Origin of the sequence: Bradyrhizobium australafricanum, from assembly GCF_020329495.1 — a bacterium.
Classification (GTDB): domain Bacteria; phylum Pseudomonadota; class Alphaproteobacteria; order Rhizobiales; family Xanthobacteraceae; genus Bradyrhizobium; species Bradyrhizobium australafricanum.
The window spans coordinates 1-57,671 of the sequence record NZ_JAGKJL010000026.1 but is presented as its reverse complement, the minus strand read 5'-3'; the positions used below and the strand labels follow the sequence as shown (position 1 = coordinate 57,671).

At 59.4% G+C, this 57,671-nt stretch carries 39 protein-coding genes, 1 pseudogene and 1 riboswitch (1 of these 41 running past the window's edge); of the genes and pseudogenes, 21 read left to right on the top strand and 19 right to left on the bottom strand.

Translation table 11 applies throughout. The features are described 5' to 3' along the window. The 10 genes from J6525_RS23110 to J6525_RS23065 form a co-directional block, all read right to left on the bottom strand. A protein-coding gene (locus J6525_RS23110; RefSeq protein ID WP_225646427.1) for a heavy metal translocating P-type ATPase crosses the window boundary here: on the bottom strand, positions 1-687 show its 5' portion. It extends 1,500 nt beyond the left edge of the window; only the first 687 of its 2,187 coding nucleotides appear in the window; its start codon is at positions 685-687; its stop codon lies off the left edge, out of view. 13 nt (positions 688-700) lie between these two features. Continuing rightward, positions 701-1,201: a FixH family protein gene (locus J6525_RS23105; protein ID WP_225646426.1), complete on the bottom strand. Its 501-nt coding sequence runs from the start codon at positions 1,199-1,201 to the stop codon at positions 701-703. A gap of 22 nt (positions 1,202-1,223) precedes the next feature. Then, on the bottom strand, positions 1,224-2,681 hold the full coding sequence (gene ccoG / locus J6525_RS23100) for a cytochrome c oxidase accessory protein CcoG (RefSeq protein ID WP_225646425.1): 1,458 nt from the start codon (positions 2,679-2,681) through the stop codon (positions 1,224-1,226). Positions 2,682-2,769: 88 nt separating this feature from the next. Then, positions 2,770-3,648 carry a cytochrome-c oxidase, cbb3-type subunit III gene (gene ccoP, locus J6525_RS23095; RefSeq protein WP_225646424.1) on the bottom strand — a complete coding sequence of 293 codons (879 nt, stop codon included), beginning with the start codon at positions 3,646-3,648 and terminating at the stop codon, positions 2,770-2,772. Positions 3,649-3,654: 6 nt separating this feature from the next. Beyond that, positions 3,655-3,819, bottom strand: coding sequence for a cbb3-type cytochrome c oxidase subunit 3 (locus J6525_RS23090; protein ID WP_225646423.1), 165 nt, complete (start codon positions 3,817-3,819; stop codon positions 3,655-3,657). Between the two features lie 11 nt (positions 3,820-3,830). Further along, on the bottom strand, positions 3,831-4,565 hold the full coding sequence (ccoO, locus tag J6525_RS23085) for a cytochrome-c oxidase, cbb3-type subunit II (protein WP_225646422.1): 735 nt from the start codon (positions 4,563-4,565) through the stop codon (positions 3,831-3,833). Positions 4,566-4,573: 8 nt separating this feature from the next. After that, on the bottom strand, positions 4,574-6,190 hold the full coding sequence (gene ccoN / locus J6525_RS23080) for a cytochrome-c oxidase, cbb3-type subunit I (protein WP_376708548.1): 1,617 nt from the start codon (positions 6,188-6,190) through the stop codon (positions 4,574-4,576). A gap of 104 nt (positions 6,191-6,294) precedes the next feature. Further along, complete coding sequence (locus J6525_RS23075; RefSeq protein ID WP_225646420.1) at positions 6,295-6,627, bottom strand: hypothetical protein; 333 nt, start codon at positions 6,625-6,627, stop codon at positions 6,295-6,297. 415 nt (positions 6,628-7,042) lie between these two features. Continuing rightward, positions 7,043-7,270, bottom strand: coding sequence for a hypothetical protein (locus tag J6525_RS23070; RefSeq protein ID WP_082653909.1), 228 nt, complete (start codon positions 7,268-7,270; stop codon positions 7,043-7,045). Positions 7,271-7,363: 93 nt separating this feature from the next. Further along, a complete protein-coding gene (locus J6525_RS23065) occupies positions 7,364-7,588 on the bottom strand; it encodes a hypothetical protein (RefSeq protein WP_225646419.1) in 225 nt (74 codons plus the stop codon). A 1,180-nt stretch (positions 7,589-8,768) separates the two neighbouring features. Here J6525_RS23065 and J6525_RS23060 point away from each other — a divergent pair. The 6 genes from J6525_RS23060 to hemN all read left to right on the top strand — a co-directional run bounded on the left by J6525_RS23060 (position 8,769) and on the right by hemN (position 16,158). After that, positions 8,769-10,199 carry a PAS domain S-box protein gene (locus tag J6525_RS23060; protein WP_225646418.1) on the top strand — a complete coding sequence of 477 codons (1,431 nt, stop codon included), beginning with the start codon at positions 8,769-8,771 and terminating at the stop codon, positions 10,197-10,199. After that, complete coding sequence (gene fixJ / locus J6525_RS23055; RefSeq protein WP_092089877.1) at positions 10,196-10,801, top strand: response regulator FixJ; 606 nt, start codon at positions 10,196-10,198, stop codon at positions 10,799-10,801. The genes J6525_RS23060 and fixJ overlap by 4 nt, the downstream gene beginning before the upstream one ends. A gap of 652 nt (positions 10,802-11,453) precedes the next feature. Next, entirely contained in the window at positions 11,454-12,287 is an 834-nt protein-coding gene (locus tag J6525_RS23050) for a universal stress protein (protein WP_225646417.1), read from the top strand. 482 nt (positions 12,288-12,769) lie between these two features. Further along, positions 12,770-13,453, top strand: a complete 684-nt coding sequence (locus J6525_RS23045; protein ID WP_225646416.1) for a helix-turn-helix domain-containing protein — start codon at positions 12,770-12,772, stop codon at positions 13,451-13,453. 145 nt (positions 13,454-13,598) lie between these two features. Then, positions 13,599-14,225 carry a hemerythrin domain-containing protein gene (locus J6525_RS23040; protein WP_225646415.1) on the top strand — a complete coding sequence of 209 codons (627 nt, stop codon included), beginning with the start codon at positions 13,599-13,601 and terminating at the stop codon, positions 14,223-14,225. 580 nt (positions 14,226-14,805) lie between these two features. Continuing rightward, entirely contained in the window at positions 14,806-16,158 is a 1,353-nt protein-coding gene (gene hemN, locus J6525_RS23035; protein ID WP_225646414.1) for an oxygen-independent coproporphyrinogen III oxidase, read from the top strand. Positions 16,159-16,847: 689 nt separating this feature from the next. Here hemN and metE read toward each other — a convergent pair. Continuing rightward, positions 16,848-19,193: a 5-methyltetrahydropteroyltriglutamate--homocysteine S-methyltransferase gene (gene metE, locus J6525_RS23030; protein WP_225646413.1), complete on the bottom strand. Its 2,346-nt coding sequence runs from the start codon at positions 19,191-19,193 to the stop codon at positions 16,848-16,850. A gap of 102 nt (positions 19,194-19,295) precedes the next feature. Beyond that, positions 19,296-19,495: riboswitch (cobalamin riboswitch) on the bottom strand. A 1,329-nt stretch (positions 19,496-20,824) separates the two neighbouring features. On the opposite strand from metE, the gene J6525_RS23025 reads away from it, so the two are divergent. Continuing rightward, entirely contained in the window at positions 20,825-21,643 is an 819-nt protein-coding gene (locus tag J6525_RS23025; protein ID WP_225646412.1) for a nodulate formation efficiency C protein, read from the top strand. Positions 21,644-22,195: 552 nt separating this feature from the next. Here J6525_RS23025 and J6525_RS23020 read toward each other — a convergent pair. The 5 genes from J6525_RS23020 to J6525_RS23000 all read right to left on the bottom strand — a co-directional run bounded on the left by J6525_RS23020 (position 22,196) and on the right by J6525_RS23000 (position 29,804). Next, positions 22,196-22,378, bottom strand: a complete 183-nt coding sequence (locus tag J6525_RS23020; RefSeq protein WP_057018749.1) for a hypothetical protein — start codon at positions 22,376-22,378, stop codon at positions 22,196-22,198. A 654-nt stretch (positions 22,379-23,032) separates the two neighbouring features. Continuing rightward, entirely contained in the window at positions 23,033-24,211 is a 1,179-nt protein-coding gene (locus tag J6525_RS23015) for a Wadjet anti-phage system protein JetD domain-containing protein (RefSeq protein ID WP_225646411.1), read from the bottom strand. Between the two features lie 2 nt (positions 24,212-24,213). Further along, positions 24,214-27,651 carry an SbcC/MukB-like Walker B domain-containing protein gene (locus J6525_RS23010; protein ID WP_225646410.1) on the bottom strand — a complete coding sequence of 1,146 codons (3,438 nt, stop codon included), beginning with the start codon at positions 27,649-27,651 and terminating at the stop codon, positions 24,214-24,216. After that, positions 27,648-28,148, bottom strand: a complete 501-nt coding sequence (locus J6525_RS23005; RefSeq protein ID WP_225646409.1) for a DUF4194 domain-containing protein — start codon at positions 28,146-28,148, stop codon at positions 27,648-27,650. Before J6525_RS23005 ends, J6525_RS23010 begins: the two co-directional genes overlap by 4 nt. A gap of 129 nt (positions 28,149-28,277) precedes the next feature. Then, entirely contained in the window at positions 28,278-29,804 is a 1,527-nt protein-coding gene (locus J6525_RS23000) for a Wadjet anti-phage system protein JetA family protein (protein ID WP_225646408.1), read from the bottom strand. A 365-nt stretch (positions 29,805-30,169) separates the two neighbouring features. Here J6525_RS23000 and J6525_RS22995 point away from each other — a divergent pair, with 365 nt between their 5' ends. From J6525_RS22995 to J6525_RS22980, 4 genes are all read left to right on the top strand, one after another. Then, positions 30,170-30,409, top strand: coding sequence for a type II toxin-antitoxin system VapB family antitoxin (locus tag J6525_RS22995; RefSeq protein WP_225646407.1), 240 nt, complete (start codon positions 30,170-30,172; stop codon positions 30,407-30,409). Between the two features lie 2 nt (positions 30,410-30,411). Next, the gene (locus tag J6525_RS22990; RefSeq protein ID WP_225646406.1) at positions 30,412-30,813 is read left to right on the top strand and encodes a type II toxin-antitoxin system VapC family toxin; all 402 of its coding nucleotides are present in this window, start codon (positions 30,412-30,414) and stop codon (positions 30,811-30,813) included. 525 nt (positions 30,814-31,338) lie between these two features. Next, positions 31,339-32,091 carry a thermonuclease family protein gene (locus J6525_RS22985; protein ID WP_069276049.1) on the top strand — a complete coding sequence of 251 codons (753 nt, stop codon included), beginning with the start codon at positions 31,339-31,341 and terminating at the stop codon, positions 32,089-32,091. A 10-nt stretch (positions 32,092-32,101) separates the two neighbouring features. Further along, a complete protein-coding gene (locus J6525_RS22980; protein ID WP_225646405.1) occupies positions 32,102-32,851 on the top strand; it encodes a carbonic anhydrase in 750 nt (249 codons plus the stop codon). Positions 32,852-33,688: 837 nt separating this feature from the next. On the opposite strand, the gene J6525_RS22975 is transcribed toward J6525_RS22980, so the two are convergent. Continuing rightward, positions 33,689-34,843, bottom strand: a complete 1,155-nt coding sequence (locus J6525_RS22975; protein ID WP_225646404.1) for an 8-amino-7-oxononanoate synthase — start codon at positions 34,841-34,843, stop codon at positions 33,689-33,691. A 961-nt stretch (positions 34,844-35,804) separates the two neighbouring features. Here J6525_RS22975 and J6525_RS22970 point away from each other — a divergent pair. The 8 genes from J6525_RS22970 (at position 35,805) to J6525_RS22935 (ending at position 51,299) form a co-directional block, all read left to right on the top strand. Beyond that, entirely contained in the window at positions 35,805-36,134 is a 330-nt protein-coding gene (locus tag J6525_RS22970) for a hypothetical protein (protein ID WP_141342374.1), read from the top strand. A gap of 1,954 nt (positions 36,135-38,088) precedes the next feature. Further along, positions 38,089-39,804 (top strand): MFS transporter, encoded by a 1,716-nt coding sequence (locus J6525_RS22965; RefSeq protein WP_225646403.1) that lies wholly within the window; start codon positions 38,089-38,091, stop codon positions 39,802-39,804. Between the two features lie 1,193 nt (positions 39,805-40,997). Then, a complete protein-coding gene (locus J6525_RS22960; protein ID WP_225646402.1) occupies positions 40,998-42,116 on the top strand; it encodes a branched-chain amino acid ABC transporter substrate-binding protein in 1,119 nt (372 codons plus the stop codon). Positions 42,117-44,851: 2,735 nt separating this feature from the next. Further along, a complete protein-coding gene (locus J6525_RS22955) occupies positions 44,852-46,366 on the top strand; it encodes an FAD-dependent oxidoreductase (protein ID WP_225646401.1) in 1,515 nt (504 codons plus the stop codon). A 28-nt stretch (positions 46,367-46,394) separates the two neighbouring features. Continuing rightward, complete coding sequence (locus tag J6525_RS22950) at positions 46,395-47,705, top strand: aminotransferase class III-fold pyridoxal phosphate-dependent enzyme (RefSeq protein WP_225646400.1); 1,311 nt, start codon at positions 46,395-46,397, stop codon at positions 47,703-47,705. 29 nt (positions 47,706-47,734) lie between these two features. After that, positions 47,735-48,676, top strand: coding sequence for a sulfotransferase (locus J6525_RS22945; RefSeq protein ID WP_225646399.1), 942 nt, complete (start codon positions 47,735-47,737; stop codon positions 48,674-48,676). A 53-nt stretch (positions 48,677-48,729) separates the two neighbouring features. Continuing rightward, entirely contained in the window at positions 48,730-49,920 is a 1,191-nt protein-coding gene (locus tag J6525_RS22940) for an MFS transporter (RefSeq protein WP_092090287.1), read from the top strand. A 17-nt stretch (positions 49,921-49,937) separates the two neighbouring features. Beyond that, entirely contained in the window at positions 49,938-51,299 is a 1,362-nt protein-coding gene (locus J6525_RS22935) for a condensation domain-containing protein (protein WP_225646398.1), read from the top strand. Positions 51,300-52,352: 1,053 nt separating this feature from the next. Here the strand turns inward: J6525_RS22935 and J6525_RS22930 are convergent. Continuing rightward, positions 52,353-53,018, bottom strand: a complete 666-nt coding sequence (locus J6525_RS22930; protein ID WP_225646397.1) for an FkbM family methyltransferase — start codon at positions 53,016-53,018, stop codon at positions 52,353-52,355. A gap of 572 nt (positions 53,019-53,590) precedes the next feature. On the opposite strand from J6525_RS22930, the gene groES reads away from it, so the two are divergent. Together groES and groL are read left to right on the top strand one after the other, a co-directional pair. Next, positions 53,591-53,905, top strand: a complete 315-nt coding sequence (gene groES / locus J6525_RS22925) for a co-chaperone GroES (RefSeq protein WP_092090272.1) — start codon at positions 53,591-53,593, stop codon at positions 53,903-53,905. Positions 53,906-53,987: 82 nt separating this feature from the next. Next, the gene (gene groL, locus J6525_RS22920) at positions 53,988-55,628 is read left to right on the top strand and encodes a chaperonin GroEL (protein ID WP_225646396.1); all 1,641 of its coding nucleotides are present in this window, start codon (positions 53,988-53,990) and stop codon (positions 55,626-55,628) included. Positions 55,629-56,628: 1,000 nt separating this feature from the next. Here groL and J6525_RS22915 read toward each other — a convergent pair. Next, positions 56,629-57,671 (bottom strand): annotated as a pseudogene (locus J6525_RS22915) (IS5 family transposase); the annotation flags it as partial.

Here is a 57,671-nt window from a genome sequence, read left to right as displayed (position 1 = left end):
GAAGGCGCGGGTGCGCCGCCTCATGTTCTGGTCGAGATAGCGGCCTGCGAGCAGGAAGGCGATCAACATGATTGCCGCATCGAAATAGGCGTGCTCGGCATGAGCGATGGTCTCGATCAGCGAAGTTGCCAAGGCGAGCAAGATCCCGATGCTGATCGGCACGTCCATATTGGCTCCGCGTGCTCGAAGCGCCGCAAAAGCGGAAGAGAAGAACGGTTGCGCACAATAGGCCGCCGCGGGCAGGACGATCAGCGCGGAAAGCCAATGAAAGAAGTCGCGCTGCTCCGGCAGCATGTCCGAGACATTTCCGGACCACACCGGGATCGACAGCATCATCACGTTCATCGCGGCAAAGGTGGCGACGCCGAGCCGTCGCAACAAGCTCTGCGCCCTTTCCGCCTCCAACGTCTCCGCATTGTCCCGCTGGAAGGGATACGCCCTATAGCCTAGTTCGGCGAGCCGCTTGACAAATAGCGCTGGATCGAGCGCTCCAGCCTTCCATTCGATCACCAGCCGGTTCTCGGTAAGGTTCACGCGTGCCGAGGTCACATCCGGAATGCTCGACAAATTGCGCTCGATCTTGCCCATGCAGCCCGCGCAACTGATGCCCTCTACCGCGAGGTCGAGTTGGACGAGGTCCGCGCCCGCCCTTTTCAGAAAGTGAGAAAAATCGATGTCTTTCTGCATGGGGCATGTACTCTCAGTTCAAGACGACGCGATTTTTCGATACAAACATGCGGCGGCCACCGGCGTCGCCTTCGATCACGAGATCCCACTGCCCGACGGCGACGCCCGAGGCGCTGCCCCGGAAAGTTCCAACATCGGCCTGCGAGACATCAATCGCCCGATCGGCCCGGCGGTCGACCGGGCGCTCGAGCCGGGCCATGAAATTCACTCCAGCGACAGGCGCGCCCACGCCGTCGCGCGCTTCGATCGCAAGCACAGCTTCATCGTCCGACCGCCGGTGGATATGTACCTGTACATGCCAGTTTCGTTCGTTCTGCTGCCGTGCCGCGATAATCTCACGCTCATAGGCGAGGCTGGCGCTATAGGCGCTGTCGACCTCTGTCCCCGGCAAGGTCATGATGGCAAAACGCATCATGACGATATTGGCGCCAATCACGACCACAAAGAAGGTGAGAAGAGCAATCAGGACGAAGCGTCCGGTGATGGGCCGCGCGGCGCGAATTGATGCGGTCATGGTCAGATCCCGGCAGTGATCGTCAGGGAAGAACGAAATGATCCGTTGCGGAGGCGACCTCGCCAAGGCCAATGTCGGTGACCCGAAACCTCACCGGCATCGAGTGTCCTGACTTGTCGTCAACCGGCGCTGTCAGCAGCACACGCAGTTCTGTCGTAGTATCGCGAGCCAAGACGATCATCGGTCGATCCACGGTCACCGAATCGGCGCCGACGACGTGGACGGACGTTTCCGTTGGGCCATCGACGTCGATCGCGATCACGCGATCGAAGCCGCGCTTGTTGAGCAAGCGCACCGTATAGCCGTTGCGAACCGAACCGTCGCTGAGCTTGACCGCCACGGGATTACGGTCGTGTAGGATGCTGAGATCGAGCAGAGTTCTCGACGATAGCCCATAAAGCATTACGGCGCAGACGACCACGATCAAAGAAGCATAGACGAGCGTGCGCGGGCGTACCGGCTTGAATAGTTCCGGCTTGCCGTCCATCCGACGCTGAATATTGATGTCGTTGTCATAACCGATCAAGCCCGTGCTGCGCCCGATTTTCCTCATGACGGCATCGCAGGCGTCGACGCACAGCCCGCATTGGATGCAGCCCAGCTGGGCGCCATTGCGGATGTCGATTCCGGTCGGGCAGACCGCCGCGCATTGATTGCAATCGATGCAGTCTCCGGCCCTTTCGCCGCGCGCGCGCAGATCGAATGATTTCTTCAATGAGCAGCGCTGCTCGCCGCGATCGTATTTGTAGGTGACATTGAGGGCCCATTCATCGGTGAGCGCGGCCTGGATGCGCGGCCAAGGACACATATAAACGCAAACCTGCTCGCGCATGTAGCCAGCCAGCAGATATGTCGAAGCGGTCAGGATCCCGATCCAGATATAAGCAATTGCTGGCGCTTGGAACGTTGCCAGATCGCGCACCAAGGTCGGCGCGTCGGCGAAGTAGAGCACCCAGGCGCCGCCGGTCCACCAAGCGATCATCAACCAGATCACGTGCTTCAGCACGCGCTTCGCCGCGCGCCCCATCGTCATAGGGCGTGCGGCGGCCTTCAGCCGCTCGCGACGGTCGCCCTCGAGCCAGCGCTCGACCGCATGGAACAGGTCGGTCCAGACCGTTTGCGGACAGAGATAACCACACCAAATCCGACCGCCCAGCGCGTTCATCAGGAACAGTGCAATGGCGGCAAGCACGAGCAAGCCGGTGAAGTAGTAAAGCTCCTGCGGCCAGAGCTCGATGAAGAAGAAGTAGAACCGCCGGTTCGAGAAATCGAGCAACACCGCCTGGTCGGGAGCGCCGAGGCCACGATGCCAACGCACGAATGGCAGCAGATAGTAGATGCCCAGACACACCACCATCAGCCGCCATTTGATGGTGCGGAAAGTACCGCGGACGCTCTGCGGATAGACCTTCCTACGGGCTACATAGAGTGGTCCATCCTCGTCGATCACCGGGTCATCGCGCGAAACGGTCTTGTTCATGGCATGTTTCATGACGACCTTACATCGGACGCGGGTGACTCACGTTGATCCGGGCCAACGGCGCCGCAGGTATTGCGGCGCACCTCGCCTATTGTCCGCCGCCGAGCGAATGCACATAGACGGCAAGTGCCTTGACGGTGACGGGATCGAGCCGCCGGCTCCAAGCCGGCATGATGCCGGCGCGGCCATAGCTGATGGTCTCGACCAGCGTCTCCTCATCCGAGCCGTACAGCCAAATCCGGTCAGTCAGATTCGGCGCGCCGAGTGCCTGATTGCCCTTGGCGTTCTCGCCATGACAGACCGCGCAATTCTCGGCAAAGATCCTTGTGCCGGCCGCAGCATCGAAATCGGCTGCCGTGGTCAGGCCTGACAGCGATCGCACGTAATTCGCTACGGTGACAATCTCGGTTTTCGTGAGGATGCCGTCGCGGCCGAAGGCCAGCATTTGTCCCTCATGCGCCTTCGCATGTCCGGAACGTGCGCCGAACTGGATGGTCTGCAGGATCTGGTCGAGCGATCCGCCCCATAACCAGTCATCGTCATTGAGGTTCGGATACCCCTTGGCACCCGCGCCGCCGCTGCCATGACATGGCGCGCAATTGTCCGCGAACACCGTCTTGCCGCGCCCACGGGCCAATCCCAGCAGGACCGGATCCTTCTCGATCTCGGTCAGAGACGCCTTGCCGAGCATGGCCATCTTCTCGCCGCGCAGCTTCTCAAGACTGGCAAGGTCATTGACGACGCTGGCGCGGGTCGAATAGTCAAACACGCCGGTCGTGTAGCTTGAGATCAGTGGCCAGGCGGGATAAACGACCCAGTAACCCATGGCCCAAAGGATCGTGGCGTAGAAGCTCAAAATCCACCAGCGCGGCAGCGGTGTGTTGAGTTCCCTTATACCATCCCATTCGTGCCCCGTCGTGGAGCGGCCGGAGATGTGATCGATATCGATGTCGTTATGCTCGGTCATGATCTGTCAGTCCCGGCGCAGCGGCATGCGCGCTGCGGAATCAAAAAGCCTCTTGTTGCGGGGCCACAGCGCGTAAACGACGATGGCTACGAAGATGCCGACAAACAACGGCGTCCAGAGCGTCACGACGAAGCTTGAAGCCAGGCTCTCGATGGAAATAACGGCTTTCATCCAAGGATCCTTCAGCGCAGATTGGCTTTTTCGTCGTAGAGCTTGAAATCGATCAATGTGCCGAGCATTTGCAGGTAGGCGACGAGCGCATCGAGTTCGCTCGGATTGCCGGTCCCGCCGTCGAAATTGCGCACAGCCGCCTTCGGATAGCGCTTTTGGAACGACGCGACGTTCGGGCTGTCAGGATCGAGCTGCGTCTTCAGGTCGGCGGCAGCGTTCTTGATCTGGTCCTCGGTATAGGGGACACCGACCGCCCGATTGGTGCGCAGATGTGCGACGATGTCGGCCAGGTCGATCTCCGTGTTCGCCAGCGACGGATAGCCTGGCATCACCGATTGCGGCACGATGGCGCGCGGATTGTTCAAATGCGTGACGTGCCATTCATCGGAATATTTCCCGCCAACACGCGCGAGGTCCGGGCCGGTCCGCTTCGAGCCCCATTGAAACGGGTGGTCATACATGCTCTCAGCGGCCAGCGAGTAATGCCCGTAGCGCTCGACCTCATCGCGTAGCGGCCGGATCATCTGCGAGTGACAGAGATAGCACCCCTCACGTACGTAGATGTTGCGGCCGGCAAGCTCGAGCGGCGTATAAGGCCGCACACCGTCCACCGCCTCGATCGTGCTCTTGAGGTAGAACAACGGCGTGATCTCGACCAGGCCACCGACCGCTATCACGGCAAGGATACCCGCGATCAGGATGATCGAGTTCTTCTCAAAGATCTTGTGTCGGTTCCAGAGCGACATGCGATGACCTATTCTGCGGCCTGGAGCGCTTGAGCGTCCTGGATTTGACCGGCTTCCTGTGCATTCACCGTCATCCAGAGATTGGCGGCCATGATCAGCGCGCCGATCAGGAACAGTGCGCCCCCCGCGGCACGGATGATGTAAAAAGGATGCATGGCCTCGACCGACTCGATGAACGAGTACTCGAGGAAACCAAGCGAGGTGTAAGCGCGCCACATCAGCCCCTGCAGGATTCCGGACACCCACATCGCGGAGATGTAGAGCACGATCCCGATCGTGGCGATCCAGAAGTGCCAGTTGACGAGCTTGAGGCTATACAGCTCACGATTCCAAAGCCAGGGAATCAGACAATACAGCGCGCCGAATGATACGAAGCCGACCCAGCCCAGCGCGCCCGAATGCACGTGGCCGACCGTCCAATCCGTGTAATGACTGAGCGAATTGACGACCTTGATCGCCATGGTGGGACCTTCAAACGTCGCCATGCCGTAAAAGGCAACGGAGACCACGAGCATACGGAGCACCGGGTCGGTGCGCAGCTTGTCCCAGGCGCCCGAAAGCGTCATCAGGCCGTTGATCATGCCGCCCCAGGAGGGCATCCACAGCATGATCGAGAACGTCATGCCAAGGGTCTGCGTCCAGTCCGGCAGCGCCGTGTAGTGTAGATGGTGCGGACCGGCCCAGATATAGAGGAAGATCAGTGCCCAGAAGTGGATAATCGACAGACGATAAGAATAGACCGGGCGCTCGGCTCTTTTTGGAATGAAGTAGTACATGATCGCGAGGAAGCCGGCGGTCAGAAAGAACCCAACCGCGTTATGGCCGTACCACCACTGAAACATGGCATCCTGCACGCCGCCCCAGGCGATGTAGGATTTCGAACCGAACACCGACACCGGCAATGCGGGATTGTTGCCGAGGTGGAGCACTGCAATGGTGACAATAAAGGCGAGATAGAACCAGTTGGCGACGAAGATATGCGGCTCTTTCCGTTTCAACAGTGTCGCCAGGAACACAATGAGATAGGTGATCCAGACGATGGTGAGCCAGAGATCGGCGTACCACTCCGGCTCGGCATATTCCTTCGACTGGGTGACACCGAACAGATAGCCAGTGCCCGCGATCAGAATGAAGAAATTATAGCCTACGACCACAAACCATGGCGCAAGATCACCAGCCAGGCGGGTACGGCAGGTCTTCTGCACGACGTAGAATGAGGTCGCGATGAGCACGTTTCCGCCGAACGCAAATATGACAGCCGATGTGTGCAGCGGGCGCAGCCGGCCGAAGCTCGTCCAAGCCAGATCAAAATTCAGTGCAGGCCAGGCAAGCTGCGAGGCGATCAGCAGACCAATGGAAAAGCCCGCAATGCCCCAGAACATCGCGAGTACCGAGGCGAATTTGATCGGACCAAGATTGTAGTTCGGTCGGCCATTGATCTGGGCCGGCGGGAGTTGCGCCGGCCGCTCATAGTATCGATTGAGGATGACGGCTGCAGCGATCAGACTGGCGGCAGAGGCCAGCAATGCGTGGAAGGTAAAAGCAGAATCGTGCCCCATCGCCCCGGCGATATAGAAAACGAATGCAGAAACTGCGAGTGCCGACATCAGGCCTGCTTCACCCATCGTCGTGGATTTCGAGGTGGAGGATGGGCTTGTCATGGCTAGGCCTTCCTTGAACGCTGGATGCTTGGGGAGATCATTTCCGGCGAGCTAAGCGATCGGGCTCATCAATCGCGAAAGCGCTGCGGGCGGCCGCCATCGACCTCACGACCGAGCGCGCGCAGGGTATGTTCGTTGGGGCAGTCTTTCAGCGGATTTCGATCCATACCTGCTTGGAGGTCGGCGGCGCAACGCCCTTTGGCCGGACATAGGCCGCACACCCGCTGCAGATCGCGCAATACGTCACCATGGCAGGCGGCAAGCGCATGTTCGGAAAAGCCAGCAAGCGCGAGGCGCTTGCGCAAGAGTTCGGAAGCGCTCGGACTCTGCGCCAGGGTTCGAAACGCGGACGTTGACAGATTAAGCTCACGCGCGATCGCATCGATGTCCTGCGGGCTCAAGTAAGCCAGCTCGGACTTTCGAGACAGACTCGCTCGTAACCGGCCAAGCAAGCTCCTAAACCGCCAAGGACCACCGATATGTGCAGGTTGGCTGACCATGTGTCATATCCCTCGAAGCAGCCATAGCTGCAGGAGGCAGATTTGTTTTTGACCTGCATCAAATTTGACCAACGTCGGAGCAAATCATTCGATCCGGATCGCCCTGCCCGGGACGATGCTCTGCGGAGCAGCGCACCCAGCTGGCTGAGCGACGGGCCGGCAAGAGTTTCGGCAAGGTCATTCGTATTCCTGTCCCGGGCAACAGGACGCCTGCTACATTGGCAACAACATCGCGAGCTTGTCGACGCTCGGAGCGATGTTTTACAAGATCGCGCTTGAACTCGCGGATGGAACATCGGCGCTAGCCGAGTTCAGGCTAGCCGCCCCATGAAGGAGGCAATGCAGGCGGGGCTCGAAGCTCCATCGCATCGGCGAAAATGGTCCAATCGCGGACACCCTTTTGCTTGCAGAAGTCGGTCTCCGCCTGGAGCGCAGCAGCACTCAGCGATGCAGCATCGACCTTGAACGCCGCCTGACACGCACGATGCTCGTGGCCCGTATCGTCGCAAACGGTCTTAATGAAGCGAACGTTAAATGAAGGCATGACTACCCTCTTTTTAGGTGGGTTTACTCATCCTTGCCTATTCTGCCATTCGTGTCAGGAGAGTATTTGATTTGCCTCAAGCAGCATCGCAAATTATTGGCCGCAGCCAGACCTGCGCCCCCGTGATCGCAAGCAAGAAAGCGAAACGGCCCCTGTCTCGCTCCTGACGGCCCACCCTGCCGCCGCAACGGCAAAGCCGATGATCAGACTCACCGCAGCCAAGGTTTCGAAAAGGCCAAGGTTCAGGGCTTCCGCACCAAAGCCGATGGCTGCGATCAGCGCCGGCAAGGCCACCGACAATGCGAGGCGAGCAATCAATTTAACATCTCCTTCCCGCCTCTCACATCTTTACTGACAAACGTTGTCACGGTGCGGTGAGCGTGGGGTGTACTTCAACATTCGCATGATTGCGCGTCCTGCATTTTGATTTCCATCAACTCGGCTGCATTCAGGTTTGTCGGGACTGAAGCGCGGCCTAGCGAGCCACCCGCGATGGAACATGCTTGCCCATCCTGACCACTCGCGGCGGCCGCGCCGCCGTCCGTCGTTCCAGACGCGCATCGCGCTTTTTTTTGACTTGGATCAATACTTCAACGGCTAGCTGCCGATAAAAACATTATCCCAGTCATAGGTCAGACACATGGCTCACAGAACGACTTGGCGCCCCATGATCGTTTCGTGCCCAAATACAGGCGACCGGGTTCGAGGACTGCTGCCGGACGACGCAGCCGAGCCCGCCAACGACCTGCACCAGATCACCTGCATCGCTTGCGATGGTGTCCACTTTATCGACCCGCGGACCGGCTCGATGCTCGGAGCCGAGCGCAGCTAGCCATCCGCGCCCCCTCCAATTAATGCCATGGCCAGGAGACGACTCGCCAACAATGGATGTTCGACATGACAGGCCTCGGCAAAATTTGTCCTGCGGCGGGCACAATCGCAGGACGGTCCGGATCAGTTTGATCAAAGGCGGAAAACCGCCTCGCAGCCGTCAATCCCGATATTTGCGAGAACGTCAAGCAATGCCTTTGCCAAGAGCACCGAGGCGACGATCTCCGCAATCGAGACCGCACGCGGCGTGTGCGATATTGGGCTGCAGCTGTTCCCGCGGTTGGACAAGCGATGGCGCTCGAACTGTCTGGAAGGTGATTGAATTTGTCAGTCGGCAGCGATGAACACCGTCCAGGGTGTAATAGCAACGTGACCTGGGACCGGATCGAGACGGCGCCCTTTGATCGGGATCTGGAGATTGGCGTGATCGAGGGTAATACCATTCATCGGCTGGTCTTCCCCTGCCGCCGGATCTTCGGCGGCTGGATCAGAGCGACGAGCGGGGAGCACGTCGCTGTGCAGCCCACGCATTGGCGCATTTGGCTCAAATAACGATCGCGCCTTCCTGCACAATATATCGGCCGTAAATCGGCACGCGTCTGCCTTCGGTGGTCTCCTGCGGCCAAACGATGTAGGTTCGATTGAATGAGAGGGTCTACCGGCAGATATGTCCGACCACATCTGGTATCGTTATGGCACTGCGGCGGCAGCCGCCGCGCTCGCCCTCGTGCTCCGCGCAGCGTTAAATCCGTATCTCGAGGATCGCTCATTTACGATCATCTACCTTCCGGCGATCGTTTTTGCCGCTTTCGCCGGCGGGCGCGGACCGGCGAGCTTCGCTACCCTGCTCTGCCTTGTCGTCAGCGTCGCAGTACTTGGGAAAGGCCTCATCACCGTTTCCGCGAACACGATCGATATTGCAGCCTTCGCGGTACTTGGTCCCATGCTTGGCTTCATGGGCGACCGGCTGCGGCAGGAATCGGAGCAGGCGCGGTATCGGCAGGCCCATCTGCAATCGATCCTGGACACCGTACCGGAAGCCATGATCGTGATTGACGAGAAGGGCATCATTCGCTCGTTCAGCGCCGCGGCTGTGCGTCTATTCGGCTGGATGCCGGACGACGTGGTTGGAAAGAATGTATCCAAGTTGATGCCGCAGCCCTACCGATCCGAGCACGACCGCTACATTGAACGTTATCTGACCACCGGCGAGCAGCGCATCATTGGCGTCGGGCGCATTGTGGTCGGCGAGCGGAGCGACGGCTCGACCTTTCCGATGGAGCTTGCCGTCGGCGAGGCCAAAGTGCGCGGCGAACGCTTCTTCACCGGCTTCATCCGAGACCTGACCGAACGGCGGGCGCAGGAACGCAGGCTCCAGGAGTTGCAGTCTGAACTCGTCCACGTGTCTCGGTTGACCGCCATGGGTGAGATGGCATCGTCCATCGCCCATGAAATCAACCAGCCGCTCTCCGCCATCACGAATTACATGCGCGGCGCAAAAGTTCTGCTGGCGGCAGACAAGCCAAACGCCAGTCGCATCGGTGATGCACTCGAAAACGCTGTCCAACAGGCTCTGCGCGCCGGCGATATCATCAAGCGCCTGCGGGAATTTGTTGCCAAAGGCGAGACGCAGCATTCTGTGGAAAATCCGCTCACGCTTCTTGAAGAGGCTGTGGCGCTGGCCCTGCTCGGCGCCAAGGAGCAAGGCGTGCGGGTAACGATGCGCAGCGATCGCGATCTGCCGTCAATGATCGTAGACAAGATCCAGATCCAGCAAGTCGCGCTGAACCTGATACGCAATGCAATCGAGGCGATGGCTTCCTGTCCGCGCCGCGAATTGACCGTCGGAGTTAGCAAGGTCGACGGTCTCGCCAGGTTTACCGTCGCCGATACGGGTTCCGGCATCAGCCCTGATGTCGCCGACCGCATGTTCCAGCCCTTTGTCACAACAAAGAAGCACGGCATGGGTGTTGGACTATCAATCTGCCGGACAATCGTCGAATCCCATGGCGGTCACATCGTCGCGGAAGCCAATCCGGGCGGAGGCACGATCTTTCAGTTCACGCTACCATTTGCGGAGGTTGGTGAAGAAGCATGACTGCGCGGCGCATTCTGGTGATCGACGATGACGACGCGATGCGGGATTCCTTGGCGTTTCTGCTTGATATTAGTGGTTTCTGGGTAGCAACCCACGAGACGGCGACCGAGTTTCTCAATGACATCGCGAGCGGTCCAGTCGACTGCGTCGTATCGGATATCCGCATGCCAGGCATGAGCGGCCTTGAACTGGTGCGCAAGCTGAAGGCCGATCGCATCGACTGTCCGGTCGTCCTGATAACCGGTCATGGTGACGTATCGCTGGCGGTTGAAGCGATGAAGGCGGGTGCGGTCGATTTCATCGAGAAGCCGTTCGAGGACGAGGTACTGTTGCGCGCCATCAACGCCGCTTTGGAAGCGCGGCCTATGAAGCCAGCCGATGACGCAGCGAAACTGCAGGCGGAAGCCCGCCTTGCGGACCTCTCTTCGCGCGAGCGTGACGTCCTGCGGGGACTATTGGCCGGCAAGATCAACAAGGTAATCGCGCACGATCTTGGCATCAGCCCCCGAACGGTCGAGGTTTACCGCGCCAACCTCATGGCCAAGACCAGTGTACGCAGCATGTCCGAGTTGATGCGGATCGCCATTGCCGCCGGACTCTAGCAGGGTCGCGAGCACACGCGATAAGCGACGAGCGTTGGCGCGGCAGATCTTAGACGAATTTGTCGATGAATGATCCTCAATCGCGTGGGCGCGGAGCGCATTGCCCGGCAAAGACTTGCGTACAGGCCAGGACCACAGACCGGCAATGACGAAAATCAAGGCGAGCCCAGCGAAAGGTGCACGCGCACGTTGCGCTGGCGTCCGCCCCCGTCTGCGACGATCTGTCCTCGCATGTCGCTGATCGACTTTCCAGCAGCAATTGGAGCATTGGCGCAACCGGCTCGACCGCAGCCAACCAGCCGCGCATCAGATTCCGTTACTGGCTGGGCGCTCCTGTCGCTGCATCCGTTTTCGACACATGAATGTCGAGCGGGGAATGGCGGCAATGGACACATCCACGATCTCCGGCCACCTCAATCCCCCTCATCTGTGCAGCAAAATCGCTCCGCACGAATCGTGCAGGATTCATGGTTGACATGACCGATGCAGCACATGCCATGCTGGTTCTACTTGGCATCGGACCTGCACGAACTGTCCGTCGCCGATTTGATCCCTGCCTCGACAAATCAACGACCGTGCATGAAGCAGATCAAATGCGCGGACAGATTTATGCTCCGATGGGCAGCAATCCTTTCACGTCCGGAGAACCGCAATGTTCGGGAGTATATTGGTCCATCTTCCCACGGAGCTCCCGGTACGGGCTACGGTGAACGGTTCGATTTCCTTCGCACAGATCACGGGCGCGCACCTTGACGCTATGGCAATCGGTTACGAGAGGACCATTATTCCGCTCGCTGCACTCGGCGGGGCGGCCGTTACTTCGGTCTTTGAAATCGAGCAGGCGCGTGCGCTGGAGCGAGCCGAAGCGGCGCTTCGTATCTTTGATCTGCGGGCGAGGAGCGCCGGCCTTTCCTATGCGATCCGCGCCCTCAGTGCGGTTCCAGCGGAGGCGCGTCGAAGCATCTGCGCCAGCGCGCGCGTGCACGACATGACGATCGTTACGCAGCCCCAGAGCGGCTACGACAGCTATGACAACGTTATTCCCAAGGAGATCCTGTCCCAGGCCGGCAAGCCAGTTCTGTATCTGCCAAGCGTCTTCCACGGCGTTCTTTCGGCCAGACGGGTCGGGATATGCTGGGACGGCAGCCGCCCTGCGGCCCGCGCGTTGCACGACGCGATGCCGCTGCTGCGCGAAGCCGACGCGCTGACCATCATCGCGATCACTGCTGCCCACAAGATCCCGGCAGAAAGTTCTACCGAGCACTTGGAACAGTATCTTGCACGGTCAGGGCTTCCTGCAAAGATCGTGTCGCTTCCGGCATCCAAGTCGGCGCACCGCACGCTCTTGTCGCTTGTCGCGGACGAAAGCCTCGACCTGCTGGTGATGGGCGGATACGGCCGCTGTCGGCTGCGCGAAAGGCTGCGCGGGGGCCTCGCAGGAGACCTGCTTCGTGCAAACTCCGTCCCGGTCTTGATGTCACACTGAAGGCAAGAATTGTCGACGCGACATGCCGCTGGTTGCGGTCTGAACGCGGTCAGTCATCGGCGGAGGGAGGCACCGACCGACCGCCAATCTGAAGAACAGGAGCGCCGGCTGTTTGGCTTTCGTGCACCCGCCGTCGCTCGCGAGGCGTAACCGCTGAGCCTGCGCCGCCGTTTTCGAATATTGCACCTACGCTACCGGTCTCGAGGAGCGTGGACAATCTGGTCACCGCCCTACCCGACGATGTCCGAGCTCAAGCTGAACACCGGTAAGCCGGCATGCAGCTTTCCAATCCAAACGCAGCCCGGTCGACTTTGAGCCGTATTTGATCAAGCAAAGGGCTGCGCCGCACGTATTCGAGAATCCAGCTCATGGCTTACGTATAAATACTTAGTGGGTTCTACTTAGGGGAAACATCCAAATTTTCTACTTCGTTGGAAACGGCCAATCTGCGTCCTATCGACGTTTCGAAGACCGAGTCCGCCATGTACGTACAGGCCGCCAGTATTCACGAGATCAGCCATCATCCGAGCAGCGTCTTGCGCGGCCAGCCTCGTACCTATGGACCGTTTGGTATGGTTGCGACCCCGATGCGGTTCGCCCGCAACAGCGAGATCTATGGCGAGGACGAAGCAGCGGAATACCTATATCAGGTGGTATCGGGTGCTGTGAGAAGCTACAGGATTATGGTGGATGGGCGTCGTCAGATTGGTGCGTTTTATTTGCCCGGTGACATCTTCGGCTTTGAGGCAGGAGACAGCCATATCTCTTCGGCGGAGGCAGTCTGTGAAACGCACCTTTTGACGGTGAAGCGCAGTGCCCTCATCGATCGCGCCAGCCACGAGAGCGAGCTCACACGGCAGCTCTGGGATGCGATGGCGCTTGAACTCCGCCGCTTTCAGGAACATCTGATGCTCCTGATCAGCAGCGCCGAAGAGCGCGTCGTGACATTCCTGCTCGATATGTCACGCCGCGCGACGAAGAACGCTGCGATCGAACTGCCCATGTCGCGGCAGGATGTTGCCGATTACCTTGGTTTGACCATCGAAACAGTCTCACGCACGCTCACTCAACTTGAGCAGAATGGCGTGATCGCGCTGCCGACTTTGCGCCGAGTCGAGCTACGGAGCGACAAACTGCCCAGCCGCTTTGCGAAGGAGCTGGGGTAAGCTCGAGAGGCGCTGGGAAATACGCAAACTCTGAGCATCGAACGTCCGACAAATCGCGGCGCAAGACGGACGCCCGAACCTCTGCTTGGGCGATCTAGATGGATGCAGGATCGCTATTTACATTGTTCCTCCGTGGAGCACCGCAATGATCATCGATTTCTTGCTTCGAGAGCATCGCAACATTGACCTGCTTCTGGTCGCCCTCCAACGCGAATTGGAGATTTTTGAGCATGGGATCCGTCCAGACTATGAGGTAATTCGCGCGATTATCAGCTACTTCGAGGTTTACCCGGAGGTGTACCATCATCCTCAGGAAGACCTGATTTTCTCCAAGCTTAGAACTCGCGACCCGGACGCGGCTGCAATCGTCGGCGATCTCGCGCACGAACACCGGGAAGTCATCGACCGTCTGGACCACTTCGCTCAAGCTATCGATGGTATCCTCGCGGATCGTGAACTCGTTCGGCAAGACGTCAGCAACATCGTGCGCGACTTTATATTGCGGGAGCGGCACCACATGATGTGGGAAGAACGAGATTTCTTCCCCGCCGCCGTTGAGGCTCTATCGGCTGAGGATTGGACCGAAATCGCATCCGCCCGCACCAATGACGGGGATCCGTTATTCAGCAAGACAGCGGAAGCGACATCCGATGCGCTAAGAGCGCATATTCTAGAATTGGAGCAAGAAGCTGAAGCCGAACGGAGCTCGGTCGCGTTTTCGTCCGCAATGGCCGGCAAGCCGCCAGATGGCGCCAAAGCCGATAGACCGTAGTTGATCGCCGACGTTTCACGATGGGAAGTGGACGTCATGATCGTTTTGTTGAAATGAAGATGATAATCTTCCCGGCGCGCATACGCTGCGCACGGCCAGGACGAAATCCGTGATCGCTTTCCTTCAGTCACCCGATTGCAAATGGCATGGCCGAAATCCATACACTCCGGGTCCGGCAGGTTCCATGACCTGTGCGTCGGTAGGGTAGTGGCAATATGGCTTGGCCTACGCCACGCTGATCACGCGCCAAACGAACCCCACACCGACCGATCGGAATGGATGGTTGCGGCCGCTCGTCGAGCGCTCCGGCCGGCACAGGGAATGACCTTAACCGATTGCGGCTTGGTTCGCTGACCGGATTGGGTCCCAACGAACTACGGAGGCACGCGCGGATAGGATGCTGCTCATTGCGGCCGGGCGAGCGCCTCATTGCGTCCCAAAGTGCGATGCATACGCCACGGGCATGCCCTACCAATTTCGGCATGATGGCCACGACGGTCCGACGCGATATTTGAGCCAGCGCAAAGCTTATCTGCTGCGTGTCCGGTAATCTGGCCCAAGGAGGAAGAAAGGCATCCGAATGCGACCGGACTTGGCAGACTCCTACGGGCAGCACCGGCTGCCACGCTACACCAGCTATCCGACGGCCCCCCATTTCTCAGCATCGGTTTGCGAATCCGACTACCAAACGTGGCTCAAGTCGTTGGACGCCCAACAATCCGCCTCGATCTACGTTCACGTGCCGTTTTGTCGAAAGATGTGCTGGTATTGTGGCTGCCACACGTCTGTCACGAAACGCCAGGAGCCGATCGCGATCTATGCAGCGGGACTGCGGACTGAAGCTTACCTCGTTGCAGAAACCGTTGGTCGACGGCAACCGATCTCTCATATCCACTTCGGGGGTGGTACCCCGACGATCATGACACCTGAAACATTTGCTGATCTCGTCGGTTCGTTGCGCCATTCCTTCGCTGTCCTGCCCGATGCCGAGATCGCCGTAGAGATCGATCCACGCACGTTGAGCGAGCCGATGGCCGAGGCGCTGGGCTTTTGCGGGGTCAACCGGGCGAGCCTTGGTATCCAGAGCTTCGATCCAGTTGTTCAGCACGGCATCAATCGTCTGCAGAGCTTCGGACAGACCGCGACCTCGGTCGATCGGTTACGCCGCGCCGGCGTCGGCCGGATCAATTTCGACTTGCTCTATGGCCTGCCCCTGCAGACGGTCGCTTCGTGCCTGGACACCGTCGCCAAGTGCCTCGAGCTTCATCCGGACCGGTTTTCGGCCTTTGGCTACGCGCACATTCCTTCGTTCAAGAAACATCAACGCAAGATCGATGCGTCCAGCCTACCCGACAGCGTCACGCGCCACCTCCAGGCCGAAACCATCGCGGGAGCTTTGGTTGATGCTGGATACGTTCGCGTAGGCGTCGATCACTTCGCCTTGCCGAACGACAATCTCGCCCTAGCGAGGCAGGAAGGCAGGCTGAGGCGCAACTTCCAGGGCTATACTGACGATTGCGCTGACGTCCTGATTGGTCTGGGCGCCAGCGCCATCGGCCGTATGCAACAGGGGTTTGCCGCAAACGCGGTCTCGACCAAGGACTACCTTGCTCGCATCTCCCAGGATCGGCTCGCCATCGCAAGGGGCTATCTACTGACCGATGACGATCGCTTCCACGCCGAAATCATCGAGCGAATCATGTGCGACTTTGCGGTTGATCTTTCCGAGATATCCCGTCGTTACGGCCGGGATCCGAGATTAGCCGTTGTCGATCATTCTCGTCTTGGCAGCCTTATCGCCGATGGCGTCGTGGCGATTGATGATGGCCGGCTCACTGTAGCCCGGGGCGCAGAGTTCCTGGCCCGGTGCGTCGCATCAGTCTTCGACGCTCACCTCCTTAGGTCCGGGGCTACACATAGTCAGGCGGTCTAGCGACTAAGCGAAACCCAGCGTTTCAGATCCGAGCTCAGTATCCCCGCAACTGGGCTATGCTTTTGGATGACGACCAATCACACCGCTGAAGAGCACGCCGATCGGCATCCCGTTCGCCGCCCGTCTGCCAAGTTGTACAGAGATTGAAACAAAGCTTGGAACCCGCGGACCCAAGACTGGCGTAAGCAGGGCCTGCATCAATAGCAAGCCCGCTCATTCTTTTTCCGTCGGCAGTTTCGTATAGTCGCGTTGATCTAGCCCACCGTTTCCGGCAGGAACGCCTACCAAGGTGCGCTTTGGTGCCGGCCCATGACCGCCCGACTACCGCCCACGTCGCTCAACTCGGCAACACGTTGCGAAAATACTCATCGGCGACAAACCTTAGTGTAGATTTTTAATCCCAGGCAATATCGGCGGCATACCACGGCATAATTGAGCTCCGCTGAGCTTTTGTTTTAACTGTGGTCAGATTTTCGGCGGATGTCCTCGCCGTGATCGAACCATCGGCTGTCCTCCCTCCGCCGATGGACGTCGGTGCGATGCATAGCAGCGTCGCTCCTCCCGGATACACTTCGCCCGGCCGCTAAAGGCGGTCGGGCTTTTTCGTTCCCCAATTCCCCTCACGATCACCGAGTGCGCAAAGTCCCACAAGCGATCGGCTTTCTCGACGAGAGACAACAGGCCAAGGCTCAACGGTCGACGGGAGCGGATCCAGCGCGCAGCTCGCGGGCGGCAGCGACCATGTTGACCAGTGCTGGGCGAACCTCCTCCCATTTCCGCGTCTTCAGGCCGCAGTCCGGATTAACCCAGAGCTGCGAATCACGGAGCCGCTTGCGAGCCAGCGCCATGAGTTCCGTCATCTCGCTGGTCTCGGGCACGCGTGGAGAATGGATGTCGTACACGCCCGGCCCGATTTGATTTGGATATTTGTAGTTCCGAAACGCGTCGAGCAATTCCATCTTCGAGCGCGAGGTCTCGATCGAGATGACATCGGCGTCCATTGCAGCAATCGCATCGATGATGTCGTTGAATTCCGAGTAGCACATATGGGTATGAATCTGGGTTTGATCGGCGACGCCCGATGAGCAGATGCGGAAGCAATCCCCGGCCCAGTCGAGATAGGCCGCCCACTCCGATCGACGCGGTGGCAACCCCTCGCGCAGCGCTGCTTCGTCGATCTGGATCATGGTCGCACCAGCATTCTCGAGATCCCTGACTTCGTCTCGGATCGCGAGCGCAAGTTGGCGGCAGGCCTCGCTTCTGGGAATATCATCGCGAACAAACGACCAGTTCAAAATCGTTACCGGTCCGGTCAACATCGCCTTCATCGGCTTGTTGGTTAGTGATTGCGCGTAGCGCCACCAGTCCACGGTGATCGGCTTCGGCCGCGAGACGTCGCCAAACAGGATCGGTGGCCGAACGCAGCGCGAGCCATAGGATTGTACCCAGCCGTTTTTGGTAAATGCGAAGCCGGCGAGTTGCTCGCCGAAGTACTGCACCATGTCATTGCGCTCAAACTCGCCGTGCACGAGCACGTCCAGGCCAATGTCCTCCTGCCAACGGACAGCACGCGCAGTCTCTTCCTTGAGAAACTTGTCGTATTGCCCGTCGCTCATCGAGCCTCTCGCGTGCGCCGCGCGGGCAGTCCGCACCTCTGCGGTCTGCGGAAACGATCCGATCGTCGTGGTCGGAAACGCCGGCAGTTTGAAGCGCTTGCGTTGGATCTCGGCACGACTGGCAAATGGGCTGGCGCGCCGTCGCATGGCCTGATTGATCGCACTGATCCGGACGGCGACATTGGCGTCACGGATCTTCGGGGAAGTTTCGCGGCGGGTGGTAACGCGCTCCGATTCCGCAAGAGCGTCGGCGACATTCTGATCGCCTGCGAGTGCCCGTGCCAAGGTCGCAAGCTCGCGAATCTTCTGAACCGAGAACGCGAGCCAGCTCTTGACATCGGAAGCAAGCTCCGTTTCGAGTTCAACATCGACCGGCACGTGAAGCAGCGAACAGGATGGGGCGATCTGTACGCGATCCTTGCCGAGCTTCGCAATGGCGGGATCGAGCCGCTGGCGCAGCGCCGACAAATTCGTCCGCCACACATTGCGACCGTCTATCACGCCGAGTGACATGACGAGTTCACTTCGCCCGGCAGCAATGATCTGATCCAATAACTCCGGCGCCCGAACCAGATCGACATGCAGGCCGGCAATAGGTAGGCGCAAGGCGGTGTGAAGATTGTCGCCAAGGTGGCCGAAATAGCTGGCAACCATGATCTTGATGGCCGGCCCTTCCTTGGCGAGCCGGTCATAGGCATGCAGCAAAGAATTTTTTAACCCCTCATCCAGATCAAGGACCATGCAGGGCTCGTCAAATTGAACCCATTTTGCTCCGCGTTTGGCCAATTCCTGCAGAACCTCGATATAGATCGGTATCAGGTCATCCAGGAGTGACAGTGGCTGGAACGCGGGATCAGCACTCTTGCCTAACTTCAAGAAAGTCGCCGGACCGATCAGGACAGGGCGCGTCTGAAAGCCAAGGGCCTTGGCTTCCTCATACTCCTCGATAGGCTTGCGAGAGGAGAGTCTGAAAGTCTGCCCCCGATGAAATTCCGGAACCATGTAGTGGTAGTTGGTATCGAACCACTTGGTCATCTCCTGCGCGGGTGCGCCATAGCCGCGAGGTCCGTGACCGCAACTCGCATCCTGACTGCCGCTTTGTGAACCGCGTGCCATGGCGAAATACGTCTTGAGAGAAGCAGGCTCGGCTTTCGAGGCATAGACTTCCGGGATGGCGCCGACCATGACACTGGTGTCGAGCACCTGATCGTATAGCGAGAAATCGTTCGACGGAATGATGGTGACACCGAGGGATTTCTGGCGCGCCCAGTTCGCCGCACGTAGGCCGGCTGCGTCCTCGAGCAATTGCTGTTCGCTGATTCTTCCGGCCCAATAGCTTTCGAGCGCGAGTTTAAGCTCGCGTCTTGGACCAATGCGCGGCGTTCCGAGCGTGGCAACCGGAAGTGAGAGAAGAGACATAGCGTTAACCCCATGTTGGGGGCAAAGGCCATGGCGGACGCAGGCAGGAGACGTCGCGCGAGCGACGGCTGCTTGGCGCACCACCGGGACACCCCGCCCGTGGACGAACATATTGTCGGGGCAGGTCTCCTGGCTCGCGGGTCATCGCCACTGTCCGGCCTTCCCGAAGCCGCGCAGGCTTCAGTGACTCTGTTGGACAGCGGCTCGCCGCTCACAGTTGCGGGGGCAGCGCCGGCATCACCGGCTTCCCTCTTAGCTCCGGATCAAACAGGAACCGGAGAACCTCGACGACTTGGATTATCGGCAAGACAACTCCGCCGTCAACCTCTCAAATTGATGCTGCGACTCTCCTACGTGTTGACGATGCACGGCCACTCTTGATCGCGACGTTGAAGGCACTCTCCAATCACAGATATCGGGGTGACCGTCTGCGAGGCGCGTTGGCGTCGGACCGCGTGTCAGATCATGGAAGAGACGAATGCGGCCTGGGCGATGAAGGTCACGGTGCCGAGACAGGACGCTCTTCACGCGATCCAGCTTTCGAACATTCATCGAGCACCCTTCGCTACGTCCCCCTTTCTCCACCAACAACCAGTGTGAATAGGCGCGCTATACGCTAAATCCGGCAGCGTACTCAGCGAGCATGTTGATCTACGACCAATCCTGGTAGGCGCCACGCGGATGTTTTTGACGATACTGCGCAAAGCAAGCATAGTGAATCACCAACGAAAAGAGTAGCTCGCAATGAAAATGGCTGTTTGGAGTGCCCTCGGCGTCTTTGCTGCTGCCGTCTTTACGGTCGGCCTGTTCGGCTGGATAGCAAGGCCATTTATGAACCCGGCCGTCAGACAGATGCTCTCGAAAGTGTTGAGCAGTTCAAGTCGAAGCTAGCCTTGCCTTCTTGCCCGGTCGGTACGACTGCATGGAAGCGCAGCTCCTCCAATGTTGACTGCGGCGACGGAGCAGATAGACGCCGGTCACGAGTGTGCCGTCACGCGAGCGGCGAATGCCGTCGTCCCATCGCCTGCCTGACTTTTGAATTTCCTTAGCGCCGATTCCTAATCGCTCGCCGCTGATGGGCGGCTTCGCCTCGTTGTTGGCCATAAAGCGCCAAGCACAACCGGCTGATGCACCTCCGCAGCAGCGGCAACGACCCTGGACCACACGGTTCGATGGCGGCAAACCTGCACCCAATTGTCGTCTGGCTTCTGGCAGCGAGGCCTTCAAAACTGCGCTGCTCGAACATCCAGTAGCGTGACAGGAATGAGCCAAGAAAGTCGCTGCGAATAGGCTAATGGCAACATAAATAAGGTGCGCAGGTCGGGAAGGCGACAAAGGCGGCACAAATCTGGTGCGAACTGCCTGTTATTGCCTGGCACGAAGAATGCAAGTCCTCGCTTACCCAGGCTTCTCCTCCTGGGCAGGTCCAGCATTGCAAGTTGAAGCTTTGGCTGACCAGGAAGTTAGCGGCGCGTGACATCGAGGGACAGCGCCTGCTTGCGCGGGACATCAGCAGGTGCTCGCGTCACGTTGCCGCTAACTTCTAGCGATCTCGTAGATCACGTTGAAGATTGTCCTCTTTGGAATTGACGCGTGGATGAGAACCAGATGGGCCGGCAGCAATGAAGAGAATGTCTGGAACGCGCGTGCTTTGGTTCTGTCTCGGTCGATCGCTGATCTGCCTGGCCGGGCTGGCAGCGACAAACAGCAATGTTCGCGCCAACGACAGCGCGCTTGTCGAAAGGGTCAAGTCAACGTGGCGAGCGCAAGACGGCGAGACTATGGAACAAATCATCTCCAAGGTCTCGAAGGTGGCTCACTTTGTCCCTCGGTCGTGGGGAGTCGCTGAAGGAATTGACCGAACAGAATATGTGTACTTTTCGTGGACCAGACACCAAGACAACAGATCAGACGAACAGTACGCAATCACTTGGAAGATCGCGACCGACGGAACGATCAGACTTGCGTCGTCATATGCCAAGCCGATTGAATTGGGCTGGCGCGCCTTTGCGCTCTCGTTGATCGCCAGTGAGGTCACCGATGGCGAAAAGGACGCAAATCTTCGCTTTTTGCACGATCCTGTTAACTTCAACTTCGTAACGACCGCACAAGGCAAGCTCGGCAATCTTCTGCGGCACGGCCGGTGCCATATCATTGAGCCCGTTGCGGTGGATTACGTGGCGAAACCGAATGACAAGCCGACGGAAAAGGGTGATCTTTGGCGCGTTCTGCTTTTGGTGAACTGCAAGATCCCAGGCCCCCATTATTTTACCTACAACGGTGTCATCACTTTCGAGAAAAGCGAAGGACAAGATTGGGAGCCTCAATCTTTTCTTGCCAAGCGTATCGCGGCCTTTCCTCCAGGCTCTTGGTTCGATCGCATAGAGCCAAATGAACGAGAAACAATAGAGAGGGCGCGAAAGGCCTCGGCCAATGATCGCACCGAGTAAGATCGCGGCGCAGCTCCTTGACGCTGAGCGCCTCTGACTAGCAGCCAAAGCACACTCGCTCGGAAACGTTGACGTGTGCTGTTCTGTCTTTGCAACAAACCGGTAGCCTCTCTCGCAGCTCGTCACAGGAAAAGGCAGACAGCACTGTTGCTCGCGGCCATTCTACGAGAAAATCGATGCTATGATCAGACGACCACGTGCCAGCTTACGAGAACCGATTTAGCCTTCCCCGCACATACGCAGTGCGCGGACGCCAATCTGCGACGAGGCCAGCTCGAAATCCCATTCTGCAGGGGACTTCGCCCAGCAGGCGTGCGCGCAGCGCATCGCTTCAACGGAAAATGGCACCCGCAGGAGCGTGAGCATAGCGACGCCGAAGGCGGCACGCGGGACCGAGTGCAGCGACGAGACCGGTTAAATGGGTACCCGGGAACGGGGCAGTGATAGCGACGCCGGCATTCCTGATGGCGGCGGGCGCCTTTCCCGAGTATCCCCGGCGAGGAGCTCCGCAGCCATGCGCAATGGATGAACCGTAGAATTGAGACGGAGGATCTAGATTTCCTCGGGCGCATTCGTCTGCGCGTCATAAATCCTGATCTGAAGCATGGGAAAGCGCTTCTTTAATTCTTCCCTACCCGCCCGGGCGCCGTCTCTCGTTGTAAATTCGGCTTCGAGTCGGCCGTCCACTTCAAGCCCGTAACAAGAGACCGGCAATTCACGGCTGGCTGCAACCATTTCGTTCCCATTGTGCAGTGAGGTGCTTGAGAACGATGCGTAATGAGTCGCCCAAACCGCACCAGAGTAAGCTGCCTGCGTGCGATGACGCATGTCGGAGATTGATGCCTCGCACTGGCTGGCGCCTGGGATGGGAATTCGTCCAACCGGGCGGCGCATGCACGATCAAGCCATCGGCTCGACATAGCTACCCTCCCAGCTACCCTGGGCCACGCGCACCTCGTGCTGAGCTTCGTGGTATCTGCCCTTCCGAATATTCGGGCCAATTCAACGCAAGACCGTTGCGCACAAGCAATTCAGCAAGATCCCGTCCGCGACCGAACAGGTCGTGACGGTGCCCACAATACCGGTGGAGGTTGAGCGGAATACAGTTGGTGGAGCGCTAGACGTCGCAAGCTGTTGTTGAGAAATGATAGCGAACATAATCACGGACGAGCGCCGGCGAAATATTTCGCGGCACCAAGGCGACGGGGCCATCTTATTTCTTGTTCGACGGCCGCCACGCAGTCGGTGAGCGTGGCCGTGTGGTTATGCTCTCGAAGATCGCCAAGGTCGTCGCCGATCACAGAGAGTATCCCACTTTCGGACACCTTGCAGGAGGAATTGACAGTGCTCGATTCCATGATACCGACCGTTCTTGGTTTTTACCGACGCTCACGGCGGAGCGGTAGGATCCGGTAAGACGGGATTGAGCTCCTCTTGCTCAAGCGTCTTTGCTCCGTCTCCTGCTAAATAGGCCGCGAGCACCGCAATACCGGAGTCTGGTGGACACCGCGCCGGAGCGGCCTTCCTCAGTGGCACCTGCCCCGATCTTTCGGCGATTTCGACACTCATGAGGTGGGGTCGAATCGGACGTCCGACTGCGCGCTCGATCGTGTGGAATATCCACGTCCCATCCGGATCAATGTCTGACCAGTGGAAGATCGGCGTGTTTCCAGACACCATTTGCGTAATCATGCGCAGCGCCTGCTGGGTGGCGAGAGAGGGGTATCCACCCACGTACATCGTCGCTCCCTCTCGATCTGGATCGGCCTCGGCGACATGTCTGTTGAAGCTCGCGAAATTTTCGATGGTGAGAAGGTAGGCTGGTGGCCGCCGGAAACGGATGCGATCCGCCTCCTTGGGCGGGATGCCTAGATAGAGTGGAGAAATCTGGGACAAATCGGCGCCATCGAGATCGATCCTTCCCGCGATGAGAAGCGGCGGCGCGAAGCGCTCCAGTCCGATCGTCCGCAGCGCCTCGCGGGGCCGCGCTCCGGGCGGGAGCTCGAGGATTCCCCCAAGAAGTCGGACGACCGCGCCTTCGACGCGTTCGAGGGCTTTGCTATCGCCGACCGTTCTTCGCGAGAAGGTCCGATAATCGACATCCAAATGCCTATTCTCCAGAATTGCTTGGGCGAGGGCGAAGGCGTCGCGGAGCTTGTCCACATCGGATGAGGCGAACCCGTGCCAGCTCTTGGCTCGCCCCCAAGTTTCCGCTATCGCGGCAGCCGCTTCCACCAAGCGCCAATCCAGCGCGATGTCCGCACAGAGGCGCCTACCAGCCTCTTGGGCGATCTGAGCGGCCGGAACGCGTCCGAGATAGTGGTAGAGCGCGTCCGCGGCTTGAAGTCTGACGTGCACAATCTGATCCCGCCTGGTTCCGCGTCCCCTTGCGAGACTAACGGCGCCGACCGCCTCGGCCCGCGCGATCTGCCTCAGGAAGACGTCAGCAGCCACCACGTTGGGAAATGCGTCATAGTCGGGATGTGCGATGGGGTTGGCGCTCCCACCTTCGTAGCGATCCAGCAGATCGTTCAGTAGTCCGTTCGCCTCACTGAAACGACGCACCATGGCTACTCGGCGGCCAGACGTGCGGCAAGGTCGTCGGCGGTCATCAGGTCCGGATCGATCGCACGCAGTTCGCGCTTGGCCTTTTCCTTCAACGAGACGACCGTTGCCCTCGACTGCTCGCCGATGCGATCGACCTCCACGATGGTGTCCATATGCTCTAGCACCGCGACCCGCTTCTCGAAAGGCGCGGCAATCACAAACTGCAGGCCGAGATTCTTGTAGAAGCTCATCATCTGGCGCTGGTTCTTGCCGTCCATTTTCGAGAAGACCTCGTCGAACATCGCAAGCGCGAAGCCTGCCGGCTTGCCGGCGCGACGCTCGGCACTGCCGTAGACGGCCGCAAGCGAGGCGCCGATGGCGACGTAAATTGGAACCTGCTGTTCAGCACCTGATCCGGTGCCACGGCGCTGCTCCCAACGGGTCGAGCGGCCGGTACCGACGTCTTCCATGTGGATCTCGAAGGTGTAGAAATTTCTGTAATCCTCGAACTGGGTGAAGTCCTTATCGGGATCTTCGAGCAGCGCTTCGAGTGCCAGGATCGTGTCCTTGTGGGGGAAGTCATCCGATACGTCTCCGCGAAAGAGCATGTCGAGCGCCTCGGGAGAGGTCTTGCCGATCTCGATGATCTTCAAGATCGGCTGAAATTCCACCACCTGGGTACGGTGAAAGGAGTATCGTTCATTGTGGAAGGGGTGCGCGTAGAGGCTGCGGTTCAGCGACTGGAGCTCACGCTCCATCTTGCCGATCCGAGCCGAGAGCGCATTAATGAACTCACCGCGCAGTAACATGGACGCTTTCTCGGCCGCGTCACGCGCCTGACGTTCGTACTGCCGCAATTCGTTGGACTCTATCTCCTCGATTAATTGCGCCATCCAGGGCTTGACCTCCTGAAGAGGCTCGCTCTCGATGCCGATCTGGGAGCTGACGCCGAAAGTGTCGAAATAGCCGTCCAGGAACTCGCGCACCTGCCGTTCGATCCGACCGCGCTCGTCGTTCGCCGCGTCGGCGTCCTTGACGGCCTTCTCAGCCATGCTGCGATGCCGGTCGGCCTCGTTCTTGTGAGCGCGGGCGTCAAGGCGCGCCCGATATACCGGTCGGCCTTTTGACGCAGAGTAGAGGGGCAGATTCTTGACGAACAGCGACCAAGCGATCTTCAGATTGAGTTCGGAGCCAGGTACGTTTTCGCCGTCACCGAGCCTACTCTTCGCCGCCCGGACGTCGCCGTCGTGTTTGTTGAAGGCAGTCTGCTGAGTCTCGCGCTCGGCGATCCTTCGGTCCTTCAGTTGCTGCTGGGCACGTTTTTTCTGGCGAAGACCGCCGTCGCCGGCGTCGTCCAGAGCCGCGAGCTTCGCTTGAGCATCTGCCATCTTAGCCTGCACTGCGGCGAAGGCCGCAGCGCAGGTCTTCAGATCGCCTGCGGGCGCGTCGCACAGGGCTTTCAGCGCCATGAACGCGCCGTCAGCGATCTCGGCTTCCTTCGCGGCCTGGCGTAGCGATACTTCCAGCTCGTCCGCCTGCTCGTGCAGCGCGCGCAACGCGTTCGCCTGGGCAGCCTTGCCGATCTTGTGCTGCGAAAGCTCGATTGATCGATGGGTGCGGACCAGGCCATCGTCGTAGAGGCCGTCCTTCATGATGGCGCGGCCCGGCCTGTTGAACTGGTCCAGGGTGTCCGCAAGGCGCACGGAGCCGTACCGGCGCATGATAAACGACAGCGCGTCCGGATCCTCCGTGCGGAAGATCGAAGGAAACGTTCCTGGCTCGGGCTTGGCCCTGAATTGCTCCAGCTTGTTGAGGCTCACCAGGGACGTGCGCCGGAACTCGCGCCGCCCTTCCTTGAAGATCGCGGTCGCATCGCCGATATGCGGCCTGTCGACGAACACCGCATCGCGATCGCGGCCAAGAAGCGCCTCAGCGGCACCCGTCCAACCCGGCTCGGCGACCTCGATCAGTTCGCACAAGACACGCGGCGCCATGCCTTTTTGGCGAAGCCGGAGACATAAGCGCTCGGTGTCCGGCTCGAGGTGCGCGCGCGCCCCTCCCGAGGCGTGCTGCCGGACCCGCTCCATCAAGTCATCCCGCTGGGTACGTAACTGCGAGGCTTTTGCGATGACCTCCTGACGCGCTTCGTCGATCTTCGCGAGTCGTTGCCCTCCCAAGATTGTCAGGGCGTTTTCGGCCGCAACCAGTTCGTCGGAAACGGCCCCAACCGAGGCGGCACCTACAGCGGCAAGCAGCCGGTCCACGGCCGGAATGAAATCGTCGAAGCCGCGCCCGCCCATGGCACACAACGGTTGCAGGCGCCGGATGGTGTCGATGCGCGCCTTGAAATCAGCTGCAGCGCGTTGCGCGGACTGCTCCGCCACCGCGGCGGTCTGCTGCAGCGACTTCCTGCCAGTCTTGGCGTCGTGTTCGGCGATGGCCTCGGTAAGCCGTTGCAGCTCATCGTCGATCGCTCTGATGTCTTCATTCAAGAATTTCAGTTCGCCGCCCGCGGCTTCGCGCTGCGCGCTCGCGAGCCGGAGCCTCACCCTGAAGTCACGGTTGATAGCGCGGGCGGCGAGCCACTCCGCGCGCTTGCCAATCCACTGCTCGCGGAACTTGGTCTCCAGTGCCTCTTCCAGCGCGGTCAGAATAGCCTTCAGTTCCTTCAGTGCCTCCAGCTTGAGGCGCATCTTCCGGATCGTGTCGCTAATGTTGCGGTAGGTCTGAATCGACTCGCGCAGTTCCTTGATACCGATCGGGCTGTCCTCAAGGATGTAGTTCCGCACGAACTGCGTGGCTGTCTGGTTGTGGTCGAGCGTCATGGCGTTGACGATCGATTTCTGCAGCGCGTTGGCGTTCTGTTCGCCATACGGCGAGTGCGGCAGGAGATGGCGCATATACTCGCGGACATAATCGCTCGCCCGATCGCGGTGATTGACGAAATTACCTTCGCCGACGGCGGAGATGATTCGGGCGCGCGCGTCCTCCCATTGCGCTGGAAATAGTGCCTTTCCACGCTGTTCGATGAAGTCATTGGACGTGAGCACCGCGCCGACCGCGATGAACAGCGCGAGCACGGTCTCTCTACTGTCGGACTTCCGGGCTTCGAGCGCCATGCCGATGGTGACGGAAGGCCGCGCTCCGTCCGTGTCTTCAAAACCGAGCGCGATGTAGGTGCGCGCCTCGTCGCGCCGGCGCTGATCCTCGCCGAGCGTGCCGAGGCAGTAGTCGACGACGCTGCGCTTCGAGCTGCCGCGCGATCTTCCGCCGTCACCGGCGACCGCGTTCAGGCGCAGGAAGCGTCGGTTGCCACCGGTGAGGACGACCTGCGCCATATCGAGGATCGTCGATTTGCCGGAGCGGTTCTCACCCAGCACGCCCACGTGACCGGTCACTTCGATGTCGGCAACATCGAATAGGTGCCAGTTCACCATAGTCAGGTGGCGCAGTTGCATCATGCGTCATCTCCCGCGACCTGCGGAAAGCGGGCTTCCTCGCTTTTGACGTAGCGCTCGAGCCTTTGGAGCGCGTCACCGCCGCTGATCAGCTTGATCATCGGCCGGATCCTGACCTCCCAGTCCTGCTGTTCGTCGTCGAAGTCACCGATCTCGACAAGACTACGCTGGGCGGCCTCACGCAGAATGTCGCGGAAGCGGGCTGCGGAGATGGCGCCGCCCCCACTATGCTGCGCCATCTCCCGGTACCGATCGAAGAGGTCGTTCAGCGTCGCGACGACCACGGCTCGGTCCTCGACAGCCCCGACGTTCACTTCCTGCTGCCAGTACGCGGCCAGCACGAGCATAGCGATGGTTTCGTCGAGCTTCATCCGGGGCAGCGGCACGTCCTCGTCCATCGCGACGATCCCTGCCCACTGCGCCTCCGGATCGCGATGGACGCGATAACCGCAACTGTCGAAGAAGCCGTCGACCACGTCGCGGAAGCGGCCATCCATCATCGTGTTGTAGACCGTCCCGGTGCGAGGGTCCCGGGGAACACGAATTGTCGTCGCAGCAAGAAATGCAACGCCTTCCGAAGATCGGCCGCCTTCTCCGCACCGGCGGAGCGCTCGATGTTGTCAAATTCGCTAAGCATGGACTGCTCTGCCTTTCGCCGTCGTACCCGATCGTCTGACCACGAAGTTCGCGCACCTGAGCCACTCGCTATCGTGCGGAGGCGTGTCGGGGCTTGGCTCCAGATCGAAGCCAGCCGCGATCTGCGCGGGCACGTCGCCGGTTAGCGCATAACGTCGGGCGCAGTCGAAGGCGAGGAAATCGTCGACGGTGCCGATCTGCATGAAGCGCGCCTCCTTGGTCGCGAACGGAGGAACCTGCCCCTCGAGGAATCTTTTGACGTCCTCGGGACGCGGCGCGATGCGAGCGATGTACTCCAGGCGAAGCTGCTTCCGCAGTTCGTAGAGCGGATCCGACGGCGGCCCGGCGAGTTCTCTTGCCTCGACAGGGCGGCGCGGCTGTCTAGCCGGCGCCTGATGGTGTTCAGACCAGGGCGACCGCAGTGGCTCAACGTTCCATTCGACGGTTGCCTCGTTGTGCCTGCCCTTGCGGAGCAGAGCGTCGAGCCGCCGCACCAGGTCGCCGGCGCGCCCGACGAGTCCCTGTGTTCCACGCTCCGCGTACTTGATAGTATTTCGAACACGTGACTCGAGCTGTCTGCGGAAGGTCTCGATCCGATCGAACATCTCGCCGATCTGCTCGAAGATGCTTTCGATGGCCAACAAATCGTCAGCCGCAGCCATCCGCCCCTCTTCGAGATCGGACGCCATGCTTGCTGCGGCGTATTCCTCGGCGAGCACCTGCATCGTCTCGGACGTGTAGGAAATTCTGCGAGCAAGATCCACGATCGCGTCGCGAAAGCGGTACGGATGGTTGACGGTGAGGATGGACTCGAAATCCTTCAGCAGCAGCTGGTCGACGAACTCCTCGAAAAAGGCCTCCAGCCGGGTGCCCACGGTCTTCGATTCCATGACCGTCCGTCGGATACGCTTGAGGTCAGCCAAAATGGCCCGCAGACTCTTGGTGAATTGATCGGCCTGATTGCGCGCCTCGCGGACGGCGAGTGCGGCCTCGCGTTGCTTGCGGTCGGTAATCTCGGGTGTGAGCTTTTCAACGGCTTCCAGATTAAGGCGGATTTGCACGATCAAGCCGCCGAATCGCTGGGAGAGGTCCTTATTGAGGCTCGCCAGACGCTGGATCACCAGCAGGGGTCCCATGGCCATGTCCACGGTCACCCGAAGTCCGTACTCCTCCTCCTCGAGCCATCCCCATGCGACGAGCCGCGTGTAAAGTTGGCGCGCCAGGCCGAGCGCCTTGTCTCCCTTCTCGGATGTGAGTGCGACGTCGACCTTGCGGATGCGGCGGCGCCGCGCTGAGATCATTTCAGGCAGCGCGCCGAAATCGTCGCCGTCGTCCCACAAGGCGGGGTTGGCCCGCATGACGTCGTAGATCGCGTGAATGACCTGCTGCGGCGCAGGGAAAGCGGGCGCGCCCGAGAAGAAGCGCTCATGAAGATCCAGCAGACATGCCGCGTAGAGATGTTTGTGGTCCCGCGAAAAGGCCAGGAACGCGTCGTCGTGCAAATGGCGAAACAATGCCAATCAGAAGCTCCATCAATCGAACATGCCCGAGCCAGATCGGAACAAGCTAATATATTGAAAATCCTATTGAATTTTGACGCGAGGGACCGGAGGGTACAACTGGCGGCGGGCGGTCGTTCTGTTTATGTTCGAATATAACGTCCTGAGAACGTACTGTCGAGAGCTTCACCGGAGTCCACGTATCCACCTCGTTCCAATGCCGGGACTTTCGAAGACCCGGCTGAGCTCGAGGACCTGCTACTTGGCGGCTCGTCCCTGCCGCATCACTTTATGAGATAACGTCGTAATATCAAATACTTGACCCGAGTCTGGAAATGCGCCCTGCTCAGGTACCTAAGGCATGGATACCCCGAACAGAGGTACCCATGGCCTACAACGTTAAGGACCGCGAGACCGACCGAATCATTCGCGAACCCGCCGCACTCAAAGGCAAGCCGATCCTCGATTGCATTCGCGAGGCTTGCGAACATGAAATTCAGCGTGAGCGCCTAAAGACGCCGCACTGGGACCGGCTGCAACCGCTGCTTGATCGCATCGCCAGCGCTCCCAAAACCGGTCTGACCGCCGACAAGGCGTTTTTCGACGATCTGTCCGGTGATGTCTGATAATGATCGATGCCTCAGCCCTGGTCGCGATCTTGCTGCGCGAACCGGACGCGGCTGAGCTCGTCATGGCAATTGCCGACGCCAAGGCGCCGTTCACCTCAGCCATCGCAGTATATGAAACGGTCTGTGCTCTCATGCGCGTCAACGCATGGGGTGCGCCGGAAGCGGAGGCCGCAGTGCGGGAATTTCTCGACGCCGCATCCATCCGCGTGTGCGCGATTGCCGACGGCATGATATTGACCGCCGCTATGGCGTTCGGTCGGTTCGGAAAGGGGCGACATTCGGCCCAGCTCAATCTTGGCGACTGTTTCGCCTATGCCTGCGCCAAGACCTATCGCGCGCCACTGCTGCACAAGGGTGACAACTTTCCGCGAACCGATCTCGAGCTGGTACGCAAGCGATAAGCTGTTGGCAACGTCTGTAAGATTGCATCGATGATACGGCGACCATCCAGGGTGTGGAGATGAGCACCATCGCCAAGCGCGATCTTCATCTTGAAGCGCATGTTGCGTGAACAGATGCCAGCGCGGTTCTAAGTCGATAGATCGTGGGCTGCAAAGAGAGTGACCGCGAACGCGCTGTAAGCCAGGTTCATTTGCTTTGATGGCATTCGCTTTCCGGGAGCAACTCGGTTGGCTTTTCGACTACACCGACGCCGGGCGAGTTCAACGCTCCGCCGATGATTTTCCTGCTGGGGTCAAGCACTGTGCGGTGCGCGCCTACTGAGAGAGACGGTCGAGGCCGGCATACCGCAACACTTATCCTGGAAGAAATCGCTTGAACCTCACGTCACGTCAGGGCGTAGGTTGGAAATCACAACCAAGATTTCACCAACCAACGCCGAACGATGCAACACAGGCCAAATAGCAGACATGGTGCGATCAAGCAGGCGAATGTAGCGACGCCGGATTGCACGTGGTGCTGAACGGATGGACCAAGAGAGAAAGGCCGTCGGGATGAAACACCGCGCAATGATGGCTGCATTGCTCGCTGTCATCACATCTCCGGCTTGCGCAGCGAAACTCAGCGGCCCTCCGCGCATCGTCGACGGCAATACGATTGAGATCGAGCAAACTAAAATTCGGCTCTCGGGCATCGACGCGCCGGAGACGGATCAGATTTGCCTCGACGCCCACGGTCAGAAATGGGCTTGCGGCATCGCTGCTCGCGATGAGCTTATCAAGCATTCGAACGGACGAACGTGGGATTGTCATACCACCGGGCGAGATGAGTACGGCAGGTCACTCGGGAGCTGCTTCATCGCAGGCGAGGACGTGAACGCGTGGATGGTACGCTCGGGTTGGGCACTATCATGGGGTCGAAATATCCATATCTACGCCGTCTATGAGGTTGTGGCGAGCCATGCCTATGCCGGCCTATGGTCGGGGGCGTTCATCACGCCTTGGGACTGGCGTCACCGCAACAATGGAACGATCATCATTGGCGCGAGCTCGGTACCGACCGATGCCCAGGAGCTCCTGCTCGGACCCGCTTTGGCATCGGACCCGCCCTCACCCGAGTGTCTGATAAAAGGCACTGTGGGCGGCAACGGCGAGCGCATCTATCACTTGCCCGGGCAATTCGGTTACGGACAAATCGACATGACGAAGAAGCAGGGTGAACGCTGGCTCTGCAGCGAAGCGGAGGCTGAAGCCACGGGATGGCGTAAAGCCGCGCGATAAGGCGACACGCATGCATGCCGACCATTCCCCGAATATATCTTGCGCGCTCACGATAAAGCCTTCGCGCCGGTCACTTTTGCTGTCGCTGTTGGCGTTTTCGGCGCTTGGCATGCCGCTTGGCGACAACATAGTTGACGCGAAGGAAGCAAAAAAGCCACCCAAGCCGGATAATATGCTCACGCCGGATGCTGCGCTGAGGCGGCTAGTCGAAGGTAATGACCGGTTTGTCCAGGGCACATCACGAGGCGGCGATTTCAAGCGCGAGCGTCAGGCTTTAGTCGATGGACAAAATCCATATGCGGCGGTTCTGAGCTGCGCCGATTCTCGCATAGCGCCTGAACTTGCCTTCGACAGCGGACTTGGTGACCTGTTTGTCTGCCGCCTCGCCGGCAATTTTGCCAACGATGACACGGTCGCCAGTATGGAATACGCGGTCGCTGTGCTGAACACGCCATTGATCTTGGTACTCGGGCACGATCGTTGCGGCGCGATAGACGCCACGATCAAGTCGCTCAACGACGACAAGCCGGCGCCGGGACATATTCCATCGCTCGTCGCTGCGCTTGCGCCTGCGGTACGGGAATCCCGCCAGCAAACCGGTGATGCGTTCGCCAATGCCATCCGGCAGAACGTAGTCGATAACGTCGATAAACTTAAATCGGCAGGCCCGGTTCTGAACGCGGCAGTTGAGCAGAACAGACTAAAAGTAGTCGGGGGTCTGTACCGGCTCGACAGCGGCAAGGTCGATCTGCTGAACTGACCCTGGCACCTTCGCAGCCGTTTGAATGCCTAACGCGGCTTCGGTTGAGTCCGCGAAATTCGCTCGTCCATCGATAAATGCACCGGATGTGATCCGCTCCACAATTGACATACAACTTCGGAATATCTTTTTGTATGCGCGAGCTCTTTATCCTCCTCATACTCTACCTACTTATGTTGGCAACGCGCAGCCAGCACCAACGAAATTTCCTGTCGTGACCGACAGTTCCATGCCTTCCGTTAACGCCATGGCCAACACAGTTGACTGAAGCCGCAGATGCGCGGCAACGGATGTTGGGATCTAAGCGCCGCTCTCGGCGAGGGGACAACCCTCAAAACAGCCTCGCCGGATCATCCGTCATGGCATCGAATCAGATGGCCCGTTGAGGGTCCCCGGCTCAGCTGGGGCTGAAGATCACATACAGCAGAATTACGACCGCGACGGCTGCCCATCCGGCTGATGTAAGGAACACTGTTGCTCGCGACGGCATCGGACGGTCTCTCCTGCATCAACCAACGAAGCGAGTGCCAGTCTTGGAAACGAAGCATCGCTGGATCCGCTTTAAAGACCATACCTTGGATCCGCAATAAACCGGAACTTTTTCGCGCGACAGTTGCGATTACCGGCTAGAACGCAGAACAGTCCTCTGGGCCTTCGCTGACACGCCTCGAGCCTGGCACCCAAGGATCGATGGACGTCTTGAGAATGCCATCAAAGAGCGCTGGTAGCGCTGCGTAGCTGAGCCTTGTCAGTTTGATTTCCGAAGTGCTCCCTTCAAAAAGGAGCATCTGCGTGCGTCGGCGCGGACTTTTGAAGACCGTTTTGCCGATCCCGTAATCATCTTGCGCGGCCGCATTGCACGCCCCAGGTCTCTTCGACCAACGCATCGATCATGTCGGATACATCATCCTGCCCGACGTTAAGTGTCAGCGAGATCCGCAACCGTGCCGTTCCCACAGGCACCGTTGGCGGCCGTATCCCACGGATATCAAAGCCGCGCGCCTGGAGTGCAGAGGCGAGCCGCATCGTGCGAGCGTTGTCGCCCACAACATAAGGAATAATCTGTGAGTTCGAAGAACTCGCGCGACCGCACACAACGAGCTGCCGATGTGTAAAGTTGACCAGATCGATTAGACGTCGTTGCCGCTCAGGCTCCTCCTGCAAGATTAAGATCGCCTCTCGCACCGCGACGGCCATTAGGGGGGATGGCGCGGTGGCGAAAATGAATGGACGGCACCGATTGACCATGAAGTCGCGCAGTACGCCGGAAGCCGTGACAAGCGCGCCCGCCGCGCCCAGCGCCTTGCCGCAGGTGTGGATTACCAAAAGATTTTCGCGCCCCTCATAGGGCGCGGTGAGCCCCCGTCCCTGCTCGCCGTAAACACCTGTGGCATGAGCCTCGTCCACAACCAGGAACGCCTCGCAGCGCTCGGCGATTGCGACCAGATCTTTAAGCGGCGCGAAGTCTCCGTCCATACTATAGAGGCTCTCCACCACGATCCAGACGCGCCCCTTGCCGCCCCTGGCGCGCCAGTCGCCAATCGTGTCTTCGACCGACTGGAGGTCATTATGAGTGCTTATCCGGAACTCGGCTCGGCCCGCTCGTGCGCCTTCATGAATGCTGGCATGTACGAGCGAATCGAGAACAAGCAAATCGCCCTGCTGCGGCAACGTCGTTAGAACAGCAAAATTTGCGATGTAACCGCCGCCGAAGAACAGCGCCGTCTGTGTTCGGAAGAACCGCGCCGCCTCCGCTTCAAGAGCTTCGTGCTCCTCACAATTACCGCGCAGGAGCCGTGACCCACCAGCTCCGATCGGCGTGCCGGCATCGAGCGCGGTGCACAGGGCTTTCTTCATACGAGGCGCGCTCGCCAGCGCCAGATAATCGTTTGAAGCAAAATCGGTCCCTGTGCGCGGCTTGAAGCCGCGCAGCCGATCGTCTTCTTTCAAGGCTTCTAGGGCTGCTACATAACCATTAAGCGGCGTATTCATTGATCAATTATCCTAACGCCTGCAGCAGGGCGCCATCGATCGAGCCTTCGTGGCACATATCTCGGATTGTGTCAGCAGGGTGCGACGGATCTGCAAGCCAATCTAAGCGCACCGACCGAAGAGGCAGGGGCGCCTCCAGTCCATCGGTAATAGGACCGCCGTTCGGCGAACAAGCCTCATGCTCGGCTGCCTCTCGCTTCTAACCGTCGCGACCAAGGCACCAGGATCGCTCAGCGGCGCCATCAATCGCACGCCCTTGACTTCGTCCCGTAACGTGAATGAGCAAGCAGGACGAGCATCCCGACGCGATCCTCGACATGCGTCACGCGGAGACATCTGCGCCCCAATTGTCCGCACCTAAAAAGCCCTCCCCGAACGCCCGCCGAGAGAGTGAACCAGGTACGATGCGAACCATCCCACCCTCGCGTAGCTATGTTGGCAGATCGCGCATCCTCAGGCGTGCGCAAACTTCGTACACAGCGGACGAACGCGCGTTCGCTCGGCGAGTGTGATCGAATCGTATCATAAGGGCACGCTGCGGACCCCGGGGCTCGCGAGACGATACCCCAACTTCGGCGCGCCAAATCACCGATCTCCTCGGCGCGCGTCGCGGCAGCCGCGCACAAAGTGATATGCGAGTAGCAAAGTTCATTGTGGACCAAACCACACGCGACTTGGTACTGGCAAAACGTGCTGGCGCCGTTGCCGGATGTGGGTAGTCCAGAAAACGGGTGCAAGCTTTGTACGAAACAGACGAATGCACATTGCTATCACCGTGGACGTGCTCAAAGTGGACCACAAGAGTAGTCCTGAACCGTGCGCGTCATGGTCATCGGACGCGAATAGCCGAGCCGTTCCGCAATGGCGGGCTCAAGTAGTAACAATTATTGTGCTCCATGCCACTGGGCGGTACAATAAATCCCTTACGTAAGGTCCGTCCCGGACATAGGAGACCGGCGACATGTACGGGTACGTCGCGCGTGCCAACATCGATCGCTATCTCAGCGTGCTCTACAGCACTGATCTCACCCACCATGAGCGACAGGCGGTCACGAAGTTGTTGCTCGGCGAGTTGGACAAGCTCGGTCATGACCCCGCGCAGCTAGAGTTTGCCGAAAAGCGAGCCGCGAACGGCCGCGAAAGGGTGAACCACGCCAGGCGCCTACGCGAATCCTATGCACTCGGCACAACAGAACGCGAAGAATCGGATAGATTGTTGGTAGCGGTCGAAAGTCTTCAAAGCCTGCTGGATGCTTTTATCGTGGCTTGCACGAGTTCTCGGGGCAACTGAGACGGCGATTTGATCGTAAAAATGACACCAGGTGCGGCACGATATCGACTTGATCTTCGTCACATTCCTGCTTGTCCATCGCTTCTAACTCTAGCTCAAGTATGGATCTCCATGGCGGAGATCGAATTTGCTGACTGCGGCTTTATGTCGTGAACCGCTATCCGCGGGATGAAATCCACCAAAATCGACGCTGCAAGGCCGCTATCAAGCGTCACCTGAGACCAAATTGCATTCAAACACCGCGCTTAGTGAAAGATAATGATGCGATCAAAAGCGCCTCGTTGGCGAAATGGACCAGGAGCAGCACATGGCCTGTCATTTCTACCGACTGCTTTACCGATTCCGCATGCGCGCATATGCCGAAACACTGTTTCGGCGTAGCAGGCACGAGAAGCAGGAAAGACTCTGGCTGCAGTGCAGCTTGATGAGGCTTGGGAGTGAACTACGACAATCCGACCACTGGTCCAGCGCAGCGGGGCAGCCGGTGCAGGACGCGGCCGAAGCCATCTTCAGTCCCATCTGAGGATGCGGAAAGGCGTGCTGCCGAGAACAGCGCGTTAGGCCGCAGCAAGCGCCGCCGATGCCGGCGTTGCGAGAGGATGTGCATCGGCATCCACAAACAACATGAAGAGGCGTGAGGAGCACGCAACCAGCGGTGTGCCGGCAAGCGGCAATAACGCGCCCCCTCATCGGCAAAACCTCCGGTCGCGCGCTGCAGCCGGTGTGCGGCGCCGACGCGATCATCGTTCGCGCCTCCTGTGAGGGCGGTGACAATATTCTTCCAGCGAACCGACGGTTGAATGGCATACGTGCTCGTCGGCGCTGCGATGAAATTGGGGCCGGTGATACTGCACGCCGGCCGGGCCCCAGAACGATCATTGGTCGGCTCAAAGAGACGGCCGGCAAGTAAGAGAAGCTCTGCAGAAGACGACAAACGTCTGATCGCGGGATGCGGCACGAACCGTATGTTGCTGCCCGAATGCCCTACATCACGCAGGTGCACGATGATCGATCATGCACATAATTTACGCAGCGCGCCTTATGCATCGCATGACAAATGGCCCCGCTCCGGCGGGCTTTCACTGCCTATCCTCTGCCCCTTGAATAGATCAACAAACGCCTTCGCCAGGGCGTCGGGCGATGTCGCGCCACGCGAACGTTTAGCGAAGTCGGCGGCCTATCCTGACACTCTTCACACAAAACAGGCTGAAGAGGAGAATCAGAACGCCCGCGCGTTCGAGTAGACTTGAACCGAATGTGCGTGAGCTGGCTACGGGAACAATACACACGTCTGCTTTGCAGCGCGTAACCGCTCCCAAACCAAGGCCACAGCGGCGCTGCGGTTGGAAGTCTGTCCCACGTACTGCGCGAAATACGCGCACAGAGGCTCGATCCAGAACCCGATACTCCTACCGATGGCCTCCAATGCTCCACACTGAAGCGAAACCACCTGGCAAGCGATAATAATCACTGTGCAGCTGTGTGGAGGCATTGAGAAGTTCGGCGAGATCGAGTTTCGGTCGTTCAGCTTCTGCGACGCAAATCGTTTCGCGCTTAGAGATCTCGCGCATTTGTCCGATTCGTACAAAGTCTGCAGCTGCCAGCCAGCCCACCCAATCAATAAGACCACGCAAGCAGTGCGCTGGGGCGAATAGGTCTGAGGCAGCCTTTAGATCATCCGATCGTTAGCGTCCACTGCGGCACGATTGGAAAGGCGATTCTACTGCGATTGGAGATTGCAGATATCACGCCGGTGCTGGAGACCATTCCGGCTTTGTGCGGCGCTGCCTTTGCTATGAGGCGCAAGGCGACGGAAGCAGTCGATCACTTTCAATCAAACTCGATCGAAGCATCTCATTTCACAGCCACGTCAGGATCTGAAGGCGATATCGCGACAGGAACATCCTTGTGATCCCTACCAAGATCAAATCATGGTAGATCATCATGAGTTGATATGACCGATTCACTCAAAGCCCAGACGCATAGTACCGACGGCATCACGGCGCCGCTGCGGCACGCGACCTTCAGGCGCATCTGGCTTGCGAGCCTCTTGTCTAATGTCGGTATCCTGATTCAAGGCGTTGGTGCTGCCTGGGCCATGACGCAGATGACGTCGTCGGCTGACAAGGTCGCGTTGGTGCAGACTGCACTCTTACTGCCAGTGATGCTGATATCGATGCCAGCCGGGGCGATCGCGGATATGTATGACCGCCGTATCGTGGCGCTGGCCTCCCTTGGATTGGCGCTCGCCGGGGCGACCGGGTTGACGTTAGTCGCCTGGCTTGGCTTGGCCACGCCAAACCTCTTGCTGATGCTATGCCTCCTTGTCGGCAGTGGTATGGCGCTGATGGGGCCGGCCTGGCAATCGTCGGTTAGTGAACAAGTTCCGCTGGAAGCACAGCTGCCTGCGGCCATCGCGCTGAACGGCATCAGCTACAACATTGCGCGGAGCGTAGGTCCGGCAATCGGCGGGGTCGTGGTGGCAACTGCGGGTGCAGTGGCGGCATTCGCGCTCAACACGTTGCTCTATCTGCCGCTGATTATCGCGTTGTTGCTCTGGAAACGTATGAGCGCGCCCGCGCGCTTACCGCCTGAAAGATTGAGCCGGGCGATGGTGTCTGGCGTACGCTATATCAGCAATTCACCGTCGATCAAGATCGTGCTGACCCGCAGTCTGGTGACCGGCATCGTTGGCGGTGCAATCACCGCTCTAATGCCGCTGGTAGCACGCGATCTCTTGCATGGCGACGCCCAGACCTACGGCATCATGCTTGGCGCTTTTGGTCTGGGTGCGGTGGTCGGCGCATTGAATATCACCGAACTGCGCCGGCGGTTGAGCGGCGAGGCGGCGGTCCGCGCCTGTGCGTTGTCCATGGGCGCAGCGATGGCTGCGGTTGGGCTCAGCCGCGAACCGGTGTTGACCGCAGCGGCACTCGTCCTGGCGGGAGCCGTGTGGATGATGGTGTGGGCGGTATTCAACATTGGAGTGCAGTTGTCGGCGCCGCGCTGGGTGGCCGGACGCTCGCTTGCGGCTTATCAGGCGGCGAGCTCAGGCGGGATTGCCGTCGGCAGCTGGGGTTGGGGCCGTCTGACCGACGCGGCCGGGGTCGAAACCGCGCTGCTGGTGTCGGCCGCCCTGATGCTCGCCTCACCACTCATCGGCCATTGGCTGCCCATGCCCCGTATCGGCGCACGGGGTGAGGAGCCTGAGCCGCTCGCCGATCCCGAGGTGCGACTCGCCTTGACCGGACGCAGCGGCCCGCTCGTCGTCGAGATCGAATACCGAGTTGCACAGGAGAATGCGAGAGCGTTTCATAATGTGATGCAAGACGTGCAATTGTCTCGCCAGCGCAACGGCGCCTACGGCTGGTCGATCGCGCGGGATATTGCCGATCCGGAATTGTGGACCGAGCGCTATCACTGCCCGACCTGGCTCGACTACTTGCGTTCGCGGAACCGCTCGACGCGGTCGGAACGCACATTAGAGCAGCGGGCCATTCACTTCCACGTCGGCCCTGCGCCGGTACGGGTCCGTCGCATGCTGGAAAGGCCGTTCGGCTCGGTACGCTCGAACGACGACACGACCGAGTGCGCGGCCGGCGAACTGGGAGCGGAGATCGCAAACCCGCCAAAGGCACTCCGTAGCCGGCCACTTCGCCCCATCAAGTGACCCAGCTTGCGGGTAGGTTGGGCCGGACGACGGTAATCGACACGCATCACACGAAAAAACGGTACCCAACATGGACGCTCTGTACATTGCTCTCGCGAAAATCGGCGAGAGCGTCGAACCGAGAAAGCGACAATCGTGGGGAGATTTCCGGCGAAAGCGACGAAAGGTTCGGGCTTTTGTACACTCTTTTTCAAAACTCACGCTTACTGCAACTTCGGTGGCTTCGTAGTCGGCCGGCCGTACATCTCAAGCACTTTGGCCGCGTCATCGAGCTGGTCCGGCAGACACACACTTTCTTGGGTTAGGAGCGTCAGCTTTGCCCAAGGCGCATTTCTCCGCTTTTCTTGTGCCGAACTTCAACAAAGTAAGGCCGAATGACGCCGCAAAAATGCAGCGTCACCCGGACAACGCAGAAATGGCGCAACCAAAAGCCGCATAATTTGCTTGCGAAGCTCAAAGTGACGAGCTGCCGCTCCGATCTCTTCTTAGATGGCATTCGAGGGTGATTCATGGGCAATCATGACCTTGTCTCCGGTAGCCTCCTCGCGCTGACCGCAACCAGCTTCGCGCTACTCTGCTCGAGCCTGCTCGTCTTTGCTTTCATTTGAGACCGTGCTGGTTGCCTTGCGCGCGCTATCGAGGCGATCACGCCGTCGGAGCATGAAGTGTTTGTACGCCCCCAAGGGACAATGTTCGCGCACGACCTGAACGATCGTCTCTGCTTTCGGCTCGACCGACCGCTTGGTCTAAGAGGCGGCGCTTCAGACGCGACAAGCTCTGTACGTTCCGGATTGATCTATTCCTTTCATAAACGCTCGGTTCAGTTAGTGTCCAGCAAGACAACGCCGTCATTGAGATAGTGGGCGGTATGGGATCGGACGCGCGGCGAAGATGAGACGGGACGGAGAAGTTTGCGTTATCGTTGCCTATTCGCATGCGAGCCGGCTCGTTGCCCTGCTGGAACGACATCGTCATGTACTGTTTCTGAGCGATGGACTGTCTGCCGATAGCTCCCGAACCTGGTCTCATCAAGTCAAGGTGGGCTCCTGCTCCCTCGTGGCGGTGCAATTGAACTGTTTGATGCGCGATCATGACTTTATCTCTGGTTGCTTCCTGGCACCAAGCGCCGCTGGGGATCGCCTTGCTCTGCTCGAGCTTACTCGCCGTTGCGTTCCCCCTGTGAGGACCACCCCATGAAATCACTCAAGCTGATCGGCTTTGCACTTGGAGCATCGATTGCAATGTTCACCGCGGCGTCGGCTGAGGAAATCACCATCGCCGTCGCCGGACCAATAACCGGGGGCGAGTCTGCCTTCGGGCGCCAAATGAAGAACGGCGCCGAGATGGCGGTAGAGCAGATCAACGCTTCAGGCGGCGTACTCGGCAAGAAGCTCACCCTCGACATCGAGGACGATGCCTGCGATCCTAAGCAGGCGCGATCGGTAGCGGAAAAGGTCGCTGCCGCTAAGATCCCGTTCGTTGCTGGGCACTTTTGCTCCTCGTCATCGATCCCGGCCTCGGAAGCCTATGCGGATGGCGGTGTGCTGCAGATCACGCCGGCTTCGACCAACCCGCTATTCACCGAGCGCAAGCTATGGAACGTGGCGCGCGTCTGCGGCCGCGACGACCAGCAGGGGCAGGTTGCCGCCCGGTACATCACGAAGCACTTCAGCGGCAAGAACATAGCGATTCTGAATGACAAGACCACTTATGGTAAGGGACTCGCCGACGAGACGAAGAAGGCACCCAACAAGGCGGGCATCGCTGAGAAGATGTACGAGTCCTATAACAAGGGCGACAAGGATTTCAATGCGATTGTCTCGCGACTGAAGCATGACAGTATCGACCTCGTCTATGTCGGCGGCTATCACCAGGAAGCGGGCCTTATCCTGCGCCAGATGCGCGATCAGGGCCTGAAGACCGTACTCATGTCGGGTGACGCGTTGGCTGACAAGGAATTTGCCTCTATCACCGGCGCAGCTGGAGCAGGTACGCTCTTCACCTTCGGACCAGACCCACGCAAGAAGTCGACAGCAGCTGCGATCGTCAATAAATTCAAGGCCAAGAATATCGACCCCGAAGGCTACACGCTCTATACTTACGCTGCGGTGCAGGTCTGGATGCAGGCCGCAACCAAAGTCGGCACCATCGACCCAAAGAAGGTGATGGACACGATCAAAGCGGGCTCTTGGGACACTGTGATCGGCACACTGGAATACGACGCCAAGGGTGATATCAAGCAGCTCGACTATGTCGTTTATAGGTGGGACGACAAAGGCGGCTATAGCGAGACTAACCCGACCGCGTTCTGACGCATCTTAGTGCGAGACATCAAAGTTAGCGTCCTTAGGAGGCAGGACGGTGATCAATGTCGATCGAGTCGACTGCTCCAAGGCAGCAAGCTACGGCCGGAAGAAATTGAATGTCTGAGCTCAGCCTATGCACGGGCCCTGCGCTCGCTCTGCTTGGTTGATCGAGACGACCCTATCGCCGAAATCATTGCCAAGAAGGTCATCGAGCTTGGCGCAAGCGGGGTTGGCGATCCAGCAGAGATATCAAAGCGCGTCATCGAGCAGCTTGGTGTCCATAGACCGCCATCGGTCTAAAGCGGGCACGCACATGCGCAGTTTCGATCCTATTCCCGCTCGACTAGCCTGCCACGGGTTCAACGCTCACGGGCTGGACTCAATGGGAGCCGATAACTTGGCCCAACGCAGACGTTTTAGCGGCGGGCACGATGAGGGATCCCTTCGCCGGACTGCAGTCACCGGACTGCAGTCATCGGTTTCGGCTTATGGAGAGTTTCGACTATCGGACCGCGCGACGCGCGTTAGCTCAGGCACCCATCGTTCCACGAAGATGTTCGACTGGCAATTGCGGCCCCGCCCCATGGAAATCAAGGGCGGGGCCGCTCCCCCCTCCCCCCGGGGGACGCCGCGCTGCCGATGACAACGGAAAGTCTAACTGCGATCCCCTGTCATTTATCTCATACGCCCAAGCGGCTCACCTGCACTGTGGCTTTCGGTCCTCGGTATTTTCCGCGACGTGCCGCAAGACCAGTTGAGAAAGCTGCACAACTAGATCTTTGAGACGGGCTATTTCCTGCCTGCACCGCGCCAACTCACATTCTTCTTCCGTCACTTTCAATGCTTCATGGCGGTCCCCAGCCGCATGACTCATGTTTGACCTCAATCCGAGCAGGTAGTCAAGAACGACGGCTCAAGCACATCCCACGCCCGAACTCTACTAGAAAGCCCGTATTTTTACGCGAGTAAACACTGTACGCAGCGATCCAAAGATCTCGCTACCTCGGCCCAGTGTGCCATTGCGGCTACAGATCTGAGCGCATCGTACAAAATCTCGCCTGGCATGACGGCACGCAATAAAGCTTTGTTCCTCTTCGAGTCCGGGCTTGCGCGAGGAGATCTTCAATTGCGCGGCTGATCCGCGGCCCACCAACCTAGAAACCACGCTCTATCTTGGGCCGCTTCGATCGCCGCTCCGTCGGAACCTTTCGCAGTCATATTCCATAGTTTTCGAAGGCTCCTCAGTGCGGCGGCGGTCCGCATCACGCACGCAGTTTTATCTCGCAAGATGTCCGCGCCCTCCTGGGTTGAGCGGGGACCATTCACTCGCACTCACAATTGAGAAGAATGGCGCACCGACTACGCTGCGCGATTGCGCCAACCCCATAGTGGGAATTGAGTTTGTTTGCGATACGGAAGATGTCAGCCGAGCCGACGTCAGCAAAGCGCTCCTGAACATTGACATCTTTCGCTTTGGGCGACTGCGGCTGTGCGCTGACGGGATTGCGCCGTCATCAAAGGGAACCGCGCAGAATGGTCACGGCCACGCAGCTGGTGAGATAGGTGTCAATAGGTCGCGCACCCCGGCGATAGAACGGGTATTGCTTGCCGCACCAAAAGCTCATTGCGCGCCTGCGCGGCGTCGCCGTCACAGAACTTCGTCGCTGTAGTGATCTCTGCGGAGGGTACGACAAATCGTGCGGCGAAATCGCTCAAATGTTCACCTGTGCAAGCCCATTCACCTAAGCAGATACGACCCCGCACCCTTGCGGATCGCGGATTACTTAGCTGCCTGTAAAAGATCGGGAGAGCGTGGATTTTCATGGTGCACGCCGCAGCTCAAGCGGCTTGATTCGTACCTAGCGTCACGTTGTAGCATTTCAAAGCAGGACGCGAAGGGTCCCTGGCAATCTGGCGGGGCCGCTCCGGCAGAGGCGAGACAATGACACGGTCGACGCTACTTTAGGAGGATCTTCGAAATCATGCCGATTGAATGAGCGACGATGACAGATGATCGCGGGCTGTCAGTGTTCGGCGAATATCGCCTTGGTAAAAAGGAAATCTACGCCAGACTTTTCGACATCGATCCTTTCGTGTTTGGAATTTGCGGTGAATGCTTTGCCGCAAATAACCGTCGGCAGCCCTCCCTCTGTCGACGGGAGCTGGCGCGACGAGTCTCGTTCGCCCAGACTAACTTCCGCCCGGCTCTCAAAATGAGGCCGGGCTTTTTTTGCCGCATGATGTGCGGCTTTGGTGTTCCTGCTAGCCGGCGCCTGATGAGTTGCGAAGAATTCGGGAGATCAATAGTCCCGGCGGCCTGCAAAACGCGAGCCGCACGGCCTTTTGACGACGCTTAATCAAAAAAGCTCGCGAGCACCCGCTCATCGTGCAAACACGTTTTTCTCACCCACATCCGGAAGGTTAGCTGGATTTGGACAACTGCCTGATCCCATAGTTCTATTCGATGGTGTCGCGGCTTCTGAAGAGCCATTAGTCATATTCATGCGGTTGCGACTTGGATGGTCTTGAATCGTACGTAGCGTCACATTGTACGATCTTGCGGTAGTTCGCAATGATACGCAGCAGTTGATCAGCTGAACGAAACCAAACCGGACAGTCTTGGGTAATCGTGCAAATGCCGCGCGTTCATCGTTGGCTATGCCAGCTGTCTCAGGCAGCCGGTCACTGATGAATGGGACTTCGATTGCGCATCGTCGATATTTGTTGCCAAAGGTGGGATTATGAGGGCCGATATCGTTGATGTATGCGTGATCGGGAGTGGTGCCAGCGGCTTGACCGTTGCATACGAGATCGCCCAGCACGGTTTGCGAGTGCTCCTCCTCGAGGAAGGTCAGGCGCTTCCTCCCGACGCCTCGCTGGCGAGCGTCCAAGATGGTATGGATACCGCGCTGGTGAAGTCTGCGGCAGGTACGTTGACGCCGTTTGGACGTCCCTGGACCGTGTGCGCGCTCGGCGGCGGAATGACTTTGTACGCCGGAATAGCCTTCCGCTATCGGACCATAGATTTTGACGCGCGAGCGCACGTGGCCGGAGACGCGCTTGACCCTACCTGGCCGATCAACTACGCCGAACTACGCCCGTTTTACGAGGAGCTAGAACGGCGCATGGGAGTGGCCCGCCTAGCCGGGGCAGACCCATACGAACCACCGAGCGATCCTCCCGTTCTGCCCCCGCATGACTACAGCGCGAAGGGGCGGCTGATCGCCGATGCCGGCGGACGCCTAGGCCAGCTACCTTTTCCCACCCCATTGGCTATCAACTCCGTACCCTATCGCGGCCGGCCAGCCTGCCATTGCAACGGAACTTGCAACGAGCATCTGTGTCCTACCGGCGCGCGGGCCGACGCACGCTCGCCGTTCACAGATGTCGCGCTGCCGCCCGGCGCGCTGACAGTTGCACTCGGCAGCAAGGCTGTGCGCATCGATCTGGCTAACGTCAGCCGCGCGGATTCCGTGGAATGGCTGGATACTCTCAGGCGACAACGCGCTCGGATCCGCGCACGCTGCGTGGTACTCGCCGGCAACGCAGTGCAGTCTGCCGCCCTACTGCTAAGGTCGGCTCAGCGGGCGGCGCCCAACGGCATCGGCAACGCCTCCGGCATGGTCGGCAGTGGCATCTCGTTTAAAATCAGCGGCTACGTGTCCGGTAGCACCGCAATAGGTGCAATGCCCGCGCGCCCGGCCGGTGGCCCATTCTCCACCGTTGCGATCTCCGATCACTACCTGGACGAGGATGCTCCTTCGGGACTCGGCGGAATGATCTACGAAGCGAGTCGGGTTGAGCGCACGGACCGCGACGGAAAGATAACACTACGGCTGCATTTCCTGGCGGCCGACCAACCCATGCGCAACAATGCGGTCCGACTTGCCACCAGCCTGGATCGGCTGGGTTTGCCGAAGATCATTCTCGATTACTGGACCCATCCGCTGGACAAACGCCGATTAGGCTATTTGTGCCGACGTGCGTCGAACTTGCTGACGGAGGCCGATGTGAAACAAGTCGATTATCAGGATTCCAATTATCAGTTCGGCAGCGGACATCTGCATGGCGGCTGCCGTGCCGGTGTCGATCCGACCCAATCCGTGGTCGACCGCTGGGGCCGGGTGCATGACATCGACAATGTCTATGTCGCGGATGGCGGCTTCTTTCCCTATTCCGGAGGCGTCAATCCGACATTCACCATTCAGGCGAACGCGTTACGGATCGCTCGAAGAATAGTCACGCAGCTCGCCTAAGGGCATGATTATCAAACGGAGAGGGCTCATGTCCATCGCCAGCCCGACTACCACTGTGGCCGTGATCGACGCGCACGGATCAGCACTACGCCGCGCGTTGCGCGTCACCGCGTCGGAGAAGTGGGATCTCAATAGGCGTTTTCCGGTCGTATTGACGCGCGCCTCGGGTGCGCATGCATGGGACATCAATGGAAGGCAATATGTCGATTTCACCTCCTGTAGTGGTGCTGCGCCGCTCGGAGCCGGATACGAGCCGGTCGTGGAGCACGCAGCCGCCGAGATGCGCCGTACCGGCGGCATATTGCCCGGCCCCCTGTCCGTGCACCGGGTCGAATTGGCCGAGCGGTTGGCGGAGATCTTCCCCGTCGCGGAACGTTCAATGTTCTTCCGCACGGGATCCTGTGCGACCACCGCCGCCGTCCGCCTTGCCCGCTCATTCACAGGCCTGAACCATGTGCTTACCAGCGGATATCATGGCTGGCACGACTGGCAGTTGCAGGACCGGCCCGAAATGGGGCTACCCAATCGGGATCGAGACAGCGTGGATTTCCGCTACAATCTAGACTTGCTCGACGAGCTGGCAAGTGTCCAGCGCGTCGCCGCGGTGATCATCACTCCGGAAGTCAACTTCTTCCCGCCCGAATACCATCAGGAATTACAAAGGCTGGTGCATCGGCACGGCGCCTTGCTCATACTTGACGAGGTGATGACCGGATTCCGCTACGGCATTGGCGGCTACCATAGGGCGGTCGGCATCACACCCGATCTGATCACGCTAAGCAAGGGATTGGCCAATGGAATGGCGCTGTCCGCAGTCGCGGGGCGCGCGGACGTACTCGCCGCCGCGGAGAAGACATACATGGGCAACACTTACCAGCGCGAGGTTACCCCATTCGCGGCCGCACTAAGCACCCTGCACGCGCTGCGCGACGGGACCTTGCTGGCTCGGATGCGCGAGGTTGGCGATCAACTGATCAAGGGGCTTAACGAGGTCTTCGCCAGACAACAGGTCGCAGCATGGGCATTCGCCTGGCCGACTATGTTCGATGTCGTATTTGCCAACGCTGAACTTGGCCACGCCTTTTTCCAGGAGATGTGGGCGCGGGGCTTTCTTATGCAGTACGGCGGCCGCTTCATGCCGTCGGCGGCGCTATCCGGCGCCGATGTGCAGGCGGCCATCGAAGCTGCTGGAGAGGCTCTGCCGGCGGCGCTGTCCCGCATGGAAAACATCGGCAGCGACCCGGATCCAGTCGCAGCCGCTGTACGGTTCGCCAGGGACCATTTCGTGGCCACTCCGGGGGCGGTTCGGCGCTGGTTTACCGCACCCGGCTGCGGATGAGCACGCATTTTCCAACGGAGAACACGGCCATGCCGCTGCCCAATCCATTTTCCACATCCCCGGTGCTGCTCGGCGGCGAGAACCGCTCGGGCACCACATTGCTGAGCATCGTGCTGGATTCGCATCTGGATTTGGTAGTCGGGCCGGAGATAGACTTCCTCGAACCACTCAATCTCGGTCCGCACATCTTGCGCGCGATCGACCTGCTCGCGCCCGGCGATTTCCGGGTCGCGGGCATGACCAAAAACACTGTCGACCCGTTCTGGTATGACGGGATGCATTTTGTGGTCCAGTGCCGCCGATTCGGCCTCGACTTCGATGATATCCGTGAATTGGTCAGCAAGGTGATGGCCGAGACGGGCGACGATATTGTTTCGTTCGCCGCCCGATGCCGCCTTATCAACGAGATCGGCGAGTTGCGCCGAGCACGTAGTGGGGCCCAGCGCTGGGGCTTGAAACTACAGCGTAAGATCGCCCGAACCGACGACTTCGCCCGGCTGTGGCCGCGCGCACATTTCGTTCATATCGTGCGGGACGGCCGCGACGTTGCCGCCTCTCATCTGAATACCGTTCCTGATTGGGGATATCGAACGGTTGCCGACGCCGCGCGCGGTTGGCTCGAGGTGGTATCCCAGCCGCATCGAATTGCGCCGCCTGGTCGTTATCTCGAGGTGCGTTACGAGGATCTTGTAAGCAGTCCCCGTCCCACTCTGGCCCGAATTCTGGATCACCTCGGCCTGCCTTGGGATGAGGCCGTGCTACGTCACGCTGAATACGAGCACGTATTGTTCGAGCAACCGCACGGCCATCCGGCGGCCGAGGCTGCGGGCAAGCCGCTGCACCAAGGCAGGATCGGTCGTTACGTCCAAGATCTGACGCGAGCCCAGATCGAGGAGTTCGAGCAGATCGCCGAAAGTGAGCTGAGCCGACTGGGATATTTGTCGGTTCGTAGCCTGTCTGGCGACGCGTGAGCCGCCCGCGCCGGTTCGTCCCGCTGCGCGGACTGCGACGAAGTTATCTTGCGTTGCTCGTCGGCCAAACTATTTCGCTGCTGGGCTCCAATGTAACCATGCTAGCGCTGCCGCTAACCGCAATCACCTGGCTGGACGCTGGCCCGACGCAAACGGGACTGCTCTTGGCCTGCGGTCGGGCGCCGTACCTGGTGGTGAGTCTGTTGGCCGGGGTCATTGTGGACCGCCTCCCGCATCGGCGGATCCTTTTGACCGCCAATCTGGTGATGGCGGCGACGCTGGCCACGATTCCCTTGTTCGCCAGCCTTGGACATCTTGGACTGGTTCAGTTGTACATGACAAGCATGCTGGTTGGGATCGCCGCAGTGATCGCTGACGTAGCTTATCTGGCGTGCATACCCACCGTCATCGACCGCTCAGAGCTGGTTCGGGCGCAGAGCTCATTGGAGCTCAGCCAAGCGGGCGCGATGGCGGCAGGTCCGTTCCTGGCCGGTTGGCTCGTCAACGAATTCTCCGCCCCGACCGCGATACTGGCGGACTCGGTTTCGTTTCTGCTTGCCGCCGCGTTGCTGTCGCTGGTGCCGATGCGTCGCGCTCGGTGCTCAGAGGCCGCATCGAGCGCGGTGCTCGGACAAGTGGCAGAGGGGCTGGCGAGCGTGTTCGGCAATCCGATTTTGAGGGCAGTCACGTTGGCCAGCGGCACATTCATCTTTTGGCACAACGCGTATTCTGCGGTCTTTCTGCTGCATCTGACCAAGGATCTCGGGCTCGACAGCCGGGTCGTCGGCATGGTGCTCGGCATCGGCGCGCTTGGTGGAGTGATCGGCGCGGCTATCTCACCGCGGGCGGGCCGGGCAATTGGCCTCGGCCCAATTTTAATGATCGGTTTGGCGGTGAGCGCCGGAGGAATGAGCTTGACGACCCTGCTCACCCAACCCTTGTGGGCCGCAGTTGCATGCGTGGCACTTTCCCAATTCATTCTGTGGATCGGCCAAGGGATTTACAACGTGCAGCAGGTTCCCATTCGATATGTGTTGGTGCCGCAGCACTTACAGGGCCGGGTCAATGCGAGCATCCGCAGCGTGGTGTGGGGACTGGCCTCATTGGGTGCGCTGGCTGGCGGCGCGGCCGCTGCTGCAACGAGCCTGCGTACCACATTGCTCGCGAGCAGCGTGCTTGGCACGGCCTCGATAGTGTGGATTTTGCGGTCGCCGCTGCGCCACACGCGCAGCTTGCGTCGGTGACTGCGAGGGACCCGCTGATGGACATCAAAGAGTTCGGCGATCTTGATCGGCGGCCAGGCCGGCTCATGGTGTGGCGAGTCAACGTCCCCGACCCTATCAGCTGGCGGCCTGACCCGCGCCGCCCGTCCTATGTTCAAGAGGAACATCTTCGCTCTGCGGACGATGGCCGACCGGGTTGGCTTGGCGCAGCATTCGACTTGCCTGGCGAGTTCAACGCCGCCGCGCTAAGCAAAGCGATCCTCGGCTGGGTCAACCGGCACGAGGTATTACGCAGCCGCTTGACCAAGGATGGGTCGGCAATTCATCGCACAACGATTGATCCGGGCGCGGTGGCGCTTGAGAAAACCGTAGTGGGTGACCGCGTCGATGGCGACGATTTTGCTCAGCTCCTGGAAAAGCTGTTTGACGCGGAGACCACCCCCCTGCGCTGGCCGGCGTATGTCTTTGTGACGATCAGCCGGCCGACATCCACGAGCCTCCTGCTCGCCTGCGACCACTCTGTTAGCGATGCCTACTCGATGGCCTTGGTACCGTATGAGATCCGCGAATTGTACACAGCCGCGATCCATGGAATGGCCCCCCAGCTGGCAGCGGCGCACAGCTATCTGGATCACGCCGAGGCCGAACGAGAGCGAGTGACCAGCCTAACCGATGACCATCCCGCTATCGGCCACTGGCGCGAGCTGATCGCGGCGAACGGCGGTCAATTACCCGACTTTCCGCTAACATTCGATGTGCCGGAGGGTTCCGTGCAGCGCAGCGGACAAATGTGGCTGCTCGATGCGGCTGGGGCATCCGAATTCGATCGCGGCTGCAGGGCTCAGGGCGGAAACACGGCGACGGGACTTTTCGCCTGTCTGGCGCTGGCAGGAAAGACACTGGCGAACCAACGACAATTCCACGCCGTTGCGCCCTTTCACACCCGGTACGATCTGCGCTCGATGCGTTCGGTTGGATGGTATGTCGGGATGAGTCCGGTGAGCTTCCGGGTGGCCGATACGTTGCCTGAAATCCTGCACGCCGCCCGGCTCGAGCTCAAGCGCGCCAAGAAAACAGCTCAAGTGCCGTTTTCGAAGGCGATGGAGCTGCTCGGCACCACACTGCGCGACCGTTTCATGGTATCCTACATGGACAATCGGACGGTGCCTGGGTCGGACTGCTGGCCCGACTGGCGGACGAGATTTCTGATCAGCCGCAGCTCTGATGCTTGCGAGACGTACCTATGGGTCAGTCGCTGGCAGGACGGGATTTCCGCGAATTTCCGCCACCCTGGTACAGCCACCGCGCGAAGCGCGATGGATCACTATCTTGCTGAAGTGGCTGCACAGGCACATCTGATCGGCCGCGCTCATCCACCACCGCAACTCTCCATCGACTGACGAAGGTGGCTGAAAGTCGACCAAGAACCGCCTGGGCTACAATTAGATTATCCGTGCTTGGGTGATCAGAAGCGAGGTCAAATCTAGGAGATCCGATCAAACCCTGCCGAGAGCGACACCTCCAGGGAGGCAGGCGCAAGCATACGCCCTATCCGCTCTATGTTTTTGGTTCGGACGACTTTCTCACGGGTGGCGCGAGCGATCAAGATGAGTCGCCAGCCCAAGCCAGAAAATTCTCATTCCTGACAGCAACAGGCACAGTGCCGACCTGCATGTCGGGTTTACAACGCCGATCAACTGCGAGCTAGCATCCCCATATGCGTGTTCTTCTGAATTGAGAGCGATGGCACGGTCGTTGCAAGTCTTCGTTCAATGGATGGATTCGCTTCCCGCATGGATCGGATGTTTTTCGGACTCATTGCTAATGCAGTTGTATTCGCAACGTAATGACGCAGAGGTGCTCATCGACGATGCTTTCTACCAGCAACGCAGAATACAAGCTGCAGCTGACGAAGACGATCAGCTCGCTATACTCACCTCACTGGGCGATTGACTTTGGCTGAACAGGAATGCTTCAGCATGCTTTCTCATCTGCACACCAACAGCAGTAAGTGCGCAATCGAAGTGGCGAGTCTTAAGGATCTACGAGAACTGATGCAATTGCTCTGGCATTTATTCAAAGCAGTGGATCGGCTTCCTAGAGGGCCAGAGCACGCAGCAGCAGTTCAGACGATTAAGCGCTTAGAGCGTCGGCTGGCAGTGCTGGTTCATGCATCTGAGAAGGCTCGAGCTGCTGGCCTCGGGGTCGCTGACCGTGGCGGGCTCGCTGAATAAATGATTGTCAGACCATCACAAAGACCGTCGAGAGATCCTACCTATGCGAGCGTCGCCAAGACTGCATGGCGGCCGGAGATGTGAAAGAAATGTTCAGAGCGCACCTATCCGGACCACCGCATCGTTTTGCTTGGTAATCGGCCGTCGTGCAGCGGCACGCTGGAGAGAATACGCAGCAAGCCTTCCAGAGGTGAATGAGGGGCGGATAGGTGGCAGGCGCTAAAGGCGCGTATTCCTGAGCAGTATATCACCTTCCACAGAGCGGGGATAATGGGCCGCCACCTCGAACGACGGTAATAGATCAAGAATGGCTTGCATCGACAGCTGCCCTTCGTAGAGCTCTCTATCGCTATATTCCGTGTAGATGAATCGCGTGTTGCTCAAGGTCTGCATGCCGCCAGCGATGACGTCGGCCTCCGCGCCTTGGACATCCATCCAGATGAAATCGACCGTATTCACCTTAGCGTCGCTGCACCAATCGTCCAGTCGCCGAGTTTCAACCGAGAACGGGCGATCGAACCGAACCCAATCATACTCGGTAAGATGGTTTTTCGGCCGGCGTATTGAGCCAGAGAGATCCCATTCTTTTGCATCTCCATCCGCATTGCTTGGATGGAAATCGATCGTTCCGTTTCGATCACTGATCGCGATTTCAAGCAGCTTCACCTTCGCGAGGGAAGGACCCAACTTCTTTCTGAAGCGCGCGATCGCCCGAGGGTCCGGCTCAAAGCAATAAAGCTGAGCGTTTGGGCACAGGGTAAGAAAATGCTGCGTATCGGTTCCGTCATTGCAACCGATATCCAAGATGACCGGATTCGGCTTCTGAAGAAGTGAGATGATGTGCTGATGTACTTCTACAGACGACGACACAGGTTGTTTTTCCATTGGCGCGGAGATCGGTTGAATTCGTCTTCAAATCCGCAATCACACGCCAGACGCTTCGGCACAACGTATATCAACGTATATAATCCATATGCCGGTCCAACTCCCTTGATCAGTCAGCGCTATTGAATGAAATGCCGTCGACACCAACCAGGCCGGCCGCATAGTTGCTCCCAGCCGAATTCGTATGAGCAGATTTGGTCTGCGGGCTGACAACGAAGATCCGTGGAAAAAGCTACGGAAAGAGACTGTCCGCGCTCGATTGCCGTCCATCCGTCGATCGTCCTTCCGGGTTCTCGTGAATGGCCAGACCTTGCTGCGCCAACGTGCACGATTTGGCCAATGCGCTGGCAGTAAACTCGAGCTTTGACGAAACGCAATGTCAGATTCGTAACAGCTTGGCGAGCTGTGTACATGAGGGCGTTTGCTTCCGGACGAATGAACGCGCCGGCCAAGTGCGCGATTCAGCAGAACTGCAGGCGGATTACTCCGCTCATCTCTGGCCTGGCTCTTGCAGTAATTGGGCTGTTCACAATGTGCCCATCTCTACTCGTTCAAATGCTCAGGAGGCTTGCATGAATTTCCGTCCGCTTCACGACCGCGTCGTGGTCAAGCGCATCGACGCTGAAGAGAAGACAGCTGGCGGCATCATCATTCCCGACACAGCCAAGGAAAAGCCCTCGCAAGGCGAAGTCGTAGCGGTTGGTCCAGGCGGCCGTGACGAGGCCGGTAAGCTGATTCCGATCGACGTGGAGGTCGGCGATCGCGTGCTGTTCGGAAAGTGGTCAGGCACCGAGGTCAAGGTCGACGGTCAGGAGCTGTTAATCATGAAGGAGAGCGATATCATGGGCGTTCTCACCGATGTGTTTTCCAAGAAGAAAGCCGCCTAGTCCAGCGCTCCCACCGCTCAGCCCTGACGAGCGCCTTGCCGGGCGTACCGCAGGATGAGGAATTACACTGAGGAATTCGATTATGTCAGCCAAGGAAGTCAAGTTCGGCGTAGAAGCGCGAGACCGCATGTTGCGCGGTGTCGACATCCTCGCCAATGCCGTGCAGGTCACCCTCGGTCCGAAGGGCCGCAACGTGGTGCTTGAGAAGTCGTTCGGCGCTCCCCGCATCACCAAAGACGGCGTCGCCGTCGCCAAGGAAGTGGAGCTCGAGGAAAAGTTCGAGAACATGGGCGCGCAGATGGTGCGCGAGGTCGCGGCCAAGGCGGCGGACGCGGCCGGCGACGGCACCACGACGGCGACCGTGCTGGCGGCTGCGATCGTGCGCGAAGGCGCCAAGTCGGTCGCCGCCGGCATGAACCCGATGGACCTGAAGCGTGGTATCGACCTCGCGGTCGAAGCCGTCGTGGCCGACCTCCAGAAGAACTCGAAGAAGGTCACCTCGAACGAGGAGATCGCCCAGGTCGGCACCATTTCGGCCAACGGCGATGCCGAGATCGGCAAGTTCCTCGCCGACGCCATGAAGAAGGTCGGCAACGAGGGCGTGATCACGGTCGAGGAAGCCAAGTCGCTCGAGACCGAGCTCGACGTCGTCGAGGGCATGCAGTTCGACCGCGGCTACATCTCGCCCTACTTCGTCACCAACGCCGACAAGATGCGCGTCGAGATGGACGACGCCTACATCCTCATCAACGAGAAGAAGCTCTCCTCGCTGAACGAGCTGCTGCCGCTGCTCGAGGCCGTGGTGCAGACCGGCAAGCCGTTGGTCATCGTCGCCGAGGACGTCGAAGGCGAAGCCCTCGCCACCCTCGTCGTCAACCGCCTGCGTGGCGGCCTGAAGGTCGCGGCCGTCAAGGCTCCGGGCTTCGGCGATCGCCGCAAGGCCATGCTGCAGGACGTCGCGATCCTGACCGGCGGCCAGGCCATCTCGGAAGACCTCGGCATCAAGCTCGAGAACGTCACGCTGCAGATGCTCGGTCGCGCCAAGAAGGTGATGATCGACAAGGAGAACACCACGATCGTCAACGGCGCCGGCAAGAAGGCCGACATCGACGCCCGCGTTGCCCAGATCAAGGCGCAGATCGAGGAGACCACCTCGGACTACGACCGTGAGAAGCTGCAGGAGCGTCTCGCCAAGCTCGCAGGCGGCGTCGCGGTGATCCGCGTCGGCGGCGCGACCGAAGTCGAGGTGAAGGAGCGCAAGGATCGCGTTGATGACGCGATGCACGCGACCCGCGCGGCTGTCGAGGAAGGCATTCTCCCGGGCGGCGGCGTCGCCCTGCTCCGTGCCTCCGAGCAGCTCAAGGGCCTGCGCACCAAGAACGACGACCAGAAGACCGGCGTCGAGATCGTGCGCAAGGCGCTATCTTGGCCGGCTCGGCAGATCGCGATCAACGCCGGTGAAGATGGCTCGGTCGTGGTCGGTAAAGTCCTAGAGCAGGATCAGTACTCTTACGGCTTCGACGCGCAGACTGGCGAGTACAGCAACCTTGTCTCCAAGGGCATTATCGACCCGACCAAGGTCGTGCGCATCGCGGTCCAGAACGCCTCCTCCGTGGCGGCGCTCTTGATCACCACGGAAGCGATGGTTGCCGAGCTGCCGAAGAAGATCGCGCCCGGTCCCGCCATGCCTCCCGGCGGCGGCATGGGCGGCATGGACTTCTGATCGGCCTCTCAGAGGATCGACCGATGGAACCCTGGCAGCAATGCCGGGGTTTTCGACTTCGGGCAAGCTTGCACCAGCAGCCTATTGCAGCCTGGAACTAGATCGGCGATTGGCCGCGAAAAACCCCAACGGCCGAAACCATCGCGCCCCATTTATATAAAGTTATATAAAGCGCCTAAGTTAGTTAGCCTGACGTCTTCTGGCGCCGCTCGGCGTTGAGCATAATGGAATGGGCCTCAGCATAGCGACGGATGAACCCGTCAGGTATGCTAGGGAAAGTACGCTGATTGCCCCCACCTTGTGCCGGAATGCACTTTGCCCATCAACCACTGCATATTGATGACGTCCCATGAGCACATGTCCTCCGATCGCGGATTTCGGGCCTCTCAATTCGAAGCCAACGTTCCAGATCGATCCAAGGATCTGTTGTGTCAGATGTTATCTGGTTGAGTTGGGGAAGCACAGGGCCACGCACATGATGGGGAATGAGTTTTGACAAAGGAGCAACTTGCTCGAGACGCCGCAGAGATATTTCGATTGCTGCTGCATTTCGATCGATCAAAAATCAAGCCGCGCGCCGCCGCGTTGTCGGGCGTGTAGAGGCAATGGCCGAAGGCCAAAGAGCCGACGAAGCTCTGAACGAAGCCGCAAGCGATGTACATTTACTGTAGCGTTCTGCCTCAACACTCGGGTGAGCAACAACGAACATGGTGTTTGGCATTGTCACAGCTGTCCGACCAGCACAGTTGTGGCGGCGTGCCGAGATCCTTCCTTGGGAACGCAGGGCTATCTGGCGGCGGCCAAAAGAATAAATTCGGCTCAGGCGAAGGAAGTCGCTGCGGAATACACGCTGGCTAAGAAACGGATGCGTCACGAGAGCGGTCGTTAGTCGAATCTCCTTCAGGCATGGACGATCCATCCTGCTGATCCAGCATTAGAGAAATAGCGCCGACAAGGTTCTTTAGTAGTCGTTCGTGAAGAACTGGCGGCGGCGCCCGGCTCAAGCGGCGTTTCGAGCCGGGACGGTCTCGAAGAAGGCTCGGATGATGGCACGCAAGAGCTCTGCGAGCCATCGCAGCAGCAGGCCGAAGTTATAGCCGGCAGCGGCGAGAACAGCGTTGATGCGGTCGCCGAGGCGTCCCTTGAGATAATTTCTGTCCATGCGGTGCTCGGCCTTGACGTGGCCGATGACGGGCTCGACAGCCGCGCGACGCTTCATCTCGCGACGGATGGAAGCTATGACGCGGCGGACCTGACCCGAGATCCAGACCCTGAACCGATGCGGGTGGTTGTGACCGCGATATCCTTTGTCGACGTGGATACCGCGAGCCTCCACCCCGGTGAGCTTCTCCATGTCGGCGATTACGGGACCGAGCGTGTGCCCATCGAAGGGATTGCCATGCAGCGCCTTGGCGCACGAACTGGCCGCCCTTCGGAGACGTCACAGGGGTGGCGATGCTGACCTTGCAGCCGAACTCGTAGGGCGCGCGGGCTTTACCCTTGCCGATGCACTCAACCTCCGGAGCATGTAACGCATAGACCTTCGGACCGCGCTGATGCTGATCCTGGCTGCGCACCTGCTGCGCTAAACCGAGCAACGGGCCGAAGCGAGCTTCCAGCACCGTATCGCCATCAATCTTGCGGCGGATGTCGCGGATGATCCGGCCAAGCCGTGTCCGCAGGAACTTGAGCTGCCGCCGGGCGCGTTTGAACTGGTGGGCGTGGGTATAGCGGCCGGTCATGATGGCGGCGCGCTTGGCCAGGCGCAGATAGCTCTGGCGTAGCGGCACACGGTTGCGCTTGGCGAGCCCGACCAGCTTGATGATTGCTCGATGCAGGAGCCGCGCGTCGGTCGGATGCGCAACCGCCTTGGGCTGCACCGTGGTATCGACCACCACGCGCTCCAGGTCCTTCGGGCCGAGGGCGCCTGTCTTGTGCGCCACCGACAGACTTTCCTGGATTAGCGCAACGAGCTGCTCCTCGCCGAGCCGCTGCCGCCAGCGCGTCATCGACGATCGATCGAACGGCAGACGGTGGCGGAAG

Bases quoted from the DNA above. Each gene is read 5' to 3' on its own strand.
- J6525_RS23105 (WP_225646426.1), bottom strand. From the start codon at position 1,201: ATGACCGCATCAATTCGCGCCGCGCGGCCCATCACCGGACGCTTCGTC.
- ccoG (WP_225646425.1), bottom strand. From the start codon at position 2,681: ATGAACAAGACCGTTTCGCGCGATGACCCGGTGATCGACGAGGATGGA.
- ccoP (WP_225646424.1), bottom strand. From the start codon at position 3,648: ATGACCGAGCATAACGACATCGATATCGATCACATCTCCGGCCGCTCC.
- J6525_RS23090 (WP_225646423.1), bottom strand. From the start codon at position 3,819: ATGAAAGCCGTTATTTCCATCGAGAGCCTGGCTTCAAGCTTCGTCGTG.
- ccoO (WP_225646422.1), bottom strand. From the start codon at position 4,565: ATGTCGCTCTGGAACCGACACAAGATCTTTGAGAAGAACTCGATCATC.
- ccoN (WP_376708548.1), bottom strand. From the start codon at position 6,190: ATGGGTGAAGCAGGCCTGATGTCGGCACTCGCAGTTTCTGCATTCGTT.
- J6525_RS23070 (WP_082653909.1), bottom strand. From the start codon at position 7,270: ATGCCTTCATTTAACGTTCGCTTCATTAAGACCGTTTGCGACGATACG.
- J6525_RS23060 (WP_225646418.1), top strand. From the start codon at position 8,769: ATGTCCGACCACATCTGGTATCGTTATGGCACTGCGGCGGCAGCCGCC.
- fixJ (WP_092089877.1), top strand. From the start codon at position 10,196: ATGACTGCGCGGCGCATTCTGGTGATCGACGATGACGACGCGATGCGG.
- J6525_RS23050 (WP_225646417.1), top strand. From the start codon at position 11,454: ATGTTCGGGAGTATATTGGTCCATCTTCCCACGGAGCTCCCGGTACGG.
- J6525_RS23045 (WP_225646416.1), top strand. From the start codon at position 12,770: ATGTACGTACAGGCCGCCAGTATTCACGAGATCAGCCATCATCCGAGC.
- J6525_RS23040 (WP_225646415.1), top strand. From the start codon at position 13,599: ATGATCATCGATTTCTTGCTTCGAGAGCATCGCAACATTGACCTGCTT.
- hemN (WP_225646414.1), top strand. From the start codon at position 14,806: ATGCGACCGGACTTGGCAGACTCCTACGGGCAGCACCGGCTGCCACGC.
- metE (WP_225646413.1), bottom strand. From the start codon at position 19,193: ATGTCTCTTCTCTCACTTCCGGTTGCCACGCTCGGAACGCCGCGCATT.
- J6525_RS23025 (WP_225646412.1), top strand. From the start codon at position 20,825: ATGTCTGGAACGCGCGTGCTTTGGTTCTGTCTCGGTCGATCGCTGATC.
- J6525_RS23020 (WP_057018749.1), bottom strand. From the start codon at position 22,378: ATGGTTGCAGCCAGCCGTGAATTGCCGGTCTCTTGTTACGGGCTTGAA.
- J6525_RS23015 (WP_225646411.1), bottom strand. From the start codon at position 24,211: ATGGTGCGTCGTTTCAGTGAGGCGAACGGACTACTGAACGATCTGCTG.
- J6525_RS23010 (WP_225646410.1), bottom strand. From the start codon at position 27,651: ATGATGCAACTGCGCCACCTGACTATGGTGAACTGGCACCTATTCGAT.
- J6525_RS23005 (WP_225646409.1), bottom strand. From the start codon at position 28,148: ATGATGGATGGCCGCTTCCGCGACGTGGTCGACGGCTTCTTCGACAGT.
- J6525_RS22995 (WP_225646407.1), top strand. From the start codon at position 30,170: ATGGCCTACAACGTTAAGGACCGCGAGACCGACCGAATCATTCGCGAA.
- J6525_RS22990 (WP_225646406.1), top strand. From the start codon at position 30,412: ATGATCGATGCCTCAGCCCTGGTCGCGATCTTGCTGCGCGAACCGGAC.
- J6525_RS22985 (WP_069276049.1), top strand. From the start codon at position 31,339: ATGGACCAAGAGAGAAAGGCCGTCGGGATGAAACACCGCGCAATGATG.
- J6525_RS22980 (WP_225646405.1), top strand. From the start codon at position 32,102: ATGCATGCCGACCATTCCCCGAATATATCTTGCGCGCTCACGATAAAG.
- J6525_RS22975 (WP_225646404.1), bottom strand. From the start codon at position 34,843: ATGAATACGCCGCTTAATGGTTATGTAGCAGCCCTAGAAGCCTTGAAA.
- J6525_RS22970 (WP_141342374.1), top strand. From the start codon at position 35,805: ATGTACGGGTACGTCGCGCGTGCCAACATCGATCGCTATCTCAGCGTG.
- J6525_RS22965 (WP_225646403.1), top strand. From the start codon at position 38,089: ATGACCGATTCACTCAAAGCCCAGACGCATAGTACCGACGGCATCACG.
- J6525_RS22960 (WP_225646402.1), top strand. From the start codon at position 40,998: ATGAAATCACTCAAGCTGATCGGCTTTGCACTTGGAGCATCGATTGCA.
- J6525_RS22955 (WP_225646401.1), top strand. From the start codon at position 44,852: ATGAGGGCCGATATCGTTGATGTATGCGTGATCGGGAGTGGTGCCAGC.
- J6525_RS22950 (WP_225646400.1), top strand. From the start codon at position 46,395: ATGTCCATCGCCAGCCCGACTACCACTGTGGCCGTGATCGACGCGCAC.
- J6525_RS22945 (WP_225646399.1), top strand. From the start codon at position 47,735: ATGCCGCTGCCCAATCCATTTTCCACATCCCCGGTGCTGCTCGGCGGC.
- J6525_RS22935 (WP_225646398.1), top strand. From the start codon at position 49,938: ATGGACATCAAAGAGTTCGGCGATCTTGATCGGCGGCCAGGCCGGCTC.
- J6525_RS22930 (WP_225646397.1), bottom strand. From the start codon at position 53,018: ATGGAAAAACAACCTGTGTCGTCGTCTGTAGAAGTACATCAGCACATC.
- groES (WP_092090272.1), top strand. From the start codon at position 53,591: ATGAATTTCCGTCCGCTTCACGACCGCGTCGTGGTCAAGCGCATCGAC.
- groL (WP_225646396.1), top strand. From the start codon at position 53,988: ATGTCAGCCAAGGAAGTCAAGTTCGGCGTAGAAGCGCGAGACCGCATG.